This window comes from Chitinophaga sp. LS1, assembly GCF_034274695.1.
Taxonomy (GTDB): Bacteria; Bacteroidota; Bacteroidia; order Chitinophagales; family Chitinophagaceae; genus Chitinophaga.
Window position 1 is genome coordinate 7,921,941 of the sequence record NZ_CP128362.1, and the last position, 57,671, is coordinate 7,979,611.

Here is a 57,671-nt window from a genome sequence, read left to right on the forward strand (position 1 = left end):
CATAGGAAAGCCAGTTTTCTTCATTTGCTCCGTTTATAAACATGATACCACCATCAGACTTCGCACTATCAAGAAACGCACTTACCAGTGTCTTGTTTTTCATATACCGTAACTTATTAAAGATTGGATTAAAGATGTAATCAAACAACGTTTAGTTGCATTTGCACAATGGTGCCCTGTCCCATTTTCATCACCTGGTCAGCTATATGGAAGTAAGCATCGTCATGAGAAATGATTATAATGATCTTCCCTGCTTCTTTCAACTGGAATATGAGATCATTATAAAAGAATTTCCGAAACACAGGGTCCTGATCTGCAGCCCATTCATCGAATATTACAATGGGCTTATTCTCAAGGTAAGATACGAGTAAGGCCACGCGTTTTTTCTGTCCGGAAGACAACTGAAAGTTTGAGAAACTACCATTTAGTAAAGATATCTTTTTGTCCAGCTGCAGCAACTGGATTTTTTCACTGATCTCACTATCTAATCCATCCAAATCGATTCCGTAGAGTTTATCAAATAAATGGTAATCACTAAAGATAGCAGAGCAATGTTCTCTCAGTTCAAATGCTTCCTGTGGTTTTCCATCAATCAGGATGGCTCCTTCAGAAGGACTATACAGACCACACAGTAATTTCGCCAGCGTAGATTTACCACTTCCATTTCCACCGACAATAAATAAGACTTCTCCTCTTTTCAGTTGGAAGGAAACAGGTCCCACTTTAAAGCCGGTCCCATCCAGTTCATAGTTATATCGCACATTGTCTACTAGCAGGTGTGCTATTTCACTGGTTGGTCGTAGTGCCGGATTTATTGTCTGGTCAGTAGCTATATCAGCAATCTGGGCTTCGAAATGATTGATCCGGTTCCATGATATCCTGATACGCGCCAGTTGTGGTAATGCACTTAAGATCATGTTAACAGGTCCGGTCATGTACAGGAACACAAATACAAAGGTCCTGATCTTACTTTCATCGAGGTTCAGTAGTATCAATGGAAAGATAAACACGACGACACCAATCACTGCTGTAAAGATCAATTCTCCGATCACAAAGACATCTGCATACATGACACCTGATTCGATATTTGCATTTCTGAAGTTAGCTCCGTTTACCCGCATGTCAGCTTCAAAAGCCAATCGCTTTCTGAGATTCAGCTTTAATTCCTTAAATCCATTTACAATATCATTGAGAAATTTAAAATAGATATTCTGATGATCCCTGGCTTTTTCAAGGGTAGCATGTGCTTTTCTGTTTACCAGATAAAACAGGGATACTGCAACCAACACTGTTCCGATGGCAATGCACATTCCCCAGAGATTTACGAATGCGAGATATATAAAACAACAAACCAGTGTTACTGATCCCGTTACCACAGCTACAAGGGAATTGGGCAAGTTGCTTATTTCCTGTGTATCGTTATTTAAAACCGTCAGTAGATTTTCCTTCTTTATTCGTTCGACCTGATGAAAGGAAGAATTCAGAAATAATTTGACCAGTTCCGTACGGGTATTAAACACGAAGTCATTTACCATCCTTACCAGTTTTCTTCGGATTTCACGCTGTGCATAGATATAGATAGCGATACCGACCAGCAGAAATATTACAAAACCATTGCTGATAGCATCTTTCCTGGAGATGCTCTGGTTAATCACAATAATGATCAGGCTGTTTGCAAATCCCCCTAAACAGCTCAGTGTAGCTACCGGAAACAGCATCCGGTCATTTTGCTTTATAAACATTGTGGTAGCTATGAAGTAAAGGAAAAACAACGCAAGCGACAGATAAAACAATGTAATGACTGACTGGAAACTTTCCGGTGCCCATACTACCATAAACTGCCAGGATAATCCATCAAAACAAGCTTTGGGTATGATATAAAAGCCGATCCCTATCAGTAACAGCAAAAACAGTGTACGTAATAGCGTCAGTATGGCGGTCTTTCGTGATAAACTGAATACCCTTACGCCTTTGATTACTTCAAGCACAAACTTTACAGCGTACCAGGCAGTAGCTATCATAAATAACAGTACGATAATGCCAAGCACTACCATAAATTTATCTAACTGGCGATACATGTCTCCATCATATGGTATCGGCGCTTCTCCTTCCACGATCCGCAATACGCCACGGGCAATTCGCTCTGTATAGGCTGTATTCAGGTTACATAGTACAGCAACACCTGTGCTATCGGTATGATGATACACGATGTATGAAGCGTAATTGGGATTTCTTCCGCCATGTGCAATCGTCCCATCGCTATCACGGGATACTAACCATCCACCGGCATAATAAGCCCCGTTTGCATCAGGTAGCACGCTGCTATCTGGTACATGCGATGCCTGGATCACCTCGTTCAGCAATGTATCTGTCGTCCCTTTTAATTGTATGGTCAGCCATTTCTCTATCTCATCAATGTTAGCCGTAAGATAACCTGCCGGGTTATTGCCTTCAAATGGTGGGGCTTCGTAAGGTATGGGTTGCAAGTATCCGAATTTATAACCTGTTGCCTTTTCAGGCATCTTTCCATAAGTAAAGCGGGCGGTATTTAAACCCAAAGGGGTTAAAACCTGCTCCTTTATAAATGTTTCAAAAGGTTGACCGGCCACTTTTTTAATGATGAGTCCAAGAACGTCGTAATTAATAGTGGCATACAGAAACTTTGTTCCAGGCAGGTTTTCGAGTGTTGTTCCTGACAAACGCTTTACAGTTTCTTCCAATGCTTTATTACTATGTTCGGGCCGGATCAGATCAATAGCCGAAAATGGAATACCGGAAGTATGATGTAAACAGTTACTGATCGTTATTTCCGGCGTGACAATCTTTCCATCTGGTAATTTATATTTCAACTGAAACCATGGCAGATATTTGTGGACTGGATCATTCATATTCAGCTGACCTGTTGCTGCCAACCGCAGAATACCTAATGCTGTAAAAGCTTTGGTATTAGAGCCGATTTCAAAAGTGGTCCTATTATTTACTTGTTCCTTACGTGCAAGATCCGCATATCCATATGCTGCTTTATAAACAGGTTCGCCCTTTTGTAATACAACAATTGAAAGTCCGGGGATCCCTGACTTTGACATTTGTTCCTTGACAAAACCATCCACGCTGTTTATTACATCCTTCTTTTGCTGCGGCAAGGCAACGGCCGGAAGGACAGATAATAAGATCAAATAGGCAAATACAATCCATCTGCCAGTATATTTGCTTCTTGGCGGCAATCCAAAAGTTGGCAACATTTGGTTATTTTATTTTAAAATGTCTTCATGATTATTTGCCTATTAATCTTTTAAGCAAATTGATGTATAGCTGCGATATTTTTTTGATCTGTGGTCCGGCAAAAACAGCTCTGTTAAAAGTGAAATCAACTTTAATAGCATTCACGAATTCACTCAGGTAAACGGTTAATTCAAACTTGCAATCTGTTTCATAATCGGTTATTACTGGTTCAGTTGGTTCATACTCAATAGTTCGCTTCTTTGAGAGGTCAATGTTCTGCATATTGAAGAAGTATTGCATAGCGGGTAACTTCATATTTAGCTTATCCAATACTGTATCAATAGGGAAATTCTGATGGCTTATACATTCGCTCACACTGAAGTGTAAATCTTTGATAAATGGAATAATTTCTAACTCCTTATCAATGGGAATTTTCATCAATAAGGTGTTTGCGAAGAATCCAACAATTTCATTCAGGTCCGGATTATCTCTTCCAGATGTCGCGATCCCACAAACAATTTCATTTTCGTCAGTCACTCTGGCCATTAAAATATTAAAGGCCGCAAACATGGTGATAAAGATAGAAGTATTATTCGATTTAGCAAATATCTTTAGCTCATTTAATATCATATCATCAACATACAACACAAGCGATGATGACTTTCCTATAATGGATCTTGTGGTGGACCTTACAGTTTTCTGTTCAGCAAAATTCTCTTCGAAGATTTTCTTCCAGTACACAAAAGAAGGATGCGCCTCCATATTTTCATTTGCTCTGAAACCGTCTTCCTGTAAGGCTAAATCCAGGAAATTATATTTCAGCAATTGTAATTGCGGTGTTCCGTTTCTGAGCAGGGACAGGTATATTTCTGAAAAATCATTTCCTAAAATATTCATGGACCATGCATCTGCAATGATATGATGAATCGTAATGATTATTTCAAATTTATCTACCGCCAGTTCATATACCCTTATCCGGTACAAAGGATATGCTGATAGTATAAATGGTTTTAAACGTTCTTTTGCCACATCTCCCTTAATCAGTGCATCCTGTTCAGCAACAGACATTGCTGACAGATCATGGAATTGTATATCCGGTGCCGGTGCATCTTTCAGGAATTGTAAAGGAACACCATCCTTCTGCATAATGTAGGAAGACAGGGTAGATTGCCGCTCTTCCAGTACGCGGAATGCATCAATGATCGCCTGCCTGTTAAAGGTTTCATTGATTGCTACCCTATTGACAATATTGTACGAGCTATCTGCAGGATTCAGCTGATTGATAAACCAAAGTCTTTTCTGGTTGTAAGTCAATGCTGCCTGACGGGCATCCGGATAATGCACTAATTCCGGGAACTGCGTTTGCAATGAATGATCTTCTTTTGTACCCAACAGTTCCTTGAAATATGCGGCCAATAGTCTGATCGTGTTATATTGATAGATAACATCAACACTAATATTCATATACCCAAATTCTTTCTTGTAACTGTTTAAGAACTTTAATCCAATCAGGGAGTCGCCTCCAAGGCTAAAGAAATCTGCATCCGGATCGATGGCATCATATTTAAAATGCTTTTTCCAAATGCTTAATATGGTTTGCTCAATATCGTTTTTGTTTAGCTGTTGTGTTTGTACGGGATCTGTTGCTGCTATAGCTGATGGCTGAGGTTTTTCTCCTGCCAAGCGGACATTTTTGTAGAACTGGTTTTTATCATGATACACTGCCCACCTGCGGTAAGTGCCATCTACAATTTTTAACATGTAACGGTTACCATCTTCATGCTGCAGATAATTACTTTCTTCCACACCCTGTTTTCCCTGCATGCGGGTATTCAATTCATCCAGCCGCTGTCCCATTCCGACATTCCATGCTGGCCAGTTAACAGTTATTACACGGGTCTGGTCATTAAATTCCGGATCAAAGCTGTAGGAATCGAGAAAAGCATTGGCTGATGCATACGCCAGGTTATTAATATTATTGAACACCGTTGCCATGGATGAAAATAACATAACGAAATCAATATTTCTTCCACGAATGGCATGCTTAAGATGAATGGTTCCCTTTACCTTGGCACTGAATGCTTCATCCAAAACGGATGCTTTCAGGGAATTGGTCGTACCGCCAAAGGAATCTGTTCCGGCTGCATGAAATATGCCATCCACTTTCCGGCCTTTTGCTTCTATCTGAGTAAAGATACCGGCTACCTGTACCGGATCTGACATATCGCAGGAGATATATTCCACTGTTCCCGTTACTGCTTCAGTCTGCAGGAGATTTGACTGCCCCATTATTAAGCCAAATGGTACTGCACCTTCCTGGTCGCCCGCAAAGCTATGGATATTCTCAAATCCATTTTCCACATATTTATCGCCCCATTTCTCCAATGATAACAATGGAGAATTATCTGCTATTCTTTCATCCACGAAGTTCCACCAGCCATCGGTTAATCCCCAGATCAGGAACTCCATCTTTTGTTCTATAATATTCTCTACCAGACATAGTACGCCGAAGTGTACCAACAGCTTCTTCAAATTTTTAAACGTCACATTGATATCCGGCGTAGCATGTACCACACAAAACCCTATGATGACATCAAATGGTTCATGCCCAAAACGTTGTTGCAGAGGGTCTTTTGAAATATCCAGTATGTCAAAATTCATTTGTCTGGACGACGTACTTCCGAAAGTATTTTCGGCTTTTTCTATAAATGATTTTGATATATCAGTAAATACATATTGAACAGGTGTATCCTTTAGTCCGTTCAACACATAGGTAGTCAACATTCCTGATCCCCCGCCAATTTCCAGTATTCTTACCGGCCGCTGTACCTGCTGGCTGATGGCTGCAATGGTTTCACAGATTGTCTCCGCATATTTTGCAACAGCATAATTATCATCTCCCGGATCTTTAAATGACTTTAAAAAGTTCAGATCACCACCCGGGAAAACAACATTCAATCCTGTATCCCTGCCTTCAAATACGTCCTGGTATTTACCTGTACAATGACGCAGCAGCTCAGCTACGCTGTTTGCACCAGCACCACTATTCCATTTTACCTCTTCATCAATATTGGCTGTATGAAATACATACCCCTCTGCAGTCTGCTTTACCATCCCACTTTTCACCAGTAATGAGAGCAGATACTGCTGGAATCTTGCCAGTCGTTGTCCTTGTATTTTCGCTGTCCATGCTGTCTCCGAAATAGTATGGTTATCTGCACCAAGACCCAGGTAAGCTTTCATTGCATGGTATACCAGCAGTACTGAATACTGATCGAGTCTTTGTGTAAAATCCAGTTTTTCTGCACCCTTAGCGGTAAACATAGCTGCCAGTCCATCCACCAGTTTTTTCCATGAGGTAGTCATTGCTGACAGGTAAAACCCCTGTAAGGTATGAGCGGCAGGTGCTGGCTTTCTACCAACCAGCACTATATTTGCCCCGTAATCAGCAGACAAGGTGGCAGCCAGTTTAACACCGATTCCGCCCGTACCACCTGTGATGACATATGTGCCACCTTTTTTCAGCTGTGAGCCATAACTCACTTCGTTATCTAATGAAACGATATTAAAGCCTTCGGTAAAAATGTTGTTCTTTCTTAATACCAGTACTGGGAATTTATTAAATTCAATGCTTACCTGTATGGCTTCTTTTATCAGTTCGCCAATATCGCCTGCCAGGAATTCGGTTTCATCCACATCCATCAGCTGCGCATATAATGCCGGATATTCTTTTATTATTCTTTTTGTTAAACCGGAAAGTATATTTTTTAATGCATACAGCCGCGTATCTCCATTTGTAAACTGAGAATTGGTGGTCAGCATGATCAGCCTTCCCAGGTTTTCAGGCCTCACCTTAGCCGCCTGTTGTACAAGATATAATACAGCGAGGTATTCCTGCTTTATCCTATCAAACATGCTGTCATCGAACGGCAGACATAACCGGAGGCTGATGACATTCCAGGCCCCGGACTTTGATGAGCTGAGTGCTTCAAAAAGGCGGAGATAGTCATTTTCGTTGTATGGATCTATCTCAAACTGGCTGGCAGCTCTTTTCTTAAATTGCTTTCCCTGGAAAACCAGTATGGCATCCGAATACAATTGTAATAGTGAAGACGTATTCAACAGGCTGTCATCTTCAGGTAGCAATATCAGATAATTTCCTGCTGCTATATCTTTTGGCTGGCTTCTATGCCTAAGGTATTTCCATTCGGGTACATAACCATAATCTCCGGCAGGGAGCATCTTTTCTCTCTGATTGGCAGATTTGTTATCCGTATTTAATAATTTAAAAAACTGTGCTTTGTAATCTGGAGCATATTCCTGTTTGTCAAAAGCATAGCCGGGCAGGGACGTTTTACGGAATTCGCTGGTCCTGTAAAATTTGTTCCAGTCAATATTTATTCCATATAAAGCTAACTGGCCAATGGCCTGATAAAAAATAGTCTGTTCTCCCGCCAAGCTTTTAGGATGTTTTAGAAAATGAATGGCAGCCTCATTACGCCTGGCTGAAGACTCCTTCACTATATTCATGAGGGTTGCACCAGGGCCTATTTCGAGATACAGCAGATCGCTAGTTTCCTGTATTTGCTGTATGCCTTTGTAAAACAAAACTGGTTTTCTGATATGAGAGACCCAGTAATCACTGGTCATCATTTCGGTTTCGGTCAGCCAATTACCTGTTATACATGACACAATAGGGATAGCTGGTTTATTGAACTTAAATCCTTTTACAATGGATGCATATTCATCCAGTACAGGGTCCATCAGCCTCGAGTGTCCGGCACAGGAAGTATTTAATTTTTTATACAACACTTCTTGCGATGCTAAAATATTGCAAAATGCATCTATAGCATGGACCGGCCCCGAAATGACCCAGCTTGTGGGGCCATTGATCCCGGCTATTTCGACATCGTTAGTGAGCAGTGCTTTGAGGGTTGCTTCATCTGTCGACACTGCTACCATGCTACCCGGTAAAGCCTGCTGCATGACGCGGCCACGGTTGCATATCAGCTTTACGGCATCTTCCAGAGACATTACGCCGGCAATACATGCACAGGCATATTCTCCCAGACTATGGCCGATCATGGCAAACGGTTTGACACCATAATGGATCAGAAGTTTTGCCAGTGAATACTCTATTGAAAACAACAGCACTGGTACTGCCTGCACTTCTGCCAGTGGCTGATAACCTTCCATCTCTCCTCTTCCTTCAGGATATAAGAATGGCTTGTGATTGATGCCACTATACCTGAAAATAATATCAAAACAGGTATCTAATACTTCTCTGAAATAGGGATCTTCTTTGTATAAGGAAGCGCCCATATGCGGATATTGCGGCCCTTCACCCGGAAACATAAAGATCAGTTTCGGTTCGGTTCGGTATTTATATTCTACCTGTATTCCATTGCCTGTTTTCATTGACCGGACAGCATCTATACGGCTATCGGCCACAAACAGGCTTCTGTAATTAAGTAATTTTCTTCCTGACAGCAGTGTATATGATACATCCGGGAGTTGTACACTTTCCTGTTCTTCCAGGAATGAAGTCAGGTTTTCAGTTGTATTTGTCAGCGAAGCAGGTGTGTTGCCGCTTACCACCAGCAATTGTGTTGCTCTGCCTTTGTAGGGTGCTACAGGTGCCGGCTGATATTCTTCCAGGATAACATGCGCATTCGTTCCGCCAATGCCAAAAGAACTTACGCCTGCCCGCCGTGGTATACCCGTGGTGGTCCAATCCCTCAATTGTGTATTTACATAGAAGGGAGAATTGTTAAAATCAAAATTGACGTTTGGTGTATCGCAGTTGATCGATGGTGGCAGGACATGGTGTTTTAAAGCTAATGCAGTCTTTATCAGGCCTGCTACGCCTGCCACTACATCCAGGTGGCCAATGTTACCTTTAACTGATCCTACACCGCAATAGCCCCTCTTTTTGGTATTAAATGCCTGTCTGAGGCCTTCCAGTTCTACGGAATCACCAATGCGCGTACCCGTACCATGGCATTCCACCATTGTGATGGTCTCCGGATCTACCTCTGCAATATCCATAGCGGTTCTGATCACATCTGCCTGTCCTGCTATAGCGGGGGTTGAAAAACCACTTTTCTCATTCCCATCATTATTGATGGCAGAACCTCTGATGATAGCGTAAATATGATCACCTTCTGCAATGGCATCTTCGAGACGTTTGATAACTACTACGCCTGCCCCATTGGAGAATAAAGTACCGGTAGCACTGTTATCAAACGGACGGCAGTACCCGTCTTTAGAGAAGATCATGCCATCTTCATACAGGTAGCCACGCTCCTGTGGCTGGAGGACGGATATCCCACCGGCAACAGCTATTTCACACTGTCCATTTAACAGAGATTTACATGCAAGATCTACTGCTACCAGAGATGATGAGCAGGCTGTATTTACATTAAATGCAGGTCCCTTCAGATTAAATTTATAGGCAATTCTTGTACTCAAGTAATCTTTTTGCGCCAGGATTGCATTTCTGAAAAGATCTGTAATATCATTTCCTACTGAAAATGTTTCGTGCAGATAGTTGTTCGATGCAGTACCATACAAACCAATTTTACCGGTGTATTTATACGGATCATAACCGGCATCCTCCAATCCATGCCAGACCACTTCATGAAAGATCCTGGTCTGAGGATCCAATATCATGGCTTCGTGTGGGGTGTAGTTAAAAAATATCGGGTCAAAGTGATTAGGATCTTTAATAATACCCCTGGCATTTACATAATTTTTAAACTTTGATGCTAATCCAAATACCGGGTTGGTTGGATCTTCGATATCAAAAAAAGAGATACAATTCTTACCTTTCTTTATATTATTCCAATATTCCTGCACATTCTCAGCTTCGGGAAATACGCCTGCCATTCCTACAATAGCCAATTCCAAGCCTGTAAACTGGGTCATACAATATCCTGTTTTAAAAAAATTAATTAATGTTTTTTCGCAGCTTCATGGCAGAAGCTTTTAGTTTCTCTTTACGACGCGTATCGGGATGATTGTTTTCATCCTGATTGTCCTCATTGCCTGATTGAAGCTTTGATATGTAAACTGCCATCGTTTTAATGGAGCTGTACTGGAAGAAGAGAGGAATAGAAATTTCGACTGCAAAATCTTCCAGGATCATCATTTTAAGTTTTCCCAACAGGAAAGAGTTTCCTCCAATTTCAAAGAAGTTATCTTCGATACTAATGGTTATATCTTCATTTAATAACTTTTCCCAGATGGCCAGTAATTTTACTTCTACTTCATTAGATGGCTTTACATCGATTTCGTTTTGGGCAAGTTTTTTACCAACCTTTGCGAGGGCATTCCGGTCCACTTTATTATTGGCAGTCATCGGCATTTCGTCCACCATATAATACTCATCAGGTATCATATAAAGCGGTAAACGCTGACGAAGGAAGTTTAATATTTCAACAGATCTGATCTCCATCTCTGATTTTATATAAGCGACCAATATATTCACCTCTTTATTTTTCTGCAGCAATATGACACCTTCTTTAACACCAGGGTATTGCAGGATAGCTGTTTCAATATCATTCACCTCTACACGATAGCCCCTAACCTTGATCTGAAAATCATTTCTGCTGATAAATTCAATTTCCCCATTAGCCAGGCGTTTCACAATATCTCCAGTCCGGTAGACTTTTGATCCATTGTTCATAAACGGATCAACAATCATGCGCTCTTTGGTCAGCTCTTCATTATTCCAGTATCCTAAACCCAGTCCTTCACCTCCTATCAGCAATTCGCCTTCCACCTCCTGAGGTACCAGTTGCAGGTTCTTATCAACCACATAATAACGGGTATTTCTGATGGGTTGGCCAATTGTAATAAGATCTGATCCTGTCAGGTCTTTTACCGATGACCATACTGTATTTTCCGTTGGGCCATACATATTACAGATACGACCGGTGTATCGTGATTTCAATTCCTGGAGTAAGGGAACCGGCAATTGTTCGCCACCGATCAATATATTTTTAAGACATGTGGGGAAAGGGTAATTTTTGTATTCCAGCAGCATTCTTAATCGGGAAGGCGTTAACTGGATCAGTTCTATTTTGTTATCCGCAATGATATCCATAATACGCTTTGCATCCAACTGATCCATATTATTGGCGATAAAAACACAGCCACCTGAGAGTAATGGGTTAAATACTTCCAACACAAAAATATCGAACGAAATAGTTGTCATGCACAATGTATGCATGTCATTATGGAAATCGATCACATCATTTATACCATCTATAAAGTTGATCACATTGGACTGGCTGATCAGAATACCCTTGGGCTTTCCGGTGGAACCTGATGTATAAATCAGATAAGCCGGGCTATCAGGTGATACTGGTGCAGTATTTATGGTTCCCGGGTCATATTTACTAAAATCAATGGAAGACACATTTACAACCTGCCCTGCAAACGGTAATTCACGTATGTTATCATTAGTAAGCAATGTGCTGATCTTGCTATCTGCAATCATATCCAGCATACGCTGTTCGGGGAATTCAGGATCGATAGGCAGATAAGCTTTGTTTAGTTTTAATATTGCCATGATGGCTACGATCATATCGAATGACCTGTTCATCAGAACACCAATAACCTGATCATTTCCTGCAACCTGTGCCAAATAAGCAGCCAATCTGGATGAACGATCATATAATGTAATGTATGACATGCTATCGGCTCCGATTACCAGTGCTGTATTATCCGGGAATTGCAAAGCCGTCTTTTCAAACCGCTCAAATAAGCTTTCGTTTTTAACAGGAACTACCTCTCCATTAAAAGTTTGGGTGAGCTCCTGATACTTAAGACTATCCAACAAACTTAATTTGGATACTTTCTGCTTACTATTATTCAGGATATCAGCAATCAGATTCATGAAATACTTACCAAACTGCAGCATTGTATCTTCTAAAAACAGTAAACTGTTATACTGAAAACTAAACTGCAGCTCATTATCAATTTCAAGGACCTTTAAGATAATATCGAATAAAGCTGTCTCAGTTTTAATATGATGTTCTGTAAAAGTCAAGCCATCTATAGTCTCCTTAAAAATATCCCCCATGTATTCATTATGGAAGCTGAACATCACGTCAAAAATTGTATCCCTGTTTCCAACATTTTGTTTTTTAAGGTGCCTTTTTAATAAGCCAATCGGATAGTCTGGTCTTTCAAAGACATTCATTGAATTTTCCTTTACAATAGTAAGCGCTTCTGCGAATGTCTGATCGGCAGACAAATGATTTCTTACAGGCAGGAAATTAACTAGATTGCCTACAATTGGTTGTAATTCTGCAAACTTTCTTATAGAAACCGGCACCCCAACAATAAGATCATCCTGACCTGTTATTTTTTGCAGGAAGATGTTGAAGGTGGTCATAAGTGTAACAAACAATGTACAATCATTCTCTCTGCTAATTACCTTCAATTGCCGGGTTTGACTTTCAGGCAGGGGAATCGTAAAAGTAGCTCCCCTGAACTCATATAATGCCGGTCTAGGAAAATCATAAGGAAGATTGATGGCTTCCTCATGGTCACCGATTTCATTCAACCAAAACTCCTTATCAATGGCCATTTTTTCCAGCCATTTCGGTGAGTTTACAAACTCTGCATAATCCCTGTAGTAATATTCAATGGGCGCTAATTCATTTCCACGAAATAACTCCATAAATTCCTTCATCATAATACCCTGGGAGATAGCGTCAAAAATAATATGATGCACATCCAGCATCAGATAATATTTCTCCTCACCAACATTTATCAGATGTGTTCTGATAAGCGGACCTTCAGATACGTTAAATGGTTGAACAAGACTTAATATTAAATCATTCAGGTATTCTTCTTTTGCTTCAATCTTATTGACATGGAACGGCACTGAATCATGGATAACCCTGTATACCTCACCCCCTTTTTCAACAAACACAGATCTTAGCATCTCATGCCTCTCAATGAGTACGTCCATTATTCTCACAATCTTTTCAACATTCGGCTTGCCTTTAATTTCCAATGCCCTGGTCAGATTTGAGGCACTACTTTCCGGCAAAAAGAGTTGTGTAAAGAAGAAATTCTTCTCTGAATAAGTAGTATTATAGAATTCTTTCTTATCATATACCGGTAAAGCAATTACATCACTTTTTTGCTGACTGTTTAAAAACTGAGATAATTCAAGAACAGTAGGATATTTGAAGAATGATGGGAGAGAAATATCTACTCCTAATTCTCTTTTTATCTTTTCCAGGATGATAATTGCCTTTAAAGAATCGCCTCCCAGATCAAAATAATTAGTGGCATAATCTACGACTTTACAGTCCAGTACAGTTTCCCAAACATTTGCTATCAGATCAGCCATATTATCAGCATTGACTGTTTGGGTTACCAGCTCACCACCTGCATTTACTTTCATAGACAAGCTTTCAGCTATACCATGTGCCAGCCTCTGGTGGAGATCGGTCGTAGACACCACTATCTGAGGCAGGTTAGTGCCTATGATTTTTTCCAGCAGGAAAATTCCTTCTTCGAAAAGAATACCTTTTTCATCCAGATTTTGTTGTAACTCTTTCTTAAAATCAATACCCCTGGGTGATGTACTGGATTTGTCAGCAGCTTGCATTTTCATGCTGTCATTATATTCAAGCATGGTATAACCCTTAATATCCACCAACACTTCATTGGCATCATTAACGAAGCTAACATCCATTACAATGGATCCTTCCTGGATTTCTACCATCCTGCTATAACAATGGATCCGGGCCGGAATTTTACCATATACACGAACAGAGCGATAAGAAAATGGCAGGTAGCTCTTATCAGAAAGATATCTGGCCAGGAACCCCGTACCTCTATCAACAAGGGCAGCATGTATTCTGTAGCTATCCAGATCCGTCAGAAATGAATCGTTCAACGTTAACTGACAATATCCTGTTTTATCTGCTACATGCAAGACATCTGTATTGATCCACCTTGGCCCAAAATAGACGTTGCCGGATGGAGAATAATTAGAGTTTTGATAATGTGTTTCTATCACATTTCCTGCAATAGTATGGGTATTTACAATCGGATCTTCATGATGAATATTTACATGGGCTTTGGCACTTATCCGCCATTCATCTGTTGTATCCTTACACGAAATCGTAATGGAATAGCTGCCTGTCTGCGTACTACGCAGCGATACTTTTACTTCACGGCTTTCATGCTCAGTGGCACTTACTGGTGTTAAAAAAATCAGGTCCTCTATTTCAAATCCGGGCACATCCAGTGATATTTCCAGGAGACTCCAGATAAGCTCCCAATATGCCACGCCCACCATTATTCCCTTCCCATCAAAGATGTGCTCATTGATCCACCACTCTTTGTCATAATCAAGTGAAAAATAGTAATCACCTGCTACTAACAGGTCTTTATAAACATCAATATGTCCCAAAATTGGTTTATCCAGTAATTGTAAATGACTGTTATCATTCCCTACAGCCATCCCTCCTTCTTTCCATGCATCCCAATTGATAGACTGATAATTACCCTGTCCATCCTTTGATTGTACAAAAGCATCAATAAAAGAGTTGGCCGCATTGTAGTCTACACCACCCATGACAGGTACAATAGAACTGATGGAAGAGAAGATGGTAAAGAAGTCCAGTTTTCTGGCTGCCAGTACTTTATCCAGGTTCAATGTACCCTGTACCTTTGGCCCGAAAATGTTTTGCGCATCGGTTGCTGTCTTTAACTGAATGAGCCCCCCTCCTGCAATTCCAGCTGCATGTAAAACACCATCAATATTGCCAAATTCTGCTTCATAGGTGGTGACCGCGTGGCTTAAAGCAGCTTCATCTTCGATATTTACAGCACAATAAGTCACCTTATCGGAAATGCTTTGCAAATAAGCCATCATGCCTGTTTTTCCGTCAGTTGCCTGCTGCCCTGTATTGATAACAGACCTGCCGATCAATAATAATCTGGCATCATAGTTTTTTAATAAATAACTGGCAATATTAAAGCCGATGCTACCAAGCCCACCTGTAATCAGGTAAGTTTTGCCTGTTGCAAGGCCCGTTGACTGGTCCATTAATTCCACCTCGCCGTAATCCTGTTCCCACCTGCCATTACCACGGTGTGCAATGATCTGCTTAGCGTTACTATCACTTATTTCATTTACCAGCAGCGATATTGTTTTGTTCAGTGCAGCTGTAGTTCCGCTATATGAATGATCAATGTCTATGAGCCGGACATTTATATTAGCATACTCTTTCCCAATGATCCTTGCCGGGCCCATGAGCATGGCTTTCTCAGGAATGATGTTTGATTCATTACTGATGTTAAAAATTTCGCTGGATATCACAATTATTTCAAGCGGATGCGCTGGCAGCAGTTCACCTATGGCCTGACTCAGGTATACCAGGCTGAAGAAGCTGTTATTAATAGCAGCATGCATTTCCTGCCTGTCCTTATAAATATTTAAGCAATGAATGATTTTATGTGGCAGTTGTTCTTTTTGCTGTAAGCTTTTCAATAATTCAGTATAAGCTGCTTTATCCGGCGAGGTGAAAACGTTACTGATCTGGTTATTGCCGGACAACTGCGCTGCAAGTGCTGCTGAAAGACCGGTATGGTCATGCAGGATAAGGATATTTTCTCCTGCAGGTGCTGTTTTATTAAAGACAGGCGTTAGCTTTTTCCAGGATGGATAATAACTCCAGTCTGCTATCTCTTTTCTACCTGCTGAATTATTTTTTGCCAGCGTCAGGTCCTGTACAATATTGGGGAAACCATTTCTGAATGCCTTTTGGTTAAATGGATACAATGGCATACGTACCTTTCCTACCTTGTTCTCTTCAAAGTATTCTTTCCAGTTAACGGATTGACCAAATAAGGCTAATTGTCCTATTCCCCTTGCAAACATAGCTGCATCCGGGAACTTATCTTTCGGGTGTTTAATAAAATGAACGGCCGCCTCATTTCTGGCGGCAAGGCCTGGCCTTATCAACCCGGTAAGCGTATTACCCGGGCCAACTTCCAGGTACAACAATGCTGATGAAGTCTGCAGCGTTTTACATCCCTGATAAAAATTGACTGGTTTCCTGATATGATCCACCCAGTAATCCACTGACATTGCTTCCGCCTTCGTTATCCATTTGCCGGTTACATTGGAAATAAATGGAATAGCAGGCTCATGAAACCTGATAGTTGAGAGTACGGCTTTAAATTGCCCCATTATACTTTCCATCATGTAAGAATGGAAAGCATGAGAAGTTTTCAGTTCTCTGAACACAATATCAAGATCTGTCAGCTTTGCTGTAAATGCTTCAATTGCCGGTTGCGTGCCGGATACCACACAATTCTGCTCACCGTTGTAAGCAGCCATGTCTACACCGGGTGTGAGTAAAGGCTGCATTTCATCCCATGATAATGCGACACTGACCATTGTTCCGGCTTCTACCTGCTGCATCAAACGACCTCTTTCGTAGACAATTTTCAACGCATCTTTCACACTGATCACTCCTGATAAACAGGCTGCCACATACTCACCCAGGCTATGCCCGATCATACCGTAAGGCTTTACCCCCAACCGGATCAGGTTTTTACCCAATGCATATGAAACAGAAAATAATAAAGGCTGTGCATACATGGTCTGGTTGATACGATCTGCATTTGAATCTATATCATCAGCAGGATATAACAACTCCCGGAAATTAGTATCACCCAGTTTGTTCAGAATAGTAAAACACTCATCCATATCGGCTCTGAACCATTTATCCTGTTCATACAATGCTTTCCCCATATTCACGTACTGGCTACCCTGACCAGGGAACATAAATACAAGTCTGGACAATAATGTACCCTCATTCAGAGAAGCACCGGGTACATCCAATACTGTTATTTTTCCATTTACCTGATGTCCAATCAACAGTTTTCTAAATGGAAATTCTTTTCTGTATTCATTGTTACTAAAGGCGATATCAGCAAGGCTAACAGTTGTCTGGGTATCCAGGTATTTTTTGAAATTCTCTTCCGCCTTACTGACCACATCTCCCGTGAGGCCACTCAGTATAACCGGTGCATATAGTTCAGCATCGGTTAATAATTGGCGCTCCTCATTGTACTCTTCCAGTACAACATGGGCATTTGTGCCCCCTATACCGAAGGAACTGACGCCTGCTCTTCGTGGTGTATCTGCCTGATCCCAGCCCTTTAATTCTGTGTTTACATAGAAAGGACTGTTCTTAAAATCTATATCTTCATTTGATTCTTCAAAATTGATAGCTGGTGGTAGTTTTTTATGTTTTAATGCCAGCACTGCTTTCATAAGGCCTGCGATCCCCGATGCTGAATCAGTATGACCAATATTTGCCTTTACTGAACCAACTGCACAAAAATTACGTTTTTCAGTATCAAAAGCTTCTTTTAGTGCTGCAATCTCGATCGGATCACCCAAATAAGTACCAGTACCATGGCATTCTACATAACCAACCGTTTCAGGGTTCACTTCTGCCATCCTGAGTGCTGCAGCAATCACCTCTGCCTGACCGGCAATACTTGGTGCAGTATACCCTGTTTTCCTATATCCATCGTTATTAATTGCAGAGCCTTTAATAATTGCATAGATATGATCGCCATCATTCACGGCATCTTCCAGTCGCTTCAGGGTTACTACACCTATGCCCTGAGAGAATACCGTTCCTGATGCCTTTTTATCAAAAGCCCTGACCCTGCCGTCTTTGGAGTAAATCATTCCTTCTTTATGCACGTATCCATCTTCTGCACTTGACATTACGGTAGCACCGCCTGCCAATGCGATATCACACTCCCCGTTAATCAGTCCCTGACAGGCATTGTGCACAGCGACCAGAGAGGTAGAACAGGCTGTCTGTAAAAAAACAGAAGGGCCGGTCAGGTTTAATTTATAAGAAATTAGTGTATTGAAAAATGTCTTTGTCAGCGTGTTTGCTTCAAAATGAGCGATAGCGCCATCTAATGCCAGATGGTTGCCAATCTTCCAGGACACATTATCTGTAATGCCCGCATATAAGCCGATTTTGCCATCTGCCTTTTCCGGTACACAACCGGCATCTTCCAGTGCATGCCAGACTGTTTGATAGAATAGTCTGACCTGCGGCTCCAATAAATTTGCTTCCCTTTCTGAAAAGCCAAAAAATTCATTATCAAAGTTTTCATACCCGTCAATAATACCTGCAACAGGTACGTATCCTTCCTTATGTTTATTAGCTGCTCTCTTCTCTTCTGAAAACTGTATTGTCTCTTTATTATTGGCAATCACCTCCCAGAAAGCATCCATATCTGATGCTCCGGGAAATTTTCCTGCCATTCCAACTACAGCTATTTCAAATCCAGTATATGCATTCATAACTAATAATATTTTTTGTGTAATTATTTTTTTACTGACATTCTTTTCATTAAACGCTCTTTCCCTTTATCAAGACGATTGAGCTGCTCATAATCTATAAGGGATTTCTTTTTGTCTCCATTCTCATGCAGGAATGCAGCCTGAGATTCAATGGTGGTATGTAAAAAGAGGTCTTTGGGTGCTATTGCCTTACCCAGTGACTTCGTCAACCGGTTACTAAGTGCCAGCAGGGAAACAGAGGTTCCTCCCAGGTCAAAGTAGTTGATATTTCTACCAATGCGGGCTATGGGAATGTTCAGTATATCAGACCAGATGCCTGTTAAAAAGTTTTCGAACTCAGATCTTACTTCTTCGATCTCCGAAATTTCATTCACAACCGGGGCTGGCAATTTGGAACGATCTATTTTTCCGGTGTTGGTTAACGGGAATTTATCCATCGGTACGATAAATTCAGGAATCATATAAGGCGGGAATATTCCTTTGAGCCGGGAACGTACCTCTATGCTATCTAGCACCTGCTGAAATACAACATGTGCCACCAAAACAACCTTTCTTTCACCTACTGGTTGCAACGTCACTACACTCATCTGCACTTCCGTAAATGTATTCAGTACGGATTCTATTTCACCTGTTTCAATGCGATAACCACTTATTTTTATCTGTCCGTCCTTTCTGCCAACATACTCAATATCACCCGTCACCAACCTTCTGCCAAGATCACCGCTTCTATATACCCGACCTTTCCCTGTGACTGGATCAATGGTAAACTTTCTAGTTGTTTCAACCTCGTTATTCCAATATGCCACAGCCAGGTAATCACTCTTATATACCAGCTCTCCTACTTCCCAGATACCTACCTGTTCATCATGCTCATTGAGCAGATAAATGGCCGTATCTATAGTAGGTATACCCACATGAATGCTTTTCCGCACATTATCACTTTCGTGATCCATATAATGCTGTAAGGTGATGGTAGACTCGGTAGGGCCCAGACCATTTACAAACAGGGTCCCTGGTGCAAAATATTTTCTGAAGGTATCCAGATCGGCACTATATACGGCTTCTCCCCCCAATACTACAGCCCTTATATCTTTTGCAGGCTGATTGACATTAAGTGCCAGCACCAGTTCTCGGTATAGGGTAGGCGTGCTATGGAAGATGGTAATCCTTTCTTTCCTGATCACTTCATCCAAAATAGAGAAATGCTGCTTCACATCAATCACCACCAATTTTGCCCCATTCAGAAATGCGCCAAAAATATCCATGATGGCGGCATCGAAATTATAGCGGGAGAAAAGAGTCAAAACATCCTGCTGACTTAATAATAAACCATTGGCATAAGCCCTGGCGAAGTGCAGTATGTTTCTGTGCGATTGAACCACCCCTTTAGGTTGGCCTGTGGAACCGGAAGTATATAATATATAAGCCGGATCTGCAGGTGCAACTACATAGGACAATGCAGCATCTGATAATGCGGTTGCATAGATATCTTCTATGTAAACTACGTTAACGGTTTCAGGTAGATCGTTCTGTATACTCCTTGATGTTAATATCAGCTGACTACCTGCATCACTGATGATCTGCCGGATCCTTAATGAAGGTAATTGCGGATCAACAGGCACATAAATACCACCGCTTTTCAATACAGCAAATAAAGCCACAAACTGATCCAGCTGATGGTGTTCGAATAAAAGTATGATCCTGCTACCCTTTTCTGCCTGATACGTTTCAATGATAGCACGGCCTACTTTATTACCCAGGCTACTCAGGCTATGATAGCTGAGCTGTTCGCCATTTAGGTTTTTCACGGCCACAGCTTCCGGATATAATGCTACCATTTTTTCAAATCTGGCGTGCACGGTTTGTTCTATCTCTGCTGAAGGGAAATGATGCTGATGCTGTACGGCCGGGTGTACCTGTGCCTGGAGTTGTTGCTGCCAGTCAAATAGCTGAATGTCTTTTAACTGCTGTTCCGGATTTTGTATACAGGTGTCCAGTAAGCGCAGGTATTCATCTTTCAACAAGGCGATATCACGCTGATTGAAAAAATGCCTGTTATAAAATATTTTCAGTTTAAGCTGCTGATCACTTTCATAAAAGTAGCATGACAATTTATAGATACTGGTTTTGTCATCCACATCAAGCAACGTGAGCGAAAGATCTTTGCTGTTCAATCTGCTATTATAATTTTTACCATTGATAAGATAATTCAGGTAAATATTATGAATGGCCAGAAATTCTTTATTATCGGCAATATTCAGGTCTTTCAACAACGATGAATAGGAATAGTCAGCATGTAACATATCCTGTATAAATCCCTGTCTGGTGGTCTCAAAGAAACTGGCTACTGACTGGTTAGGATCTACCTGTAATTTTGAAATGACCGTATTGATAAAAAGACCTATTGTTTTTTCAAATTCGGGGAGTGATCTGCCATGTGCAGGCAGATTAAAGTAAATGTTTTCCTGCTTCAAAAAGCGGCTCAGTACTATTCCCAGTAAACCAGAGAAGAACTGGAACCCGGTAATTGCACGGCTGGTATAAAAACGCTTTGCGTCATTTAACAGCGCTGCATCCAGGGTAAGAGTAATGACATCCTGATCTAATGCTTCAGGAGACGAGTTATTAACATGGCTAAATGTCTGTAACAGTTCCTGCTTACTACCTATCTGGTTCAAATGATAGTGCCGTTGTGCGGCGTATTCTTCCGTAGTTGCAAAATGCTGAAACCAGTAGCAGTAGTCCTGATAATTTGCGGGCAAGGCTGGTAGGGTACTTTGCCGATATAGCTGTATCAGTTCTTCCAGCAAATGATATACAGACACACCATCTGCTATAACGTGATGGCCGGTAATCACCAGATAGTCCTGTTGTTCACACCGGCAAAGGCTAATATTTAACAGGGGGGCTTGCGCAAGGTCCAGGGTAGTGGCAGCCAGTACATCCATATCAGGCAGTACCGCGTATTCTTTTACCACTACATTAAAGGTCGATGATGCATGTACGGAGATCGTAATGCCATCATCCTGAATCATGAATTTTTGTGCCAGGATCTCATGCCGTTGTACTAACTGACGGAATGCTGCTGACAACTGATCTTCTTGTAAGCGGTCATTGCAGGCATAGACAAAAACACTTTTATAAAGTGCTCCTTCACCGCTCAGTTTCTGATGCATCAACATGCTTTGCTGTTGCAAAGACAGGATCTTTTTACGGTCCGGGCCTGCGACAGGCAGCCCGGATGGCTGCAGTGGGGCTATATCGATTAATTGCGACAGCGTGCGAATAGTACGGTTGCGGAAGATTTTTTCGATAGATATCTTATTGGCAAAGTGCTGATTAATGTTGTTCCTTATGTATACAATATCAAAAGAGTTCATGCCTATCGTAAACAGATCATCGTCTGGCCCCAGGCTACCCACAGGAATATTTAATACCTGATATATGATCTGGCTGATTTCCTGCTCAACAGGCGTAGAGAATACGGGTGTATGCCCGCCTTTCTTTGAAAGCAGGTTGACGATCTGTTGAATATCCGTGCTATCAGTAATATTGATCTTATCTATGATCAATGGTGCCAGTTCATCATTTACCTCCACTTCCTGCCCGCTGTAGCACTGTAACAATGCTATACGGCCATCCATATCAACAGGAATAAAATGGACCTCATTACTGCCTGTTAAAAGACTATCCACATTTATTTTCAGGAACCGGGATAAGGCTTCCTTATCTCTGAAAGCGCCAATATGTGCAGTTTCACCAAGATGGCTCAGGAGTACTCCCGTGTCAACCGGGTCTGGCTGAAGCCCCCAATCAGCAGGCCCTGCTGCTTTTTCCATTAATACAGCAGTCGATTGACCGGCATCTTCCAGGGCAAGGTCTACCAGCGTTAAACAGCAATCTGCGATCCGCGCTGTTACCTGTTCTGTAATGACAGCCGGATCATATGTAAAGCTGATCTCAATTTTATCAGGCAGCAGCAGTACGATAACAGTCAGCGGATATTTCGTCACTTCCTTATAATGAAGATCTGATATAGCAAACATCTTTTCCTGTTGCATATCCAATGGATAGTTTTCTATTACCAGCAAACTATCAAATAACATATTGTAATCCGCGCCTTTGCTACCTGCAGCAACAACAGGGTTATCAGCTATATCCATCTGATGGAAGAGTTCCTGTTGTAAACCTGTTAACAGATCTTCGAAACGGCCTCCCGGATAGTTGCCAACCTTTACAGGAAGTGTGTTTATAAATAAGCCAACAACGTCATCAAAGTTTCGCTCCGGACGCACAGAACGAACATTATCAAATATCACTTCATCACGACGATTGAGCTGCTGCAACGTCATACCCCAACAGGCATTAAAAAATGTGGCAAGCGTGATCCGGTGCTTTCTTGTAAAGGAATTAATCTTTTCAACAGCTGTAATTTCCCGTTTCAGCATTTCCCTCTTCATCTGGCGAGGAACAGCCTGCCTTCTATATACCCAAATATTACCGGGCTGGCTGAATTTCATATAATTCTTCCAGTAGTCACCGGTATAAGGTTTACGGGAGGAAAGCAGATATGATTTAAACGTTTCTGCAGGAACAGCTAGACTGCTATGGTCATCGAGGTATGTATGTAAAAACTGCTTCAGCAGGATACTCAGGCTCCAGCCATCCATAATAATATGGTGCCAGGACAGGATAATCAGTGATTTGTCAGCTGACCATTTTATGCACTTTACACTAAAAGGAACTTTTTCAAGATCAAATTTAGCAGCGCGGGCTTTATCAATCTGTGAATTGATGACCAGCGTATCAGCATCACCCGTCACCTGTTCTGTCAAAATATCAGCGGTAATCGTTTTGAGCACTATCTGGATAGGCTTTTTTAAATCCTTCCATCTATAGCAAACACGCAGCATATCGTGCTGCTCAATAATGCGGATCCACACGGTTCTGAAACGGTCCAGGTCTACCGGCCCATTCATTACAAACGATAACTGTTCAAAGTTGACCTCTGATTGCGGGTCCTTTATATACTCATACAAGATGGCTTCCTGCACCTGAGAGAGCGGGAGTATGTCCTGAATATCCTTTTTGCTGATCATCATAACACTTACCTGATTGATTAACTATTATATCCAATGGTTCAACTATTTTCCAAATCCGTATAACCACAATACCAGCAATCTGTGCAGGAGGTAATGATGATCATCTATCTCCTGATTTTTTGGTCGTACTGTATTAAAGATTTTTACTGATGATTTGTCTTCAATTATGGAGGAAAGCAGTAACGAAATGTCTCTGCCTGCACCTACTTCCAGGAATATTTTGGGGCTACCCTCCACCAGTTCTTTTATGCCCTTCTCAAATAAGACAGGACAGGTTATTTGTTGTTCCCAATAGATGGGGGAACAAGCCTGTACTGCTGTTATAAAACTGCCGGTATTACCTGCGATGTAGGGAATAGCCGGAGGCTGTAACTCTACCTGTTGAAATTCTTCTCTGAGCGATCCTGCCACACCTTCCATTAACCGGGAATGCAGCGGATATTCAGTATTCACCGGCGACCAGAATATTCTTGCCGCAGCGAGTTTACTTTCAAAAGCGGTAACATCAGGTATATTCCCAGTTACTACACAGGACTGCCCGTTATCAATAGCGATGTACAGGCCATCACTCAACAATAGTTGTATCTTCTCTGCAGGCAATGGTACACCTATCATCTTTCCTTTTTCTGATGCTGCTATAATCTGTCCACGTTTTATAATTAAACCGATCGCATCCTTTAAGGTGATCACTTCTGACAATGCTGCCGCTACGTATTCCCCAAAGCTGTATCCAATCATCTCATCAGGATGTACGCCTTTTTCCATCAATGCTTTTGAGAGGCTGTAGGAGAACATAAAATTTGCCAGCTGTGCATGTTGCATCTGGTTGATCACCGTAGCATCCTGCCCTTCTCCGGGATAAAGGATGTCTCTGTAATTAATGCCGGTAATCTCATATGCTATCTCCAGGCAGGCATCTAACCTTTCTTTGAAAGCACCATCCTTTTCATACAGGTCCTGTCCCATAAAAGGATACTGGGCACCCATACCAGGGAATACAAATACCAGTTTACAATTCTCTATCACCCTTGCGGAGAGCATACTTCTGTTATTCTTATTGGCAATGGTCGTGAGGATGTCTTCTTCACTTTCGCCCCAGATGACTCTCCTGAACTTTGCAGGAGGCGTACGGTGCAAATTATTAACTGCAGTTTTAAATGCTGCGCTGAGAACCTCCAGCTCTTCCACTGAATTTGCTTCAAATCTGGCTGAACAAAATGCGGCTACATTCATAATGATCTGATTAAAATTTCCTATTTACCTAATTCCTGTAATAAGTATGCTATAAACTTTTCAAAGAATTCCCGTATAGCAGTCTGAGTATAAGCAGAGCTGTCGTAAGTTACCTCCAGCTTTATCTGATCATTTTCGTTCACAAAGAATATCTGCATATCAATTGAAATGAGGTCCTTTTCGCGTGGGTTTGGAATAGCCTTTACAATTACGCCACTATCTTCACCCAGGAGATTGTTTTCAACGTGGAATCCTTTACCGGTCCTGTATCGCATATTGAACCGCCAGAAACCTCCCAACATCTCTCTTTCGGCAGGCAGCATAGCTACAACGAGGTCTGTCAGTGTATAAGCCTGGTAAGTATCTGTATCAATATGAGCCTTCTTTACCTGCAGGATGGTATCTGTCAGGCTTGCCTGCTTGTGCACTGCGACCCTCAGCAGTACTGTCTCTGCAAAACAACCGATCATTTCAGGTGAATCCGGATAATCCCTGCCAAAGACATCTGTACCAAAACATAAATCTTCTACCTCGGTAAGGGAATGCATAAATTGCAGGAAAGCAGCCTGGAGCACTACAGAGAATGAGGTGGAATGTTCCCTGGACAAAGCCATCACTGATTTAAAAATAGCATCAGGGAATGACAGTGATTCAATTTCCGCAATACGATCCGCCATTTTTCCTGAAGAAGGTAATTGCTCAACAGGTATTGGCAGGTCTGGTGGAAGGGTATTGTAAAGGCCCTGCCAGTATTGTTTATGCGCAGCCAGATTTTGTTCTCTTGTTTCAACCATATTCTTCAGGTAATCAGAATAAGAATGATTGAGTACTGGCAACTCAGGTGTCTTGTTCCTCACAAGCCCATCATAGATGGTAAACAGATCTCTAAAGAAGATACCGATGGACCATTTATCAAATACCACATGATGTATTTCAAATAATACAACATAGCTGTTATCTGCCTGCTGATATACTTTCGTGAAGAATAAAGGACCTGTCTGAAAATTGAATTCGCTGGTGCTATCGTACAGGCTGGATTTGATATCAATATTCCCCTCTGTACGGAGATCAACATATTCGAATCCCTGTACCTCATCCATGACAGGCTGTAGCTTCATGACGAATTGGGCATTGCCCACTTCGTCAAAAACGGCGCGAAGTATTTCATGGCGTGCGGTCAATAATTTTACTGTTTCCTTTAAAATCTGAGGGTTGAAAGTGCTGTTGATCTCATAAGCAAATTTTATAGGACCGAAGTTATTTCCATTTTCTTTTTTCAGCTCTTCATCCCGCGTATTGTCTAACCAGTAGCGCTGGGTAGGTGTCACCGGAAACGCTCCTTCTGCCAGCTTCTTTACCAGCTGTTTTTCCTGCTGGGAATGGAGATGTTCCGCCAGTGACCTGATGTCCTGGAACTGGAACAGATCTCTTGGCTGGATAGCCAGTCCTAACTGTCTTACCCGACTCACCACTTTCAGCGCGATAATTGAGTTACCTCCCCGCTCAAAAAAGTTATCACTTGTACTGATATTTTCTATATTCAGCAATTCGCCAATGATGGTGGTCAGTTGTTGTTCTGTTTTATTGGCAGGTGCCTGATAGGTATTTTTTATTTCTGTGAAATCAGGTATGGGCAGGTTCTTTCTATCTACCTTTCCATTGGACGTAAGTGGCAGATGATCCATCCTGATAAGCATAGAAGGCAGCATATACTCAGGCAGCCTGGAGCGGAGATAATCCATCATCACATCTTTCCTGAAGACCTCAGCTACCACCACGTAAGCAATTAAACGCTGTACACCCTGTGTGTCTTTTTTTACAACTACCACACATTGCAATACCTCCTGCATTTCCTGCAATACGCCTTCCACTTCACCCAATTCAATTCTATATCCCCTGATCTTTACCTGGCTATCCTTACGGCCTATGAATTCAATGTTGCCAGACCATTGTTCGTTGGTACCCCGTTCTTCTACTTTATGCAAAATACCCAGGTCACCCGTTTTGTAAATACGTCCAAGTGAAGGATGTGTTATGAAACTGCCGTCTGTCTTATCTTTATCATTATAATAACATGCAGCCAAACCTCTTCCGCCAATGTAAAGGTCGCCTTCTACACCCGGGGCACACAGGTCTCCAAATGGATTGAGCACATAAAACTGTTGATTAGATAATGGCCTGCCATAAGGAATACTTTTTACGTATGGGAATGACAGCGTGATTAGGTGGAAATTTGACCAGATGGATGCTTCTGTTGCACCGCCAAGGCTATAGATGGAAGCATCTTTAAATAAATGGCTGATACGGAGCGGGAGGTTTACCGGAATCCAGTCTCCGCTCATCATCACCGTTTTCAGGTTAAATGCTTTCCCGGCCGCTGATAAAATATTATTGACTTTAGGGGGTATATTCTCTTTTAACCCCAGCTCAATGGTATGCAGCAGCACATTCTGTGCACCCTTAAACAAATAGGGGGATAACATGTCGAAGTTTATATGTCCGATTGAACAAAAACCAACGTCAAGCGTTTCCCCTACCACTGCCAATGCTTCTGTCATAATACCTGCATCCAGTGTTGCCATGAAATAGCCATAGCCTCCGTATTTCGGCATTGAATTTTCAGCATTGTAAACCAGGAATGCAGTGACAGCAGAAGAGTGGAATGTCGCTGCATTTGAGCTATTATGGAATGAGCCATCCATCAGGTGGTTACCGTCATGAACGTGGATCAGTGTATGCTGTTGCGGCTGATAATAATACAGGCCGCCTTCCATACCCAGTACACGATCGGGCTTGATCAGCAGGTACACATCTATCGGATATAAGCCACCTGCACTGGCATAATGATAACGGATATCGTTTTTACTATGCTCCTGTTTCAGCACTGATAATAACCCAGCTACTGTTCCTAATGACATTTTATCAGCCGAAAAGCTACGCCAGCTTTTCCTGTTGGTGATGTAATCCGGCAATGGCTTTGTATCTAACTGTATTTTTCCTTTACTGCCATTGAAACTATAATTTCTATTGAGCACTGATTCAGTATATTCCAGCAAAGCAACCGGATCAGCTGCCAGGCGTGGATCCTTTTTCACAAACCTTTCCTGGGATGCGAACAAGGCATCAGGTTGCTGCACGGCAGAAATAAGTACCTTATTCTGGATTAAGCGCGCCAGGAATGCATCAAACTGTGTTGCACCAAAATGAATGAAACGTGCGGATAATTCTTGTCTGGTGGCACCACCTTTGGTATAATAATAGAAATCAGGAAATATACATGTCATAAAATCCGGGCATGCATTGCCTTCTACATACACGGTATTATCTTTCCGCTCCCAGTTTACCTGAGGTGCCCAATACAACTTATTATCACCTGATTGCGCCTGATCTACCGCTTCATGATCGTCGGTGATTGCCGACACTGATGATGAATGACTTTGTATTTCATCAACTATCAATTCCATTATGGCGGGAACTGAGTTCCACACAGTAATTTGCTCTTCATTCAGTAATTGAATGATCAGCTGTGTATCTCTGATATCATCTAATAATACCAGTCTGGCGCCACAGGAAAAAGTTCCGAAAATATCATACACTGACAAGTCAAATGTAAGTGATGAAATACCAAGTACACTATCACTGTCATTCACATGGAAACGATCATTGATATCAAGTACGGTATTGCATACTGCATCATGGTTGATAGCTACGCCTTTCGGATTACCAGTACTACCGGATGTATAAATAATATATGCCAGCGACTGAGGATCGATCGGCGTATTGATCGGGGTGGTATTGAAGGTGCTGATTAAAGGCATCAGGTCTGACTGACCAAGTGTGAGTTTGCAGTTACAATCCTTTTGCAAATAGCTCACCCTTGCAGCAGGCGCATCCTGATCAAAAGGTACATAGGCTGCGCCGGCTTTCAATATTCCAAGAATATATACAATGGTATCAATGACTCTCCTGGAATAAATACCTACTTTATCGCCAGCGGTAACTCCCTGTGCAAGCAGATAGTTCGCACACTGGTTTGATCGCTGATCCAACTCAGCATAAGTAAGGCTATGCGTACCATGTTTCAAAGCTATTTTTTCACCATGCAACTGGCAGGAGTGATTAAACAATGTCACTAAATCAGTGGCAGGTACATCCTTTGCTGTATTATTTAATACCTGATAGGCTTTATAGTGTGACTGCTGGTAATGATAGATGATATTACCATCAGTACTTTTTATATAATTTTCAATGCCTGTAACATATTCGTTAAACATGACGGACACCAGTTCCGCATCAAACATATCTTCGACATAGTTCCATTGAATATTTGTAATTCCGGAAATATCGCTGGCTATACAATCAAGTAATACCTGAGAAGACTGGTTGATGCTGTATTTACCCTCCACGCCTATCCTGTCTGCTACATCAGCCGGGCTGGTATCACCAGCCTCTTTTCCATATAACGCGCTGGTAAATACAACCGGCATCATTGCAGCTATACTATTACCATTGGCCTGGGCTAACTCACGGATGAATTCTACGCCATCAAACAATCTATGATCAAGGGATTGCAGCAACTGATCATTGATATGGGTTGCTGTATCTGATATTTTCCGGCCCTTTACATCCACATCCAGTAGCAGCAGGGAGGTGAAATCGCCCACAATCTCATTCACATCTTTATGAAACGGCAACCGGTTGAACACCGTCAGATTAATACTAAACCTGTTTTGGTTACAGTAAGCAGCCAGAACGGTTGAGAAAATGGCACACAATACAGATGTAGGGGAACGGCGCTGCGCTGCTGCATTCTTTTTAAATGTTGCCCATGCATCTGCTTTGATCTGATGGGTCAGCTTATTGAAATGAACACCTATACCTTTTTTAATACCAGCCTTTAATGGCAAGGCTGGTGCCAGGGGAAAGTCAGACAATTTATTCAGCCAATATTGCTTATCGCTTTGATATCTTGCACTATTACGCAGATTTTCCAAGGTTAGCATATAATCTCTGAAAGTAAACTCAATATCTTTCAACGGTTTACCTTCATAGAGTTTGAATAGATCTTCGTACAGCAGAAACTTACTCTGCGCGTCAGCTATAATGGTATCAATGCCCCAAAAGAAGTAATATTTATTATCGGGTAATTGAATCGCCTGCAGATCGAACAATGGCCATACGGCGGTATTGAATATTTTATGGGAAAGCTGGTCTCTTTTATTTTTAACCAGGAGATCAATCTCTTCCTGGCTTTTTCGGGAATAATCTTCCAGTACAATTTCATAAGGTTTATCCAGCACTACGATTTGCTGGCTGCCATCTTCTGTAATGACAGCTCTTAACATGGAGTGTCTGGCTATCAGGTCATTAAACGCCTGGCTAAATCTTTCAAAATCTATAGCAGCTACGAATTCCTGGTAAGCCTGTGTAGAAACACCACCTAGTTCAAATAAAGAATCACGGCCGAGTAAGTAGGATAATTGAACCTGGGATAATGGGAACTTACCATTTTCATCCTGTTCTCTTACTACGTTGAATACATCTTTGCCTGTCCCGGTGGTAGCTAATAATTTTGATAATTTAAGAATGGTACTATTATCAATGATCTCTTTAATTGATAACTCATATTGAAAACCAACATAGATCTCAGAGATCAGTTTTATTACAGCCAGCGAATGTCCACCGTTATCAAAGAAATCATCATTTACGCCAATGGGTGATTGTATACCAAGCACAGACTTAAATATATGTTCTAATTTAAATTCTGTTTCTGTGGTGGGTGCCACATACTTTACAAATGAATTCAGAAATAAATCTTCACCACCAGCTTGATTCAAGTCTGCATCATTACTATCAAAGAGATCTGTGAGTTTCATAAAGTTATTGAATGGGTAAAAGAGTACCAGGCAATAATTGCAAAGGACAATTATAGCTTGGTTAGCAAGGGTACCAATAAGTAAAAATGCTTTTTTATAATGGCATACTCTCGGGCATTGCTGATTTGTATTTTGGACAAATACTATCTAACAATGCCGATGCTGTTTCAACAGTATATTCATTGGCGATAATTTTCTGCATAACACTGTTATCCTCTTCATTCAGCGGTATACTGGCTTTAAATATTTCATTCCAATGATCATAATTCCAGGAATTGCTTCCATGGTAAATATAAACGTAGAGGAGTGGCATCTGTTCAATCAATGCCAGCTTTTTATGCTCATGTAAATACTCTATAATCGGCGTGTCTTCACCCCAGATCAGATCGTCGTATCCTTTTTCCAGCATGGCATCCTTTCTGCACAATACGCTACCTTCCCACAATCTTCTGTTTGAAATATAAGCCTGCTGCTCTACGCAGCTAAACACCATCCAGCGTGTAAGAATAGCTCCATCTTTACCTGTTTGCTGAATGTACCGATACGCAAGTTCGAGTCTTTTTGAATGGTACCAGTCATCATCATCCCATTGGCTGATGAACTCACCGTCAGCTTTAGAGATCGCATAGTTGCGCAGCTTTCCGATAGTTAACTTTGGATTTCCTGATACTTCCAGTATAACAACTGAACTATCATAGGTATGTGTTTTAAAGAAAGCTTTCGTCAATTCATCTATATCCTCATATAATACAACCAGCTGTTTATTTGGATAAGTCTGGTTAAGAAAACAATCTATTGCTCTTTCAAGCAAATCAGGCTTATCTCTTGTGATGCATACGCAAGAGATTAATGGAAGAACATCTTTCATTTTATGGGTGGGTTTATTAACAAATTGGCATACCGTCTTTTATCTATGATACTTCAGACCCATTTAATGGCTGCAATAAAAAACATTTAGATGAAAAGTATGAATTTGTTATCCTTTTAATAGTGGTAAATAATTAAATGTAAATACTCCTCTAATAATGGCGAACTTCATTACATAACACGAAAACACATGGACAAATAATTATTTCAAAAGAGTATAGATAATGATCCAACTGATGATGCAATCAACAATACTATCAACGGGCTAATCATTCTACATCACCAAGGTAATATGTGAACCAAATTATCTACCTCTAAGTTATATTTTTTTTCTAAAAAAACTAAAATTGAGCAATATTCATTTTCCATCATTACTAACACTTACGAACATACGCTTATATAAATTTCAACAGAATCTCTCTTCTCGTAGGGTCATTTGGATAATCCAGCTCTGGTACCGGATATGTAAACTGGGTGTTGATCTTATCGGCCCCGGCGATAAGTCCTTTTTTAACGAATGTTACTTCGATCAGGTCTGGCATTACAACATCTGTCTGCTCATCTTCAAGATCAAAAAGTAAAAAAGTATGGCCTGCATTATTTGCATGAATATGAACAAGTTCAAAATTTTCTCCAATCCTCTCCATAATTGCTTTCACCTCACGCAGCCTGTTTTTTAAATCATGGAATTCAACCAACAGCTGATTTACATTTCCTAACAGACTATAGATATCATCATTTTGAAAAATCTCAAATTCGCCGCCCTCGATATCCAGTTTTAGTAAGATCTTTTTATCCTGCTGGTTAAACCTTCTTAAGTGGTTTGCAAAAGTATCATACTTTTCCTTTTTCGTAACACTGATACCTTCATTTACAAAGTTGACATCTTTTTTATCCAGTTCTTTCTTTTTATTATACAAAAAAAGACCTCTGGTAATCTGCTTATAAATCTGGGAGAACCTTAAAGTAAAAAAATGTTTACGTATAGCCTTCCAATCCAGTAGATATATACCCACCATTGTAGGATCAAACATCAGTACTTTCTTCCCTGTCACTTCATTAAATGCCTCTTCAAAGGATATTTCCCAGCCCACACCATAGGTAAAGAGCACTTCCGTTTCCGGAATAATTCTGTTATAAACGACATAACCGCCATCTCTGTTTCTACCTAGGCGGGCTTTATTCGATATAGGTAGTGGTTTTAAAAAATCCAGGTTGTTTTTCATGGTAGTATTTATTTAGGTGATGCTTATTTTTTTCGAGGAGCTCACAGAGCCTTAAAAAAGTATGCTTACTCACTACATCCAGTTTCTGAACAAAGTCCTTTCTGTAAGGCTCATTTTTCCAGCTATGATAAGCAGCATACTTAACGGGATCGTTATCCAGCTCAATGAGGTAATCAGCCAGGTCTTTTACCGACGAAAAATCATGCACATTTATAAAGCAATGCTCGCCAGGTGCAAAGTCCTTTATATTGGGGGCACCCAAATAAACCGGCACTGATCCAACGATCAATGGGTGATAGAATTTTTCTGTCACATAGTCTTTAGCGATTGCGTTTTCAAACGCGATGGAGAACTTATAGCCTGATATAATTCCAGCTTTGGTCATAATACCATCATCTTTGGGGAGCTCTCTGTTATTCATTACTTTGCCAAAAGAATGAACATCTATGTATGTGGCCAGTTCTTTCAGGTATTGAATACGATTGCTCAGATCAAAATCACTGGAAATAAACGCATTGATCAATTGTGACTTATCGACCGGTAGCCTGCGCATCATTTCATTATAGCTACTGTGGATGTAGGGTAAAGGCACATCAGCATCCATTTTATAGCTGATAGTAATGTCAAACAATGCCTGTATTTCAGGTGTAAATTGCCATTGGTAGTGTGCATCGCATTCCATTGTCCAAAAGACCCATAGTTGCCCCGCACGCTTTTTGATAGCAGCAAATTCTTCTTTTGTTATTGTTGGCATATGGAGGACTACCACATCTGCTTCATTCATCTGGTTACGATCATCTGTCAGAATAAACCCATCTTTCACGGGCACTTTAGACAGATCATCACTCATACTCCATATCTTATTGTATAGCAGAATACTGCAAAGCTTCATTTTTACTTATATTTTCGGGTTAGCATTTTTTCCCAACAACAAGATTGTTACTTCCTGTTTCGGTTACGAAGCCTGCTGCTTCTAATAATTGTTCCATTTCAATATAACTTGGCTGCCAGCCACTTTCTCCTGTAGGGCCCAATACGGTAATAGCCTGATACATGGATCCCAGCGGGCCGCTCCAGTCATTATTCAGGAAAAATTCATAGATTAACACCACTCCGTTTTCAGGCAGGCTATCATACACCTTTTTGAGTATGAAGAAACAATCAGACTCGCTCCAGTCATGCAATACATTCGCTAACAATATGACATCAGCATTATCCGGAAGGTCATAACTAAAAATGTTGCCTGTTACTATATTGATTTTATCGTCGTGCCCCAGTTTTTGTGCAGCGTTACTTACGATTCCAGCCACTTCAGGAAGGTCGTAGATGGTACATTCCAGATGCGGGTTTTCACTTCTGATCCCTACACACCATCCACCGCTTGCACCACCGATGTCCATCAAACGGGTATGTTTTGAAAAATCATACGCCATGCTCAACTCCTTTCCTTTTGCAATACGCCAGTTATGACGAGTTTCAGCGATAAAAAAGTCGAGGTTCATGCCGCTCACACCAGTTACGCTCTCATTGCTGTTGCGTATTTGATACCAGGGTTGCTGTGGTACATTTCTTAAACGATCTTCAAATGCAGCAAGGCTTTCTGGTGCAAATCCTGAAAGGTCCCGTATGATATCAGGGTTGGTCAGATAAGCTGTTGAAACGGGCGTTGGATAAAAAAGTCCGTCCTGCATACTGATCAGTTTCAAACCACAAAGGTACTGGGCTAAAATTCTTGCAGAGGTAATCTCCAGATCACAAACATCAGCTACTTCCTGCAGGGTTAAAGGCCGCTGTGCCAGTGTCTTAAATAATGGCGTTTTAATAGAAATTTCAAACACGTAACTATAGACTCTCGTCCATAATACTTCATACAAAACGTCTACCTCTTCCGACACCTGGGAAGTCTCAGTTTTAATTGCAATACTCATATCATGTAGATTATATTAATTCAATCCGGTTCATTTAAAAAGCAAGAGAACCTTTCGTGGCTTAGGTTGTGTTCTACCTTAATGATGGTTTGGTTAACTATATTAACCAGGGTGTACTTTCTACACCTGGAAATTAATCAAATTAAAATTTCATTATCCTATTTTATCATTCAAAATTTAAATAGGTATTAAAAAACGGGAATACTTCTGTATACAATCTTCCATCTCTTCCAGAAAGATTGCCTGCATGGCCACCCAAATATTCCTCTGCAAAATGTTTGATTCCAAACTGCTCCAGCTGCTTGCTGAATTCCAGGCATGTTACAGGTACATGCTTATTCTCGTCATTTCTACCCCAATCTAATTTAATCGCCTTCAAACTCTTTAAAGCAGCCAGATGATGTTCAATCATCCTTGTAGGAAAATTTTCTTCCCATTTTTTCTTCACTTCCAAATCAACAACAAGGCTATTATTCACATAGTAAGCCGGCATATCGGCATAAAATGGTGGTTTATTTTTATCAGGCGAATATGTCCTACCCAGATCGACCATCAATCTGCATCTGAAGTCATCCATCACTTCTTTTTTAGACTTTGCCGCAGAGAGCAGTTTAAAAGCTGGAATACCAATGTTTACCCCGTCGGACCAATTCAGTACAGCCGGTGTCATTGCATAAACGCAGGAAAAGACATCCGAGAAAAGCATGGCTATTTTTAAAGCACCATTGCCTCCCATTGACAGTCCTGTTATACCTCTTCCATCACGGGATTTGATAGTCCGGTATTTGCTATCTATCAGTTCAACAACATCCTTTGCAATATAATCAGCCCATTTACCGGTAAATGAGGAGTTCGTATAAAAGCTTCCTCTATATTCTGTTTCGCTATCCGGCATTACCATGATCATTGGTCTTACCTGATGCGTAGTAATGGCATCATCAAGGGCCTCGCCTATCCCAATCATAGAGGTACTATCACTGGCATCATAGGCATGTAAGCAATAGACAACAGGATATCTGGCACTACTTTTATCATATCCCGGAGGCAGGTATATACTTACACGTCTCAGTGCATTTTCTCCTGCCGGGTTTCCTTTTATGGAAGCAGCCACGAATCTCAGGTGAACAATGGTACCATGCCCATTTGTTTGTGCAATACTGTTTATTGACCGCAAAAGCAACATTATCAGGAATGCCCCTAATATACGTTTCAATGCAACTGGTCCTGCTTTTACCATTTGATCTAATTTTACAATTAAGTATTATCTCATACGTCTTTTCTGATCGTTCAGTCCATTATCACGATTACTTGGACCTTTTATTTTCTGGTTACCAAATCTGTAGCTGAAAGCAATTTTTACCTGCTGGGTTTCCCACTTATTTCTGTTTACATAATACAGGCCACCAAAATCACGTTTCAGGCTGAACTCCAGCGAATTGAAGATATCAGATACGCTCAGACGTAAAGTACCTGCATCCTTCAGAATCTTCCTTTGTATACCAGCATCTACAGTCCATTGGCTGTTCACGAGCGCCGGTGCATCCAGGAATCGTGAATTATAGAATCCAATAATCTCAAGGCTCCATTTATTATATCTGAAAGTATTATTACCTGATGCACTCCATGTATTCTGTGACAAATCCATATCTGTCTGACCTGCGCGGCCCTTTACCTGTTGGCGATATCCGCTCAGGGTATAATTGAAGTCCCACCACGGCGCTGGTGAATACTGGAAAGTGGCTGACAGATTCAGAGTATACAGGTGCGCTAAATTTGTATTGGTTTGAAAAGTCCGTCCGGCGGTGATTGTATCTCTATACCTTACAATGTAATCACGTGTATCAGTATAGCTTATAGAAGTTGTCAGCATCTGCTTGTAGATATGAGACAACTTCACCGTTTGAGACAATTGCGGCTTCAGGAACGGGTTACCTTTTACATAAGACAGCTCATCCAATACAAACTCGAATGGGTTTAAATCCTGATAAGCAGGGCGGTCTATACGCTTATTATATATCAGGCCAATTTCATTGTTACGGTCCAGTGAAAATGCTAATGCCAGATTCGGGAAGAAGTTAATATACTGACTATCCACGGACTGCACCTTATTGGCTGTAAGGGTATTCAGCTGGCCATCGACCTGTGTGTGTTCAGTACGCAGACCTGCCGCAATTGACAGCTTACTCAATACTTTAATCCGATAATCTATATAACCTGCTATCACCTTTTCATGATAGGTAAACTGGTTAGTACGCCCAGTATCTCTAACGGTTGCACTTTCAAATACATCATAATAATCAAGCCGGTTATTAGCCTGCACATAGTTAATCTTGGCCCCCAGGCTCAATACGCCACTGGCGAGTTTTTGGGAATAATCAGCTTTACCGGATGCTACCTTAATTTTAGTACCACTTGTATTACTATATATGTTACTGCTTGTTACCTCACCTTTTGCATTCTCATAATAGTTCGGCTGGAAGCCTGTTCCATCCATGTTATATGTCATGTAGCTACCATCAATGTTCAGCTCCCTTCCCAGGGAATCGGAATAACCATAACTACCGGTATAACTGAACAGTTTACTGTTTTTTGTTTGATTATTATTGGCAATCAGTTGAGAATCCAAATCTCTGCCTGTATGATAAATGCTGGTCGTGCTGTTTGAATTTGCTGAATAATCTGCAATATTGCCATCCATCATCAGACTGAAACGGCTATTCTTTGTAGCAAAGAAATCAGCACCGGCTTTAAAATTGTGAATTCTGTTATGTACAAGGTTGGTAAAGTACTGGTCGAAATGGGTATTTTCACCATTCACGTCCGCCTGCTGTCTTAAATATTCAAGGCTTGTTCTGTTATTACTATTCGCAAAATTATAGTTCCCATATACATTCACTTTCTTACTACGATAGTTCAAACTGGCGCCTGCATCATATTTAGGCATATAACGGCCAAAATTGGTTGTCAGGCTTACAGTACCATTCCACCCGACGTTCACATCCTTTTTCGTTTTAATACTGATAATACCTGCATTGCCTGCTGCATCGTATTTTGCAGATGGGTTGGTAATAATTTCAATCGTAGCGACATTGGATGACTGAATATGTTTTAACAGATCTGACAATTCCTTTCCACTCAGGTTTACAAGTGTACCGTCGAGATACACCAGCATGCCTTTTTTCCCATTTATCTGTATATCATCCTCATTCATGATCCTTATACCGGGTGATTTCCTCAGTAATTCAAAAGCCGATGTACCTGATGCATTAATAGTACCGGCCACATTGATAACCGTACGATCAGGCTTTACCTCAATCACTGGTTTACGGCTGGTTACGACCACCTCCTTAATCGTTTTTCTTTCCTGCGCCAATAAGATATTATCCAGTATAAGTGGTGAATTTTCATCCAGGTAAGCGACCTTCGTATCTTTATTATCAGTATAGCCTATCATCTTGGCTACAAGCAGATAGTTTCCCCTGGCCACATCTGTAAATAAAAAATGTCCTGCACTGTCTGCCATAGCCATTTTGACAATGGAAGAATCCACCAGGCTTAGTAGTGCCACACTAGCATAAGGAATGGGTTGGTTATTTTCATCTTTCACATTTCCACCTACTGTATGAGGGTGATTCTGCGCGTAAAGGTTTCCGGATAAAATGCATAAGAGCATTAATACAAAATTCAATTTCAATCTAAATAATTGATTCAAAAGTTTGTTCTTAGTCATGAAATAAGGCATTATCAAGGGAATTCAATATAAAATTTTTCAACTAACGATTATTTTTTTCAGCAGATCGCGATACAGTTGACCCATCATCCGAATCTGCTGCCTGGTAAATACTGACCTGTTAAACGTAAAATCAATTTTAATCGTGTTTGTAAATTCGCTTACATATACTGTCAGATCAAATTTACAATCTGTGTCATGGTCCGTCATTACAATATTTGATGGGTTATGTTCAAAATAAAGTTTGCCTGAAAGGTCATTACTGTTCATATCAAACTAAATAATAATATCATCAACCCAACGGGTATATTCCAGATTGGTATATACAGAATGAGTTTTGCTAATTTCCATGTTCAACCATTTTGTCAATCTCGTTGAGATAAATATTGGATAATAACGGAGATAGCATGCCGACTTGTGGAACCCCTTGTTTTCCTCCTGCCTTCAAGATCAATTTTATTAGATGTAAAATTTCCCCGTCTCCTATACGTTTTGCTATTTCTCTTAGTAAAATATGATGACGGATTGTGTTAAAATAATCTTTAAGATCAAGGTCAATCACTCGGGTCTTCCCACTGGGTAATCCTTCTTTCACTCGATTAATGGCATCTCCTGCTTTCTTTCCTGGTTGGTAGCCGAAACTACCAGGTTGAAAATCTGATTCGAAAATTGGTTCCAATATCAATTTCAGTGCAGCTTGTACTACTCTACATTTGATAGTTGGTATACCTAGGATCTTCGTTTTCCCATTCGATTTGGGGATAGAAACCTCCCGGTTGCGTTCCGGTAAATAACTCCTCTTTTCAAGGGACTGTCGGATTTCATTGAGGAAAGTATTGATTCCTTCCCTGGTTTCTATGTCTTCAAAACTTTTGCCATCTATTCTTGCGGCACCAGCACTCGCGCATACCTGCCTTTAGGCTTCTTCAAGCGTACTCCTTTTAAATAAATGAACATATAGCCCCCCAGAAACGATGTTGGGGTGTCATTTTCACCTGCTGATATACCATTCTTCGCAGATCCTGCAATGTGATTGGAGTATTTTTCATCTCTCCCTTGCCTCTCTTTTGTTGAAAGATTAATTAATAGTAAGGTCCCTTCACTCTACTTCAGTTACGAAGTTTCTTCGCTAGTATGAACCTTTCCGACTCCCTTCCACGTTCACCAGATTTCTCCTTTTGGGTTATACTGGATAGCTATTCCATCTGTTTCCAGATTTTGCGGCGAGGACCTCTCCAGTTGCTTCTCAATCCCTTGTTTACATGCTGTTGCTAACACCCCACCATCGTAAAGGGCCGTTTCAGCTAACTTTCAAAGTACTTTATGCTGCCTTCATTCTAGAGTTAGGAACTCTGCCTTATGGAACCACTAATTTCGGGGCTACCTATGAATTTACTTTCATTACGGCCTGTAAACTCGTACCCTTGCTTAACAAGGTTTATCAATGGGCTTCAGATATTACAGTTTCCCAATATAGTCTGCCATTTAACTACCGGACTGTTAACCTTTATCCGGGTGAAACTTTCATCCACTGGAACTAAGAAACCTTTGCTGGACGCACATCTCTAATTCTGCAGCATTGATTATTTTGGATAAATCATGCGCAGGGGTATTGGGTTGTGGCAAATGTGTTTCCATCTTTAAATAATAGTTTGTATAAAGTATACAATGTTTCCATATTACAGGCATGTGACTTCCTCTCCGCAATGTGTATTGCAGATCAATAAAAATTTCAAGACGAACATCCATCCTTTAAACAGGTGTTGATTTGAAGCAAAACTCCCCCCTCATAAACCTTTCATATCTACATGGAGATCCAATTAATGGTTAGGTTAAAAGCCATCGTAAAGGATATAGATAACCTTATAATGTTTGTATCTATACCAGGTAAACAAATATTTTTTATACATTAAATAATATTGATAAACTGGTTTATTGAGTTCAATGCAAAAGGCAACAAAATAATGGCATTGAGTTTATCATAATCATGAAATATTGAAACGTGTAAGTTTAATTGCTTTCCGCATAAACTAATCAAGTATCATTTCGCGGAACCAAAAATAGAATTTCAAAAATTAAATAGCAAGTAAAATATTTGTGAATGGGCTGTTTTTGCACAAGGGAACGAAATAATGGTAAAATCATATAAACAACGGATAATATTACACTAATAGTACTGATTATACCGTAGAAGCGACGGCATCAACGTGGACTTGAGGTGGAAGGAGATTTTATGCAGGATTTGTATTTGCCGGATGGAAATGGGAATAAGGGAGTAACGGCAGCAGCGCTGAGGCAGGTGAATAGTCAGTGCGGAATCGCCGATGTTTACGAGGCAGATTTTTTAAAGGAAGTTTGCCCACTTCCATTGTTGTAAAGGAAACCAAGTGAATCTTTTGTACTGTTTTCGATCACCAGTTCAGCTTTTTTTACTTTAACTGAGTCTTTTTTAACCTGTAATGCTGATTGGGCTAAAAGAGAAAATGTAAAAAACAATGCAATGCATAAAGTTAACATTCTGTGCATGGAGAACAGACATTTAAATTTTAAACTGAAATTATTAAAAAAAGGTAGCAACAGTCCAGCTGTATGCCGGACTTGTAAATTCCGGAGTATGTTGGTTCTTCGTCACTTTTGGTGGCTTACTAATGTTAAGTACTGAAAGCGAAGGTAACATATAGAATAAATTCCATGTGGTCACAAAACTTAATATTTGATTATGATGCGTTGGAGCTTGATTTATTAGAATATAAAATTGATGCAGGACATATTACAATATTCATGAGGAGCAGGAAAAGATCTCAATCATGTCCTCTTTGTAATGCTTTGTCGACAAGACTGCATAGTTACTATCACAGATCATTTAGGGATTTGCCTGTATTTGATAATAAAGTACTGATAAAACTAAAATGCAGAAAATTTTATTGTGAGAACGAAGCTTGCGCTAGAAAGATTTTTGTTGAACCTCTAAAGAACGCATTTTCCAGATATAGCCGGGTCACGAATAGATTAAGTAAGAAATTATTGAATATAGCATTATTAGTTGGTGGAAATATGGGAGCTAGATTATCTAATACCCTGAATATTGCAACGAGTAGTTCTACATTTATCAGATTAATACACAAACAAAAAATGCCTCAAAATCTTGAGACAAATGCAGTAGGAATAGATGATTGGGCATATAAGAAAGGGCAAAATTATGGTACTGCAATAATTGATTTAAATTCAAGAAAGATTATCGATCTACTACCAGATCGCGAATCCAAAACTGTGGAAGATTGGTTTAAACAAAGGCCTTATATAAAAATTGTAACACGAGATCGTTTTGCCAGGTATGCAAAAGGTGTTTCAAATGGTGCTCCCCAGGCAGATCAAATTGCAGATCGCTGGCATTTAATCAAGAATATGGGTGATGCCTTAATCAAATTATTAGAACGCACCCGCCAAAGTATGAAACCACAACTCTTGATAAAGGCAATGGATGCCAATGAAAATTTGGAGTTAGGGAATCAAACATTGACAAAATCCTCCTCTGGTAAAACACCTAAGAGATTTTCTCAGCTGCAGCAAATCAAAGCATATTATAAAGACGGCGTACCGATAAGAACCATTGCCAGACTGGTTGGAGCAATCAGGAATACTGTGAAAAAGTATTTGCATCTTAATGAGCCTCCTCCAAAAATACCCTCCAGAAGCAACTTAACTAAGTATGTCGATCATTTAAAATCCAGGTTGAGAGGATCCTGATGTGAAATTATTGAGTTATGGAATGAAGTTAAAGAGAAAGGATATAAAGGATGTAAGAGTGTCTTTTACGAACATCTGAGAGGATATCAGAAAGGAAAACGTTACCCAATTATATCTTCATCTTCAATACCCTACTGGTCAGCAAGAAAAGTGAGTCTATTATTATACCGAAAAACTGATCAATTATCTACGGAAGAGAGAGAATTAATAACTATGTTAAAAGATCGGTCGGTGGATATCAAATCAGCGTCATTATATGCAAACAATTCATTTTAACTTTAAATAAAGTTTAAAAATAGTTAAAACTGAATATTACCTATCACCTTTGCCAGTATCTCCGCAATAATCGCCCCTCCCTTATCTGAAGGATGTATCCCATCATAAGTAACATCTATCGCTTCCTTAGGATAAGGATATACATCTCCCACAGTAAATGGTATTTTAATATAATCAGGATAAGTATACTCTTTGTACTCGCGCGTTAAAGGATCCCTGAGATATTTAAACTTCACTGCCTGTGCTATCCCCAACCTGAGTTCACTATAAAGATCCACTACCTCCAGGTTTTCTTTCTTACCAATTGCTTTCACCGCATTAACAAAAGATTCCAGACTCTGTCCCTCCTGATCTTTATATGATCCCCAGCTACTGAAATTATGATTGAGAATGTAAACAAAATCGCCACGCTGCATAGGTGTCATCAGTATAATATGTGCTTTGGGGTTAAGGCTACGTAATTTGTCAATAATCACCCTGAAAGCCCCACTTAGAGTAGCAATCCCGGTGTTGTTAGTATAATCCTCCAATGTACCGGTTTTTACTCCCAACCACCAGTCATTAGTACCCAGGAATATCGTATAAACATCTGATGGCTTCAGATCCAAATCATCAATTTTATAGGCAATTTCAACGCTTGTCAGATAATTTTGACCTTTGTTGATATAGGTCAGGCCTGGCACCAGTTCTGTTGTTCTTGTTATCCATCCTTTTTCAACCCGGTTCTGACTTTCTTCCAGGTGGTCATTTAAATACGTAAAAGAATCGCCAATCGCTGTCCAGGTAATTTCTTTTTGTGGCATAAAAGAACTCAGCACCAGTGAAAAAGGGAGTAATAGGGAAAATAGTTTGTACCCTTTCATATCATTCTTTTTACATATATACGTAACATATATTTTTATGGTTGCAAACTTTTTGACATGAATATTACCTGCTCCACTAATTTTATGCATGATTCCTATGTAAGCATGTCCGGAAATTTTAATAATTTCCTGAAAATCATCTCACGAACAAAAATCTGCTAAGACCCAAACTATTATGACTCCTAACTTTACTAAAGAATAAATTTTTTCATCTGAAAAATGATACCTTCATTTCCACCACCGAATTTCATTCGTAACATCCTTAATATTCACCAAATTGACATCCAGATTCCAATTACCTGATATTGCTAATGATGACTTTAAAGCAACAATTGCCACGACCAAACAGGCTATAAAAACTTTAAAAGAAAACAATGATATCGACTCTTTAGCCCAGGCATATACTCACCTGGCTAATACCCTCTATCATTTAGGAAACTATCAAAAAGCACAATTGTATTGGAAAAAAGGGAACAAATTCATCCATTCAAAGACGGCCCCATCTCTCGTATCATATTCCTACCATACAATAGGAATAATACTAAAGGCCAAAAACAAATTCAGACTGGCCCAACAGGCATTTATTAACGGCATTAAAGCATGTCCGGAAAATCCCCATCCGGAGTTATTCATTCATTTATCATCGACTCAATTTGAATTACATCAATTTGATAAAGGAAGAGCTAATCTTGAAAAAGCACAGCAAGTAACGAATGCAAGTCCCGAATTAGATGAATTAGCCGCTCATTACTTTATACAGGAAGGAAAATATAAACAAGCAAAGCAAAAACTCCAGTCAGCCTTAAAATCATTCAAAAAGATCTTTGATGAAAATAATCCTAATGTCATCCGGGTTCATTCTTCACTGGACCAATTAAAATCAGGCGGAGAGCATGAGCTTCGCATTCAAATAACTACAGGTAGTCTTTTCTATTCTTTCAAAGAATACATCAACATTTTTATTGCACTGTATAAGCAAACCGTTGATATGTTTGGAAGTATTAAAGCAATTACCAAACACCCCACTACCGATCAATATCTGCACGATTACCAATTCTTCTCCTTTACTAAGTGTTGTAAAAGCTTCAATGCATTTTCCGCCCTGATAAACAAAGGAACCCCTGAAGACGCTATGGTATTATTGTACGCTATATATCGGAACTATCTTACAATGGCATACCTTAATAAAAATCCGAAACAAGTACTCCCTATATTTAAAACGCCCAACAATAAACCTGTAGCACTAATCGATCTGGTTAAATTATCCCCCTATCCGGAAGATAAAATAATCCATAAATTCCTCGATACATATCTAAGTGACTTCGCATATTCTAATTTTACAACATCAGAATATTACCGTAGTGTGGATGAAACATATTATCAATATAGCGCTAAGAATATACTGCTCCAGGCAACAGAAATTGGTTTATACCTTCAATTACTAATCATTAAAGAAATCGGCAAATTGATAAGCAATGATAAATGGAAAAATCTTGTTGCTAAATTTATTAGGGAAGCGACACCTTTGCTTGTTGCCAGAATAGAAGTAACACATAAGGAAGATAATAAGCTTATGACTGCAATGAAAAAAAGATTAGCTTATGCAAATTAGAACCACTATTCAATTAGACCGTTTTTGATGCCCCCAAAGACCTTCAATTAAAAATAAGCCTATAAATGTATATTTGCCACGCTATGAACCCATATTATCTCCTTTTATCCCTGATCATCATTGACGGATGTCAATCAGCTCCACAGCAGAAAGGAATACGCAATGATAGCACCCACCCGTTTGAAAATGCTATCACTGAATTACAACCCACCAAAAAATTCCATGCCGTCATCACTACCGACCTTAATAATGATGGTAAAATAGATACCATCACGATGTCTGGCCCTCCCCTGGATCCCGGCACATTTCAACAGATTGAAATCGCCTTAAATGGTGGAGACATAAAAACTTTTGAAACTGATGGCGCCTGGGACACTATAGACTCATCGTTCCTGAAAGAAAACCAGAATGCCGTCAATTCTCCCCTTGTCTTTGTTTACAAAGACAACAACCAGTTCGCAATATTGCTATTTGGATATATCTATGGGGCAGGAAGAGAAGATTTCAATATTATCTATGGTAAAGGAGCTCACTTTAAAATGGTTTTTGACAACGCATTTGAAACCCCTATGAAATTGCAGGATATCAATCATGATGGTCAATTAACATTACTAGGTCGTGAAGGATGGGTGGAGTTATATGGCAGAACAACTATAGATAGCCTCGGACCTGTCGATATCGGTACCTATGACCCATTTTCCGTGCTAACAATTGACATGGATACTGTGGTGATGGATGAAACAGCTACCCGCGAGTACAATGAACAGAACTATATATGGCTTGGGCCAAAAGCGAGTGAATCACTGAAAATTTATTATCCCGAAAATGGAGGTAAGCCTGTATTAGCAAAGTAAAAATTGAGGCATCACAAATGCGATGCCTCAAAAAATACACTTATTTATTCCGCTTCAAACAATACCCCCCAATACCTATTCCTCACCTTACTCCCATTCCCATGAAATACTCCAGATACCGTATCCACCATTGATTAATCCAAATAATATCCCAATTGCTTCAACCGCTCCAATATCGATCCCTTCGTCCTGTCAAAATACACCGTCAGCCTGCTCACCGGCATCCCCTTCTCAAACATGATCTTCAACTCCTCATCCTGCCCTGCCGACCATGGCTTCGCCGCCTCTTTCAACGCTGCTCTCTTCTTAATAATACCCTTTTCGGGCGTAGACGTATGCTTATTAATTCTTCTCAGTGAAGAAGTCTTGACATTATTATAAGGATTCCCTTCTGCCTTCACCTTCAATACATTGATATAAGGCGAGGCTGGAAAGCCCGCAGGCACGAGCGTCTCAGGAATATTCAACTGCCCCTTGGTCCTTGTAACCGCAACATATAAGAGGTTCACCTCCTCCATCAACCGATCCACATCTGCCTCTTCCTTCTTATTCAATTCCTTCAGCTTCTCCTCTGCAATAAAATCATTCACCAGGTACACCGTATCATACTCCATCCCTTTCGCCCTGTGCACTGTTGAAAAGATCATCTCTGCCTTATGACGATCCTCATCCCCTACATGCAAAGCTTTCAACTTCTTCATGATTGCAAAGATCTCATTCCCATACTCCTTTACAATCTCCACCATCGTCGCCAGCTGCACATCCTCCGTTTTTTCTATATACTCTTCCAGCTCATCCAGGTTCCGCATTGACTTCACCACCTTATCATTCACCCTGTCTAAATTCCCATTCTGCAGGTTCAATACGTCATACAATGATGTACCATCATCTGCATAGGTATATGAATTGATATTCCCCTCGAAATAAATATGCTTCACCTTCGGGTTATCCGTAATAAAATCTATCGCGTTCAGCAACAACCCAAGATTCGTTCTCGCGATCGTTGCCTTCAGGTTCCCCAGCTTCACAGGCTTTGGCCTGCCAAAAATGGAGACCTTTTGCGTTTCAGCCATGTGATTCTTCCAAAAGAGGATCTCAGATGCCAGATTAGCCACATCCTGCACATACCGGAAACTTGTCGATAACCGTAGTAAATCGTAATGAGCCTTCTCCAATGAGTTCACCGCATGCCGCCATCCGTAAATTTGCTGGTGTACATCACCTACTATCACTTTCGTCGCCTCCTGCTTCAGGATCACATCCAGCATTACCCCGGAAGCATCCTGTGCTTCATCAAAAAGTATATAGTCGTAATATAAGATCGGATTGACCAACTGGAACTTTTTCAAATAGAAATCATGGGTGATCTCTATTTCCCCCGTATTCATTTTATTTAAAATCGCCCGCGTTCCATTTTCTATGGTGGTATAAAACTTTGTCACAAACGCTACCGCTTCCTTATCTGTCAGCGTTTCCAGATAGTTGAGCTCCACGATCTTTACCGTACTGCTGTTACAATAGTAAGAAAGGAATTTATTGATATGCGTCGCTATCACATATTCATTGTGCTTTTCTCCATTCCCCTTCAATCGCAACATATCCACAATCTCTCCATTCTTATACCCCTGCCCTCTTACCTTATATTTATGTGCAAATACAATTTGCTTATACGCCAATGAATGCGCAGTCCCTACCCGTACATTTGAAAGCCCTTTTGCTTCAAACTTACGTGTCGCCTCCAACCTGACTGATTTATTAAACGCAAGATATAATATGGAAGGATTGCCGGGCCTCGACGCAGCATACTCTACTATAGTCGTAGTCTTGCCGGATCCCGCAATGGCATTGATCCGGACACTGCCCCTTGATTGAATAATAGCAGTCTGCTCTTTAGTCAGCTTTATTGAAGAATAGCCATTCCCTTGTTCCATAATCGCGAATTTCCCGCTAAACACTGAAATAAAAAAATTGATATGATAAATATCCACACAGGTAAAGCCAGAAATTTATTTATTTGAGAATTAAAGGTAAATTTTAATGAAACAGCTTTTTTATAAGAAGCTGTTCATTATTCAACCATTTTTCGACAATGCAAATGTGTCTGCTACCCAACAAGGTTATTTAATAAACTTAATCTCCATAATCTTTTGCTCAAAATCAGTCGCAGGTACCAACGCCCGCGACTTGATCCGGGTCTTATAAGTATACACAGTACTTACACTATAATCCAGGATCTTCGCAATCGCCTCATGCTCAATAATCCCCAACCGCATCAATGCAAATATGCGCAACGTCGCATTCAGCGTTTCGCCCGACTTCGGCCAGATCTGGTCCTCTGTTTTCAACAACGCATTGAAGGATGCTATAAAATTCGGGAACATGGTCAAAAAAACACTATCCAGCATATTATACAAACTCTCCTTCTCTTCATTAATATGAATCCCCTTCATCAGATCGTTCACTTCATTATACTTCTTCAGCTTTATACTATGCAATGTATGCTGCTTTATCTTCTCCAACGTTTCTATATAAGATGAACAGGTCTTAAAAAATAACCCGATCAATTCCTCCTTTATCTTCGACGACTCCCACAACTGTTCATTCACATGCTCCAACTGCGCATTCTTCTCCTTGATCATCAGCTCGCTGGCCCTTATCTGCAATAGCTGCTTCCTGTAAATAAATAACAGGAAAAACAACACCACCGCCACTATCAAAAATGTCAAAAAGCCAATCAACAACTTATCCCGCTGATGTTGTTTCTCATCTATCACTTTCCCCGCCACCAGCGGCAACAATGACTCTATCTGCACTGCCCGGTTTTTCGCCCCATAAAAATTGGCATTGCGCGCCGCTGCCTGCATAAATATATAAGCGTCATTTGTATGGTTCATATGATACAACTCCTGCGCCAACAGGAATATAGCCAACGTCTCCTTCGTTGAAGACCGTACATCCCCAATCGCCGCCAACGCCAAAAAAAGTACTTTATCCTTCCCGTTATAAGCAGCCGCTATCCGCGTAGCCACCATTGCAATACCATGAGGTGACAACCGCTGCTCCATGATCAGATTGAAAAAATAGTCCGGGGTCAGACTTTTATGCCTCAATGAATCCGGCAAAAAAGCCAGGTCAATCTTCTTTTCAAAACTATTCACCGGCGTAATCACCCGCGCCATTCTAAAATCCAGATCCGACTGCTCATAATATCCCTTCGAAAAAAATGGATCGTTGTCATAATCCGCAATACTTTGATTCAACCTCGCCCGCATAGTCAGATAATCACTCCATTGCGCCTGTGTAAACCTGCTCGTATCAATTTTTCTAATTACATCAAACGCTTCCTTATAAAATCCGGAAAAATATAAAGTATACCCCAACCTGATCTCACTCTCAATCAACAGATCCTTTTGATGAAACTGCTCTGACAGGCTCACCATCTTCTTTACATACACATATGCAGAATCAAATTTAAAAGAAGAATATTCCTCATATATTTTTGAACAAAGATCATATTGCAGCGTAAAATCATTGCTGTCCGCACGAAGCAATGAAGACCGCAAATCTCCTATCCTATTGATCCTCGTCAGGTCAAAATTGTTCTCTTTTTTCAACTCTGATTTAAGCACCTCCACCAAACTATCTGCATCAATATGCTGTGCATACCCCTGAAAAAATGCCAGTACAAAAACGGCTATAAATGTTATTCTATTCATATGTAAGTACCCTAAAAGTACATTTTTTGTCCTGAAACCCCTTAGATTTTTTCACCCCAAAACACTACCAACACACTGATTATCAACAACAAGCAATTAGATTTTTCACCCACCATCTCCCCCGGCAATACAAGTCGCTTAATTAGTGATTTATTTTGATCCGCTGCAGCGATGTTAAAAAATTTATCCACGTTCTACTATTAAGCACTCCGTTATGCTAAAAAATTATTTTTGTCTAATCTTTATTCTGCTTGGATACACATCCTTTGCTCAAAACAGGACGATCACCGGCAAAGTCATTGATTCTACTACCAACGATCCGTTGCCAGGCGTAACGATCCGGGTGGTAGGATCCAAGGCAGGCACCACCACCGACGCCAACGGTTCATTTGTATTAAGCATTAGTACAGCTGACCAGGCCCTCACTTTTTCTTCCATTGACTACCTCACGCAAACTGTCCGGCTCTCCACCCAAAACACCCTACTGGTAAAACTGGTCCAAAATGTCCAGGAACTAAAAGGTGTCGAAGTGGTCAGCGTCGGCTACGGTACTTTGAACAGAAAGGAAGTGTCAAGTGCCATCACCCACGTGAGCGCGAACGAACTAAAAGCCGTCGCAGGCAATAACCCGCTCATGTCCCTACAGGGAAAAGTAGCGGGATTGACCATCACCAACACTGCCACCGCCGATCCAAACTCCTCTCCCAACATCCAGCTACGAGGCGTTTCTTCCCGAAGCGCAGGTCTGGGGCCACTGTATGTCATCAATGGAGTGCCCGGCGGTAATATCGATAACATTAATCAGAATGATATCGAATCTATCGACGTGCTTAAAGGCGGTGCCGCATCTGCCATCTATGGTACCCGCGGTAGCAACGGCGTGATCATCATCACCACCAAAAAGGGAACAGGCGATTCAAAACTGGTGTACAATGGCTACGTGAGCCTGGACAAAATCACCATGGCTCCCCGCGTGCTCACTGCCAGCGAGTTCCGGCAATATCGCGTCAATGCCACCCCAACCATGGGTATCGACTACGGCGCCAATACTGACTGGATGAAAGCCGTAACCCGCAATCCTACCTACGGCCAGAAGCATACCCTGCAGATCTCCGGCGGTACCGCAAATGATAACTACTTTGCCTCTGCCGACTACCGGAATGCCACCGGTATTGACCTTCGTGCCTCTAAAAAGGAATATGGCGCACGTCTGAATGTGAACCATACCTCAAAGAGTAATGTCTATACAGTGGCGCTCAATGTGGCGCCCCGGTATATGAAAACCAGCAATGCCGATCAATCCAATTTTAATAATGCGATAACGCTCAATCCAACTCAACCCGTGTACGACAGTACCGGCTATCATTATCTCAACACCGGTTTCTTCTCCAACAACCCTGTTGAAAATGCCCGGTTGATCAAAAGTCAGGCTGAGATAAGAGAACTGGATATGAGCGGTTCTGTAAGAGTGAACATCCTCAAGAACCTGTATTCTACAGCGACCATCTCCAATATTAAATCCTCTTACAAGAACCTTTATTTCCGTCCGTCTACCATGACCACCATCGTGCATACAGGGCAAACAACTAAAACAAACTATGCCTCACAGGAGCAGGTGGACAACGATCAGCAGAATATTGAATGGACCATCAATTATGGCCTCAACTATCACCAACACCATTTCAAATTACTGGGTGGCTATTCCTATAGTTATTTCAATTACCAGCAATTCAGTGCCAACAACTACGATTTCCCATTCGATACTTTTGAGTGGAACAACCTGGGTTCCGGTACCTGGAATGGTGGCGACAAAGGCAATGGCCAGGGCGCTGTATCCTCTACTCAAAATGATTCCCGCCTTGCAGCATTCTTTGGCAGGATCAACTATGACTTTGATAATAAATACATCCTCACTGCCAGCATTCGTCACGAAGGCTCATCCAAGTTCGGTACTGACAATAAATGGGGAAATTTCCCTGCCGTATCCCTTGCATGGCGTATCTCTGACGAGAACTTCATGAAAAATAAGATCAGTTGGCTCAACGACCTGAAACTGAGAGCTGACTACGGCATCACTGGCAACCAGGATTTCGGTAACTACCTTTCCCTGCTGCTCTATGGTGGTTATGGATACTTCACCTTCAATGGTGTTACCTACCAGGTATACGGCCCTTCACAGAATGTGAACCCCGACCTGAGTTGGGAAAAAGCGATCAACTTTAACGCAGGCATCGACTTCGATATCTTCAATAGCCGCTTATCCGGTTCACTCAACTACTATGTACGTACAAACAAAGATCTGTTAGGATATTATAACGTACCACTGCCACCGAACTCTCAGTCACAAACATTCACCAATGTGGGTACTATGAAGAACTCCGGTCTGGAAGTACAATTGAATGCACAGGTCATCCGGAAAAGTGACTTCAATTATAATATCTCCTTCACCACCGCCCTTAATAATAACAAGTTCGTTTCTTTCTCCAACAAGGTGTATCAGGGCTCTCCTTACCTCGATCTGGCAGGATTACCAGCTCCCGGTAGCCCAGGTACAATTCAGCGTGTGCAGGAAGGCCACCGCATCGGTGAATTCTATATGTTAAGATCAGCAGGTGTAGATGAAAATGGTGCACTGCTGGTGTATAAAAAAGATGGTACTATCGTCACCGCCAACAATGCCAATGCAGATGACAAACAATTTGTAGGCAATGGTCTGCCTAAGTTTACCGGTTCACTGGGTAATGTATTCACCTATAAAAACTGGGACCTGAACATCTTCTTCCGTGGCAATTTTGGCTATAAGATCTTCAATATGCAGGCATTCTACCTCGGTACGCCTGCTACACAAACAGATGCCAATACATTGCGCTCTGCCTACGATCCGGGTAGTAAATATGCGAAGCTGACCAGTTCATCTACATTATCACTGGCCTCCGATTACTTCCTCGAATCAGGTTCATTTGTTAAGATTGATAATGTGACACTGGGCTACAGCCATGCTGTCAAATCCAAATTCATGCAAGCCTTCAGGGTGTATGCTGCTGCCAGCAACCTGCACACTTTCACCAGCTTCAAAGGTGGTGACCCTGACCTGTATCCCGTGAACGGTTTAACACCCGGGGTACAAGGTAATTTGAATTTCTATCCGGCTACAATCCAGTTCCTGGGCGGCTTACAGGTAACCTTCTAAAAAAGACAACCATGAAAAATAACTATATAGTGAAAGCTGCACTGGCCACATTGCTGATCCTTGGCAGCTGTACAAAACTGGATGAAACAGTATACGACAAGGTAGATGCTGACCAGTTCCTCACAAGAAGAGATGATGTGATCAGAGATTTTCTTCGTCCATTTGAACATGCGTATTGGAGCATTCAGGGAAATGATATCTATGCCGCCAGCGAGAACGCTACCGACGAAATAGGAACATACAACCGTCAGGGTGACTGGCAGGATGGTAACTACTACCAACGCATGCACTACCATACATGGACTACGCAGGATGGCTTTACAAGTGGCGCCTGGACTGCTTTTTACCAGGGTATCGTATTGGCCACCAACTCCCTGCAGGATATGGAAAGTATTACTGACCCTGCTAAACTCAATATTACTGCTACCGAACTTGCAGATTTTAAAGCAGAACTCAGAACACTGAGAGCCTGGTTTTACCTGCGTGCATTTGATTTCTATCGCAACATTGAAATCATCACCGATGTAAAACATACCACTACCGGCAATAAACAATCCACACCAGCCGAAACCTTCGCTTACATCGAGTCCGAATTAAAAGCTGCCATCCCTGATCTGCCTAAAAGAGCAGACTTAGGCAGCAACGGTATTGGCCGCTGGACACAGGCAGGAGCAGCAGCATTGCTGGTACGCCTCTACCTGAATGCACAGGCATATATCAACACAGATAGGTATACTGATTGCGCCACTGTAGCACAGGATATCATTGATGGTAAATATGGTGCCTATGCACTGGATACCCGTTGGGATGCGCCATTTGATTATACAAACAGCACGGTCAATTCAGAAACTATTTACGGTTTCCCTTGTACTTTATCACGTACTCACTGGCAATACGATGGCGGTATGTACTTTTGGAGTCTCACATACGATGCAGCTCCGCTATATTGTAAGTTTACTGATTTTGGTCAGTCAAATCCAAGATTTGCATTACAACCAGGCAGAGATGTAGACAGTGTGGAATATCCATTTGCACTGGGAAAACCATTTGTAAAATTCCAGCACTACCCTGACGATTATCGGCTTAAATTGTACAAGAACCTGGGCAACAGTACCCGTGAAGGTATGTTCCTCTTCGGTTACCTGCCTTTCGAACGTTCTGTGAATGGTGCAACTGTGCCAGATACGGTTCGTGGTAACAAAGGATCTTACCCTTTATTTATCCGCGACCAGGTAGGTTGGTTCCTCGATGCAAAGCCAGGTACAGTCATTGCTGACAAAGAATCCAACATGAATCATGCGGATCATAATTCAGGCATATTTATGTTAAAATATCCGATGTATCCTACTCCTGATGCCAACCGTATTACATCCGCCTATGCAGAAGTACGTTTGTCAGAAATCTATTATTCACTCGCTGAATGCAAATACAGGGCTGGAGATAAGGCTAGTGCTGCCGTATTACTGAATGCCGTTCGCAAACGTAACTATCCTGAAGGTTCTACAAGTCTGTATAAAACCGATGGTAGTCAGCTAACCGATCAGGAGATGCTGGATGAATGGGGTCGTGAATTCCTGGGAGAGAACCGTCGTCGTACAGACCTGGTTCGCTGGGGCGTATTTAACACCGGCACCTGGTGGGACAAACAACCTGATGCCGACAATCATACAGCCATCTTCCCTATCGGAAAAGATATCATGGGAGCCAACCCACAACTGGTGCAGAATCCCGGCTATGAATGATTATTAATAAACAATACAATAGATGATTCAAGTTTCAAAATGTTTCCTGTTCTTCCTGGGTGTCATGTGCTGGGGTGCGGTGAATGCGCAAAAGATCCCTATCCGGCAGTCAGGTCTGGTGGGCAATTCTATTGCTGAATTTATTCCGGAAGGCTTTGATCCATCGAAAACACCTTCATTAATGCTGCAACGTGAGCCGCCGATAAAAGGTAAGGTGCCTGCTAACTGGAAAGTAGTACCTGAATTTAATGGAACAGGTGCAAGTGTTAAACTGGATGAAGAAATCAGTTTATATGGTGGTGGAGAAGTAACAGGACCGCTGCTGAGAAACGGTCAGACAATCAAACTCTGGAATACCGACAATGGTGCATATGGTACGGATAGTGGCAAGCGACTGTACCAGACACACCCATGGGTAATTGGTGTAAGAAAAGACGGTTCTGCATTCGGCGTGCTCTTTGAAAGTCAGTGGAAATCTACAATGACCACCCACTCAGACAAGGTATCTTTTATTACAGAAGGCGGTACACGCTTCCGGGTATTTGTGATCGATCGCTCCTCTCCGCAGGAAGTAGTGAAAGGATTGGCAGAATTAACAGGCACCATAGAAATGCCGCCAAGATGGGCATTGGGCTATCAGCAATGCAGGTTCTCTTACCTCACGGAACAACGTGTAAGAGAAATTGCCGATACCTTCCGCCTCAAACAAATTCCTTGTGATGCGATCTGGATGGATATTGATTATATGGAAGGCTTCAGAATTTTCACCTTTAATAAAAAGAATTTCCCGGATCCGAAACAGCTCAATGCCGATCTGCATGCAAAGAACTTTCATTCCATCTTTATGATAGATCCCGGTGTGAAAGCCGATCCTGCTTATTCCGTATACCAGTCTGGTACAGCGCAGGATGTATGGGTGAAAGATAGCACCGGAAAAGAATATCATGGCAAAGTATGGCCAGGCGATTGTGCCTTCCCTGATTTCACGATTCCCCGTACACGGCAGTGGTGGTCCGGGTTGTACCGCAACTTCATGGCCAATGGTATAGATGGTATCTGGAATGATATGAACGAACCCGCTGTGATGGATGGAAACCTGGGTACCATGCCATACAATACGCCACATCGTGGGGGTGGTACATTACCCGCAGGCCCACACCTGTTATATCACAATGCTTATGGCAGACTGATGGTACAGGCTACCCGCGAAGGTGTGATGGCAGCCAACCCGGATAAGCGTCCTTTCATACTCACACGTGCAAATTTACTGGGTGGACAACGCTATGCTGCCACCTGGACGGGTGATAACCTGGCAGATGCACAGTTTATGAAAGTATCAGTTCCTATGTCCATTACATTGGGTTTATCAGGACAGCCTTTCAGCGGACCGGATATCGGAGGTTTCCTGGAAAATACTTCTAAAGAATTATGGGCAGACTGGATTGGATTTGGTGCGCTGTTACCATTTGCAAGAGGCCATGCCTGTGAAGGAACGAATAACAAAGAACCATGGGCGTTTGGGCCGGATATCGAAAAGACATCCCGCATTGCACTGGAACGCAGGTATCGGTTATTACCTTATCTCTATACGTTGTTTTACAAGGCACATCAGACAGGATCACCCATTATGCAGCCTGTCTTTTTTGACGATCCGGCAGATGCAAGGTTGAGAGCAGAAGAACAGGCATTCCTGTTAGGAGAAGATCTGCTGGTCATCCCTTCATTTGCACAGAACCCTGCATTGCCAAAAGGTAACTGGGAACAGTTGCAATTGATTGACGGAGATAGTCAGGATGCACATCAGGCAAGATTAATGCTCAAAAGCGGTCGTATTCTTCCTGTAGGGAAAGCAATACAGCATACAAATGATAATTCATTAGAGGAACTGACATTGTTTATTTCTCTGGATGGTGCAGGCAAGGCGAAGGGAGAATTGTACTGGGATGCTGGTGAAGGCTGGGGTTTTAAGAAGGGAGAATATTGTCAGTTAACTTTTCAGGCGAAAGAGGAAAAGGGAGTGACTAAAATTAGTCTGGCTTCAAGGAATGGGAAGTATGATATAGACAAAGAGATCCATCATATAAATGCAATCGTCATAAAAAATGGGGAGCGCTATCAGGGAGTGATTACACTCAAAGGCGGGGAGATAAAAACGAATTGATTATGGTTTGAATCAGGTCCACATCAAAAGGCATCGACGCTTGTCGGTGCCTTTTCACTCGCGAAATTTTTCGAAAATTACAGTCGTGGAGACCTCGCGATGGCGACCGTTATGCCCCGTGTAAATCAGCTGGATGCCTCGGAAAATATTGTCTTTTACTTTATCAACCTGGGCTTTTTCAATCCTACCTTTTATACTAACAAATTTTTTGCCGATGCAATACTGAATGCCGTAAACCTAAACCGGGCAAGGTTTTGCCAGTTCTTTCAGCCGAGTGACAAAGGAGGGGCCAGCATACAATTACTGGAATCTGACATACTGAGAAAATACAAATGCGAAAACTGCCCGAACTAATTCATCAATATTATTGATGACATTTTTTATACGAAATTTGTTTTTTATAAAATTAATTACATATCTTTGCCGTCCCAACGGAAAAAGCCGGTGGTATAAAACAAACGCGGAAGTAGCTCATTTGGTAGAGCACGACCTTGCCAAGGTCGGGGTGGCCGGTTCGAGCCCGGTCTTCCGCTCAAAAATAAAGGGTGTATCGATAATTCGATATACCCTTTTTTCATTTAGGCACCTGTCAGAAATTTCCCGTTGTTTATCACGGTACATACCAACAATGCAATTTTTGCTAATAAATGTAAACAATTGTTAACCCACTTGCATATGCGGGAATGTTTTCTAACATTGCGATTATGAAGAAAAACCTGATAAAAAGTGCCTTCGTATTAATGACACTTTGCGGCCTGGCGCAAGGTGCAAAAAGTCAGGACAAAACACACCCAAATGTCATTGTCATTTACACTGATGATCAGGGTACATTGGACCTGAATATTTACGGTGCAAAAGATCTTGCCACCCCCAACCTGGATGCACTCGCTGCCACAGGCACCCGTTTCACCAGCTTTTATTCCGCCTCTCCTATTTGTTCACCATCA

Annotated in this window: 25 protein-coding genes and 1 tRNA gene (2 of these 26 cut by a window edge); 8 read left to right on the plus strand and 18 right to left on the minus strand. The window is 41.2% G+C overall.

What is annotated here, in order from left to right; genetic code table 11:
- The 15 genes from QQL36_RS32565 to QQL36_RS32635 form a co-directional block, all read right to left on the minus strand.
- Positions 1 to 103, minus strand: the 5' portion of a protein-coding gene (locus tag QQL36_RS32565; RefSeq protein ID WP_321568123.1) for a non-ribosomal peptide synthetase. 6,389 nt of this gene lie to the left of the window's left edge; the window shows 103 of its 6,492 coding nt (coding positions 1-103); its start codon is at positions 101 to 103; its stop codon lies beyond the left edge, outside the window.
- A 37-nt stretch (positions 104 to 140) separates the two neighbouring features.
- Entirely contained in the window at positions 141 to 3,242 is a 3,102-nt protein-coding gene (locus QQL36_RS32570) for a cyclic peptide export ABC transporter (protein WP_321568124.1), read from the minus strand.
- Positions 3,243 to 3,273: 31 nt separating this feature from the next.
- Positions 3,274 to 10,149 carry a polyketide synthase gene (locus tag QQL36_RS32575; RefSeq protein WP_321568125.1) on the minus strand — a complete coding sequence of 2,292 codons (6,876 nt, stop codon included), beginning with the start codon at positions 10,147 to 10,149 and terminating at the stop codon, positions 3,274 to 3,276.
- A 22-nt stretch (positions 10,150 to 10,171) separates the two neighbouring features.
- Positions 10,172 to 18,601: a non-ribosomal peptide synthetase/type I polyketide synthase gene (locus QQL36_RS32580; RefSeq protein WP_321568126.1), complete on the minus strand. Its 8,430-nt coding sequence runs from the start codon at positions 18,599 to 18,601 to the stop codon at positions 10,172 to 10,174.
- 23 nt (positions 18,602 to 18,624) lie between these two features.
- Positions 18,625 to 23,703 (minus strand): non-ribosomal peptide synthetase, encoded by a 5,079-nt coding sequence (locus QQL36_RS32585; protein WP_321568127.1) that lies wholly within the window; start codon positions 23,701 to 23,703, stop codon positions 18,625 to 18,627.
- 42 nt (positions 23,704 to 23,745) lie between these two features.
- Positions 23,746 to 24,936, minus strand: a complete 1,191-nt coding sequence (locus tag QQL36_RS32590; RefSeq protein ID WP_321568128.1) for an acyltransferase domain-containing protein — start codon at positions 24,934 to 24,936, stop codon at positions 23,746 to 23,748.
- A 20-nt stretch (positions 24,937 to 24,956) separates the two neighbouring features.
- Positions 24,957 to 30,812: a condensation domain-containing protein gene (locus tag QQL36_RS32595; protein WP_321568129.1), complete on the minus strand. Its 5,856-nt coding sequence runs from the start codon at positions 30,810 to 30,812 to the stop codon at positions 24,957 to 24,959.
- Positions 30,813 to 30,906: 94 nt separating this feature from the next.
- Entirely contained in the window at positions 30,907 to 31,680 is a 774-nt protein-coding gene (locus QQL36_RS32600; protein WP_321568130.1) for a glycosyltransferase family A protein, read from the minus strand.
- Between the two features lie 394 nt (positions 31,681 to 32,074).
- Entirely contained in the window at positions 32,075 to 32,905 is an 831-nt protein-coding gene (locus tag QQL36_RS32605) for an FkbM family methyltransferase (protein ID WP_321568131.1), read from the minus strand.
- On the minus strand, positions 32,859 to 33,797 hold the full coding sequence (locus QQL36_RS32610; protein WP_321568132.1) for a glycosyltransferase family 10 domain-containing protein: 939 nt from the start codon (positions 33,795 to 33,797) through the stop codon (positions 32,859 to 32,861). Before QQL36_RS32610 ends, QQL36_RS32605 begins: the two co-directional genes overlap by 47 nt.
- 19 nt (positions 33,798 to 33,816) lie before the next feature.
- Positions 33,817 to 34,833, minus strand: coding sequence for a methyltransferase (locus QQL36_RS32615; protein WP_321568133.1), 1,017 nt, complete (start codon positions 34,831 to 34,833; stop codon positions 33,817 to 33,819).
- 166 nt (positions 34,834 to 34,999) lie between these two features.
- Positions 35,000 to 36,070, minus strand: a complete 1,071-nt coding sequence (locus tag QQL36_RS32620; RefSeq protein WP_321568134.1) for an alpha/beta hydrolase — start codon at positions 36,068 to 36,070, stop codon at positions 35,000 to 35,002.
- A gap of 24 nt (positions 36,071 to 36,094) precedes the next feature.
- Positions 36,095 to 38,506 carry an outer membrane beta-barrel protein gene (locus QQL36_RS32625; protein WP_321568135.1) on the minus strand — a complete coding sequence of 804 codons (2,412 nt, stop codon included), beginning with the start codon at positions 38,504 to 38,506 and terminating at the stop codon, positions 36,095 to 36,097.
- Positions 38,507 to 38,903: 397 nt separating this feature from the next.
- On the minus strand, positions 38,904 to 39,446 hold the full coding sequence (locus tag QQL36_RS32630) for a reverse transcriptase domain-containing protein (RefSeq protein WP_321570572.1): 543 nt from the start codon (positions 39,444 to 39,446) through the stop codon (positions 38,904 to 38,906).
- A gap of 1,445 nt (positions 39,447 to 40,891) precedes the next feature.
- Positions 40,892 to 41,089 (minus strand): hypothetical protein, encoded by a 198-nt coding sequence (locus QQL36_RS32635; protein WP_321568136.1) that lies wholly within the window; start codon positions 41,087 to 41,089, stop codon positions 40,892 to 40,894.
- A gap of 165 nt (positions 41,090 to 41,254) precedes the next feature.
- Here QQL36_RS32635 and QQL36_RS32640 point away from each other — a divergent pair, with 165 nt between their 5' ends.
- Entirely contained in the window at positions 41,255 to 42,310 is a 1,056-nt protein-coding gene (locus QQL36_RS32640; RefSeq protein WP_321568137.1) for an ISL3 family transposase, read from the plus strand.
- A gap of 299 nt (positions 42,311 to 42,609) precedes the next feature.
- On the opposite strand, the gene QQL36_RS32645 is transcribed toward QQL36_RS32640, so the two are convergent.
- The gene (locus tag QQL36_RS32645) at positions 42,610 to 43,449 is read right to left on the minus strand and encodes an SGNH/GDSL hydrolase family protein (protein ID WP_321568138.1); all 840 of its coding nucleotides are present in this window, start codon (positions 43,447 to 43,449) and stop codon (positions 42,610 to 42,612) included.
- Between the two features lie 277 nt (positions 43,450 to 43,726).
- Between QQL36_RS32645 and QQL36_RS32650 the strand changes: the two genes are divergently transcribed.
- Both QQL36_RS32650 and QQL36_RS32655 read left to right on the plus strand, forming a co-directional pair.
- Complete coding sequence (locus tag QQL36_RS32650; RefSeq protein ID WP_321568139.1) at positions 43,727 to 45,061, plus strand: hypothetical protein; 1,335 nt, start codon at positions 43,727 to 43,729, stop codon at positions 45,059 to 45,061.
- 83 nt (positions 45,062 to 45,144) lie between these two features.
- Entirely contained in the window at positions 45,145 to 45,915 is a 771-nt protein-coding gene (locus QQL36_RS32655) for a hypothetical protein (protein ID WP_321568140.1), read from the plus strand.
- A gap of 134 nt (positions 45,916 to 46,049) precedes the next feature.
- Here QQL36_RS32655 and QQL36_RS32660 read toward each other — a convergent pair whose 3' ends face one another.
- Both QQL36_RS32660 and QQL36_RS32665 read right to left on the minus strand, forming a co-directional pair.
- Positions 46,050 to 47,846 (minus strand): 3'-5' exonuclease, encoded by a 1,797-nt coding sequence (locus tag QQL36_RS32660; protein WP_321568141.1) that lies wholly within the window; start codon positions 47,844 to 47,846, stop codon positions 46,050 to 46,052.
- Between the two features lie 186 nt (positions 47,847 to 48,032).
- Positions 48,033 to 49,631: a DUF6377 domain-containing protein gene (locus QQL36_RS32665; RefSeq protein ID WP_321568142.1), complete on the minus strand. Its 1,599-nt coding sequence runs from the start codon at positions 49,629 to 49,631 to the stop codon at positions 48,033 to 48,035.
- A 214-nt stretch (positions 49,632 to 49,845) separates the two neighbouring features.
- On the opposite strand from QQL36_RS32665, the gene QQL36_RS32670 reads away from it, so the two are divergent.
- The 5 genes from QQL36_RS32670 to QQL36_RS32690 all read left to right on the plus strand — a co-directional run.
- Complete coding sequence (locus QQL36_RS32670; protein WP_321568143.1) at positions 49,846 to 52,821, plus strand: SusC/RagA family TonB-linked outer membrane protein; 2,976 nt, start codon at positions 49,846 to 49,848, stop codon at positions 52,819 to 52,821.
- A gap of 11 nt (positions 52,822 to 52,832) precedes the next feature.
- Positions 52,833 to 54,563: a RagB/SusD family nutrient uptake outer membrane protein gene (locus QQL36_RS32675; RefSeq protein WP_321568144.1), complete on the plus strand. Its 1,731-nt coding sequence runs from the start codon at positions 52,833 to 52,835 to the stop codon at positions 54,561 to 54,563.
- Positions 54,564 to 54,585: 22 nt separating this feature from the next.
- The gene (locus tag QQL36_RS32680; RefSeq protein ID WP_321568145.1) at positions 54,586 to 56,724 is read left to right on the plus strand and encodes a TIM-barrel domain-containing protein; all 2,139 of its coding nucleotides are present in this window, start codon (positions 54,586 to 54,588) and stop codon (positions 56,722 to 56,724) included.
- A 460-nt stretch (positions 56,725 to 57,184) separates the two neighbouring features.
- Positions 57,185 to 57,257: transfer RNA gene (locus tag QQL36_RS32685), tRNA-Gly, on the plus strand.
- Positions 57,258 to 57,428: 171 nt separating this feature from the next.
- Positions 57,429 to 57,671: the start of a sulfatase-like hydrolase/transferase gene (locus QQL36_RS32690; RefSeq protein WP_321568146.1), read on the plus strand. Its footprint extends 1,104 nt past the window's final position; 243 of the gene's 1,347 nt are visible here — the first part of the coding sequence; it begins with the start codon at positions 57,429 to 57,431; its stop codon lies beyond the right edge, outside the window.

Bases quoted from the DNA above. Each gene is read 5' to 3' on its own strand.
- QQL36_RS32570 (WP_321568124.1), bottom strand. From the start codon at position 3,242: ATGTTGCCAACTTTTGGATTGCCGCCAAGAAGCAAATATACTGGCAGA.
- QQL36_RS32575 (WP_321568125.1), bottom strand. From the start codon at position 10,149: ATGACCCAGTTTACAGGCTTGGAATTGGCTATTGTAGGAATGGCAGGC.
- QQL36_RS32580 (WP_321568126.1), bottom strand. From the start codon at position 18,601: ATGAATGCATATACTGGATTTGAAATAGCTGTAGTTGGAATGGCAGGA.
- QQL36_RS32585 (WP_321568127.1), bottom strand. From the start codon at position 23,703: ATGATGATCAGCAAAAAGGATATTCAGGACATACTCCCGCTCTCTCAG.
- QQL36_RS32590 (WP_321568128.1), bottom strand. From the start codon at position 24,936: ATGAATGTAGCCGCATTTTGTTCAGCCAGATTTGAAGCAAATTCAGTG.
- QQL36_RS32595 (WP_321568129.1), bottom strand. From the start codon at position 30,812: ATGAAACTCACAGATCTCTTTGATAGTAATGATGCAGACTTGAATCAA.
- QQL36_RS32600 (WP_321568130.1), bottom strand. From the start codon at position 31,680: ATGAAAGATGTTCTTCCATTAATCTCTTGCGTATGCATCACAAGAGAT.
- QQL36_RS32605 (WP_321568131.1), bottom strand. From the start codon at position 32,905: ATGAAAAACAACCTGGATTTTTTAAAACCACTACCTATATCGAATAAA.
- QQL36_RS32610 (WP_321568132.1), bottom strand. From the start codon at position 33,797: ATGAAGCTTTGCAGTATTCTGCTATACAATAAGATATGGAGTATGAGT.
- QQL36_RS32615 (WP_321568133.1), bottom strand. From the start codon at position 34,833: ATGAGTATTGCAATTAAAACTGAGACTTCCCAGGTGTCGGAAGAGGTA.
- QQL36_RS32620 (WP_321568134.1), bottom strand. From the start codon at position 36,070: ATGGTAAAAGCAGGACCAGTTGCATTGAAACGTATATTAGGGGCATTC.
- QQL36_RS32625 (WP_321568135.1), bottom strand. From the start codon at position 38,506: ATGCTCTTATGCATTTTATCCGGAAACCTTTACGCGCAGAATCACCCT.
- QQL36_RS32635 (WP_321568136.1), bottom strand. From the start codon at position 41,089: ATGCACAGAATGTTAACTTTATGCATTGCATTGTTTTTTACATTTTCT.
- QQL36_RS32640 (WP_321568137.1), top strand. From the start codon at position 41,255: ATGTGGTCACAAAACTTAATATTTGATTATGATGCGTTGGAGCTTGAT.
- QQL36_RS32645 (WP_321568138.1), bottom strand. From the start codon at position 43,449: ATGAAAGGGTACAAACTATTTTCCCTATTACTCCCTTTTTCACTGGTG.
- QQL36_RS32655 (WP_321568140.1), top strand. From the start codon at position 45,145: ATGAACCCATATTATCTCCTTTTATCCCTGATCATCATTGACGGATGT.
- QQL36_RS32660 (WP_321568141.1), bottom strand. From the start codon at position 47,846: ATGGAACAAGGGAATGGCTATTCTTCAATAAAGCTGACTAAAGAGCAG.
- QQL36_RS32665 (WP_321568142.1), bottom strand. From the start codon at position 49,631: ATGAATAGAATAACATTTATAGCCGTTTTTGTACTGGCATTTTTTCAG.
- QQL36_RS32670 (WP_321568143.1), top strand. From the start codon at position 49,846: ATGCTAAAAAATTATTTTTGTCTAATCTTTATTCTGCTTGGATACACA.
- QQL36_RS32675 (WP_321568144.1), top strand. From the start codon at position 52,833: ATGAAAAATAACTATATAGTGAAAGCTGCACTGGCCACATTGCTGATC.
- QQL36_RS32680 (WP_321568145.1), top strand. From the start codon at position 54,586: ATGATTCAAGTTTCAAAATGTTTCCTGTTCTTCCTGGGTGTCATGTGC.